Raw genomic sequence first — 57,671 nt, 5'->3', positions numbered from 1 at the left:
CACAGATGTGCACGCGGGCTCGACATCCCGATGCGCAACGGCTGGCCCTGCCGGGCCAGCATCGGCACACGTGGCGCCCGCGACGGCGGCACGTAGCGCAAGATGCGGCGATTGCGCGCCGCGCCGTGAACGAGGCGGACGGCTCTGGGCGATTACAGCGGGGTGATGTTCGATGCCTGCAGGCCTTTGGGGCCGCTCTTCGTTTCGTAGCTGACTTTCTGGCCCTCGGCGAGGGTCTTGAAGCCGTCGCCGCGAATCTCGGAAAAGTGCGCGAACAGATCGTCGCCGCCCTTGTCGGGCGTGATGAAGCCGAAGCCCTTGCCATCGTTGAACCACTTGACGGTACCGGTATCCATGTTAGATCTCCTGAAGATGAACGTGCGTAGCGCACCCTGACGGGTTCGGGAAAAGAATCAAGGAGGGGGAGGACAACGAATACCGCAGGCTACGGTCGATGATGAGCAGCAATCGCGCTTCTTGAATACTTCACCGACCGACAGTACGTGTCATCACAGAGTGTGTCAAGCGCTTTCGGCGGACGGGCGGAATGCGCCGCCGCCGTCCGGGCGTCACTGATCGACGCTTCGACGGGAGGCGCATTCGTCGACCACGGCCATCCCGGCGGCGACATCAGAGGGTGGCCAGCAAACCCAGTTGATGCTCTGTCTCGGTTCCATTGATCAGCGCAAAGAACCCGGTCTCACGACGCTCGGCCACCGAAAGGCCCTCGGCGGCGGAGAAGACGTTCCACGCGACGTCATCGACATGCGCGAACCCTCCGCGCGCGCGTGCGAACGCGCGCAACATCGGGCTCGCTTCGCGGCGGAGCACCAGGCGGTCCGCATTCAATACATAGGGGGGCCAGCCGGCGCGAAGGACGAGGTAGCAGGGAATGGAGCTGCGATCGATTTTCATGGGGGCGCCGTTTCGTCCGGATCCGGTTCGTGCAAGCCAGGGCACTGCCTGCTTCAAAGTCGACGCCACATCCACCATGCCGACCCGGGGCATCGATGCCCCCGCACGCCCCAACGCCCGGACGATGTCACGCCTGAATGCGAGGACTGTTCCAGGGAACCGGCGACAAGGCTAGCCCCACTATACGCGCTGCCGCCGTCGCGCACACCTTCGCGGCGACCCGGCAGGACGGAACCCGTGCGATTCAGCTTGTCATGGTTCCGATTCGATCCGGCCCCTCAAACGACTCGCGCGCGACAACCGGAAGCTACGGCGACGGCATGCCCTGCGGGGTTTCAACCGTGTCGCGGCTCACGGACGCGTAGAACACGCGGAACCACACCCAACAAGCCACAAAGGCACTGCCAAGAACAACGATCGCCATCATTCCGGACAACACGCCCGCCCCCAGCATGCCGCCAAGCAACTGCACCGCCAAATAGAACACCACCGACGTGGATGCCATCGCCGCGAGCGACGCGCCCAGCAGACGCCAGCCGTGCAGTCGCACGAGGTCGCGAGGCAGGCCGAGTCGCGTTCCCGCAAAGACCAATGCCGCGGGAACGGCAACCGCGCCAACGTAGCCGAACATCATGCGCGCGAGGTCGTCGTCAAAATAGTCGAGCAACATCGGCACGGTCGTCGTCATCAAGAGCAGACATACGCTGGCGAACAGCCACGCCGCGAGCCCGGCAATGGGCCGCGCCGCGCGACCTCGCGGCGCCTCGGGGAGCGCATCGTGGCGAAACATGCGCGTGACGAGCCGCCATGCGAACCAGGCTACGAGCGTATAAAGGGCAGCGCTCACCGGCGCGATGAGGTTCACGATGACCGTCAGATGGGTGCCATTTCTGGCCAGACTCAGCAGCAGCACCTGGATGATGAATATCTGTGCGATCTGCCAGACCAGCAGGCATAACGCATAGCTCGCGAGCAGCCTCGCGGGGCGACGGAACGCAAGCTGATCGCGATGCTCCCCGTGCCATCGGACAATCAGATAAACCAGGCCGGTTCGAAATACCAGGTTCTGGATGAAACTGGCCAATTGCAACGCCAGCATCTGCGTGTCCAACGAGAACCTCGTCAACTGCACGCAGAGGCCGGATAGAAACAGCAGCGTGATGATGAACGCTGCAACGAGTGCGGCGGCACCGGGTAACGAGACGGGCCGAGTGGGTGAATTCATGTGGACTCCGGGGTCGATGAAGTTGTCGGTTGTACGGCGCCGGACCTGCCGGCCTGTTCTCGAGAAACCGGCGCTGCGTATCGTCAGGGTGTCGCGCACTCGATGCCGGGTTGCGGTCAGGTCTGATCGATCTGCGCGACCGTATCCAACGTCAAACGGGATGCGACGTCTGCTGGTGGGTCAGTCTCATGAGGCCTTGTCCGCCGATCCCGAAAGCGGCAGCCCCGTCGCGAGATCGAGATGCCTGGCTTTCGCCATCTTGTTGATGAGTTCGTCCGAAGGCTTCAGCGGCGGTGTGGCCGCATGCTGATCCTTTTTCCATTGGAATGTGCCGTCCCATGGGGGAAGCTTTGCGGGTGGCAGTGGAACGATCCTGTCGATGTCGGGAACCAGCGGGTGACGGCGATCGTTCGCGTAACGAAACAAGCTGTCAGCTTGTGGATCGAGTGGCGGCAAGGTGTCCGCCTGATGCATGCAGGTGAACACCAGATTGGCGCGCACGGCACTCGTGTCGGGCAATGACGTCGCCAAGGGCTCCCGTTTCGTGCACGCACACGACAGAACAGCCAACACGACAACCCAGAGGTGTCGGTTCATGGCTCAATCGCGACCACCAGACAGTGCGCAACCATGGCGTCTCTCTCAGAATGATATTGTTCTTGATCGGCGATTCTACGAACGATGATTCCGTGGCGTCAATCGGGCGCCATTCAAATCATTGAACGCCTGGATTTGCCGCTCGTATTCGTGAATGCCGCCAGCGATCCCACTGCCGCACCACGACGTCCGGAGTGCTTTCGATGCCCACCGCCCTGCTGCTCCGCACAACCCATTCACACCTGTCCCCCGGCAGCATCGTCACGCTCGACCACGACGCGCCGCGCTCCGGGAAGCCGCACCCGGCCGTGGTCGAGTTCGCCGATGGATCAGGCGCGACCGCGACGCTCGTGCGCATCGATGGCGAAGCGCTCGAACTCGCCGTCGACGCATACGTGACGCAAAAACGGCACGCGGTAGCGGCGCGACGCTGGTTGCTCAAACCTTCCGGTACAGCGCGCACCGAATGGCGCGTCGCGCAACGGCTCGCCGTTGCCTGATTCCAAGCGGGACGGCGGGCACTCACCGAATGCACACCGGGGGCGAGCGAGACGCGCACAATGTCGTGCATGCCATTCCGGCAAGCCCCCCGCCCAAGCGCTAAAATCCGCCGCCTGGGCATCCACCACGAGCAAGCGTTTTGACGGCGTTCGAGCAGGGTTTCATCCTCACCCGCCACTGGCGGGACACCGCATCCGGCATCGAGATCGAGTTCTGGCTGGCAACCGAACACGGTCCGCGCCGCGTACGGTTGCGCCCGCAGGAAGCCGTCGCGTTCATTCCGGCCGAACAGCAGGCGCTCGCCGAACGCACGCTGGCCGGCGAGCGCGAGGCCGAGTTGCGCCCGCTCGCGCTGCGCGACTTCCGGCAGCGCCCGGTCGTCGGCCTCTATTGCAAGCGCTATCGCCATCTGTCCGGGCTGCAGAAGCGTCTCGCGGCAGCCGGCGTCGACGTCTACGAAGCCGACGTGCAGCCGCCCGACCGCTACGCGATGGAGCGCTTCATCACCGCGTGCGTGCAGTTTCGCGGGCAACCCGGCCCCGACGGCACGCTGGCCGGCGCCGAGCTGAAAACCACCGACGGCTATCGCCCGGCGCTGCGCTGCGTGTCGCTCGACATCGAAACCAGCGTGCACGGCGAGCTGTACTCGATCGCGCTCGAAGGCTGCGGGCAACGGCAGGTCTACATGCTCGGCCCGCCGAACGGAGGCGACAGCGACGCAGCAAACGCCGTCGACTTCAACCTCGACTATTGCGACAACCGACCCGCGATGCTCGCGCGGCTCAACGAATGGTTCGACGAACACGATCCCGATGCGGTGATCGGCTGGAATCTCGTGCAGTTCGACTTGCGCATCCTGCATGCCCATTCGGAGCAATACGGCATCCCGCTGAAGCTCGGGCGCGGCGGCAGCGTGCTCGACTGGCGCGCGCACGGCCAGCAACCCGACCACTTCTTCGCGGGTGCGGCCGGCCGGCTGATCCTCGACGGCATCGACATGCTGAAATCCGCGACGTGGACGTTCCCGTCGTTCAGCCTCGAATACGTGTCGCAGGCGCTGCTCGGCGAAGGCAAGTCGATCGACAACCCGTACCAGCGGATGGACGAAATCCAGCGCCGCTTCGATCACGACAAGCCGGCGCTCGCGCGCTACAACCTGAAGGACTGCGAACTCGTCACGCGCATCTTCGACAAGGCCGACCTGCTGTCCTTCGCGCTCGAACGCGCGAGCGTGACGGGCCTCGCGGCCGATCGCACCGGCGGGTCGGTGGCGGCCTTCACGCATCTGTACCTGCCGCGCATGCACCGGCTCGGCTATGTCGCGCCGAACCTCGGCGACGTGACGGGGCAGAACAGCCCCGGCGGCTTCGTGATGGATTCGCGCCCCGGGCTGTACGACTCGGTGCTCGTGTTCGACTACAAAAGCCTCTATCCGTCGATCATCCGCACGTTCCTGATCGATCCGGTCGGGCTGATCGAAGGGCTCGCGCATCCCGGCGACGACGCATCGGTGCCCGGCTTTCTCGGCGCACGTTTCTCGCGTACCGCGCACTGCCTGCCCGATATCGTGCGCCGAGTGTGGGAAGGCCGCGACGACGCGAAGCGGCAGCGCAACGCGCCGCTGTCGCAGGCGCTCAAGATCATCATGAATTCGTTCTACGGCGTGCTCGGCTCGACGGGCTGCCGCTTCTTCGACCCGCGCCTCGCGTCGTCGATCACGATGCGCGGCCACGAGATCATGCACCGCACGCGCGAGCTGATCGAAGCGCAGGGGTACGAAGTGATCTATGGAGACACCGATTCGACGTTCGTGTGGCTCGGCCGCGCGCACGACGACGACGAAGCCGGCACCAAGGGCCGTGCACTCGTCGAGCACGTGAACCGCTGGTGGCAAACGCACCTGCGCGAAACCTTCGGGCTCGAGAGCGCGCTGGAGCTGCAATACGAGCGGCACTACCGCCGCTTCCTGATGCCGACCGTGCGCGGCGCGGAGGAAGGCAGCAAGAAGCGCTACGCGGGGCTCGCGGCAGCGGCCGACGGCGGCGAGGACCTCGTCTTCAAGGGGCTCGAAACGGTGCGCACCGACTGGACGCCGCTCGCGCAGCAGTTCCAGCGCGAGTTGTACCGGCGCGTGTTCAGCCGCGAGCCGTACCAGGATTTCATCCGCGACACCGTGCGGCGCACGCTGGCCGGCGAATTCGACGACCAGCTCGTCTACCGCAAGCGCGTGCGCCGGCCGCTGCGCGAGTACGAGCGCAACGTGCCGCCGCACGTGCGCGCGGCGCGGATCGCCGACGCGTTCAACCAGGAACAGGGCCGGCCGCTGCAGTATCAGCGCGGCGGGTGGATCAGCTACGTGATGACGACGGCCGGCCCCGAGCCGCTCGAAACGATGCGTTCGCCGATCGACTATGCGTTCTACCTGAGCCGCCAGTTGCAGCCGGTGGCCGACGCGATCCTGCCGTTCCTGCGCGACGACTTCGAACGCGTGATCTCCGGGCAGGGGCAGTTGTTCCAGGAGTAGCCGCGCCACGTCGGGCAAGGGGGACACGTCGGGCCGGTTAAAATACCGCGCTGCTGCGCGTCCTGCCGCAGCCGAAGGAGATTCATCATGACCGCACGTCGCGGAACAGCGGTCGCCATCGCGCCCGGCCACGAGGCAGCCAGCCTGTCGAACGCCCAGAAAGCATTCAATACGCTCGTCCAGCAGATCGAGAAGCGGCGCGAGCGGCTCGGCGCGTGGGAAGCGGCGATGCCGGCCTTCCAGAAGAAATTCGTCGACGAGCTGTTGCCGCTCGAACAGACGTCCACCGCGCTGCGGATCCGGCTGCTCAATCAGCTCGACGATGCGTATCTGCAGAAAGGCTTGAGCAAGGCCGAGCAGCACACCCTGTCCGGGATGATCGCCAGCATGGCGCGCGACTTGCTCGACTTCAGCGACGACGCGCAGTTGAAGGCCATCCACGCCCGGCACGACGCCGCCGATCACGGCAGCAACGCAGCAGCCGAGCCGGAACCGGAGCCGAAGTCGGAACCGACGCCCGGCGTGACGAAGGAAGACGATCTCGACGCGCTCTCGCCCGAAGCACTCATGGCGCGCATGCAGGCCGAACTGGACGCGCAGTTCGAGCGGGACATGGCCCAGCACGCGGCACGCGAGGCGCAGCGCGCCAAGCGCAAGAAAGCGCCCCGCCAATCGGCCGCGCTGGCGAAGCGCGAAGCCGAGCAGGCCGAAGCGAGCCGGTCGATCCGCGAGGTCTACCGGAAGCTGGCGAGCGCGCTGCACCCCGATCGCGAAACCGATCCCCAGGAACAGGAACGCAAGACCGTGCTGATGCAGCGGGTCAACCACGCTTACGCGAACGGCAAGCTCCTGCAACTGCTGGAGCTGCAACTGGAGATCGAGCAGATCGACCGGCACGCGATCAACGGCCTCGGCGAAGACCGGCTCGCGCGCTACAACGGCATCCTGGAAGATCAGCTGCGCGAGCTGGACCAGGAGATCCAGGACGTCGAGACCGGATTCCGGCGGACCTACGGGATCGCGCCGTCGGTCAAGGTCGCGCCCGATACCATCATGCGCATGCTCGCGCGCGACATCGCCGGCACGCAGCGCAGCATCCACGACCTGAACCTGACGCTGCGCGAGTTCGACGATCCGGCGAACGTCAAGGAATGGCTGAAGGACATGAAGCGCCAGCGGGCATTCCCGCGTTTCGACGACTAGCATTGCCGGGCAGGCATGCGTCTGCCCACCGGGCATCGCGTGCGTAGCCGGTCTGACGGAACGGCGGCGTGCCCCGCATCGATCGGCATTCCACGCGAATCAACCCACCCAAAGCCGGGCACCAAGGACGCCGTATTTCCCCCAACTGTCACGGATTCAGGAACACTGTTGGACAGGAATCGGCATTTATCCGGCCGATCCGGGTTCCTAAACTTGTCTCGTCGGTTCAGCCAGCCGCCATCGCGCCGAACCGCAACGAAACCGTCTGAGGAAACCGTGAAATCCATCATCGTCACCATCGCCACCGTCGCCGCAACCGCCACCGCCCTCCTCGCCGCACCGGCCGTGTCGTACGCGCAGTCGTCGCATTCGACGCTCACGCGTGCGCAGGTGCGCCAGGAATTGTTCGACCTCGAATCGGTCGGCTACGAGCCGATCGCCGCTGATGGCGACAACTATCCGGGTGACATCGTCGCCGCGCAGGAACGCCTGGCCGCCAAGCGGCTGGCCGAGCGCAAGAGCGCCGAAGCGGCCTACGGGTCGAACGGTGCGCCCGGCACGGATTCGGGCGCGCCGGCGGTTGCGGTGGTGAAGCCGTAACGTAACGCCGCTCCGCACGGCCACGCATCGACGCAGGCGAGCGGCCACGACACCCGGCCGCCGCACTGCGCCGCGCTCGCCCGCTCGGGCGAACCGCCGCTTCACGTCACGCCCGGTGCCCCGAGATCGGCCCCGCTTCGCCGGTCAGGTTGAAGATGCTGTCGATCCACGCCAGAAACGTCGAGAACGTGAAATCCGACCCCTGCTGCGTGCGGAACGCCTTCATCACCGGCGTATCGGCCGGGTCCTGCTGGTTCAGCAAGTTGTCGACGAAGGTGCCGATATCCGCGTCGATGCCGTGCTCGTGGATCCCCGACCCGGTGAAGCTGACCGCCGTCACCTGGTGGTTGGCGATGAAGTCGTTGCGCGCCCACGGCATGAAGTAGCCGAAGTTCGGCAACGGGTTCAGCGTCTGCTTCAACCCGTCCAGCTCCTGGTCGAACAGCGCGAGCGACAGTGAATCCTTCGTCGCGTCGTCGGGCGCCGCGATCACGGCCGGCACGAACGCGCGATAGTGATACGCGGCGATGATCTTGTCGCGCTGGTAGCTCGAGAAGCCGAAGCGGTCGTGCGGGAATGTCGCCGACAGCGCCGCATACGCGCTCCCCATGTTGCCCGGATCGAAATGGCGGGTCAGCCGGCTGTTCACGGTGATCATCCCGTCGGGGCCCGTCATCCCCCACTCGGTGCGCACGCGGTCGTACAGGCCGACCGATGGATGCGTGGCCGCGTCCGCGTCGAACGGCGTGTTGAACACGGTACCGGCGTCGTCGAGCAGCGAACTATGTGCCTGCGGCTGCAGCGTGTTGCGCAGCGTCGCGTAGTTCGCGAGCGTGCCGTAGCCGCCCGCGCTCATTCCGTACACGAGCAGCCGGTTCGGCTTGCCGAAGCCGTGCGACGTCAGCCACTGCGCGACGGCCTGGATGTTCTTCAGCCCGCTGTAGTGCTGCAATCGCCAGTCGCCGCTCGGCGACGTGTAGTTGCGCACCGCGCTGCCCATGTGGATATCTCCGGTGCAATAGGGCACGAAAACCTGTGTCCACTGCTGCGTCTCGACCTTCGGTTCGCCGACGAGAATATGCGCGAGATCCATCCGCGTGAGCAGCGGCGACAGGAACGACGACAACAGGCTCTGGTTCGCGGTGCCGTTCATGTAGTTGTGCGGGATGCCGTCGGGGTTGAAGCCGCCGAGGCCGGCCTCGGCGCCGGTCGACGTCTGCGTGCAGGTGCCGTAGTCCCAGCACGCGCCGCCCGGCTCCATCATGTACAGCAGGTTGTCCGACTGCGCGCGATTGATGTAGAAGCGCATCGGCGTGCCGTTGCCGCACGATGCACCGGTGCTCTCCGGCAACGTCACTTCGTACCACGAATAATACGGAATCGACGGATCCGGCATCGTCGTATCGGCGGCGTGACCGTTCAGTGCCGCGCAACCGAGCAACATGGCAACGGCCGCGCGCAGCAGGCTTCGTGCTGTGGACATCTCCCCTCCTTGTCGATGGACATGACGCGGCCGCCGGGCTTCACCTCGGCGTCGCGGATTCGGCGCTCAGTGCACACCGGGCGGTGAAGCGCCGTCGAACAGCTGGACCCGCAACGCCTGCAGGCGCTGCGCGATTGCGGCTTGTTGCTGATCGGGATCGGGAATGCTCGCCTGAACCTGCCGGACGACGTCGCGGCTCTGCTGTTCGTACGAGCGATAGCGCGGATCCTGCACCGGCGACGGGCCGACCGTCTGCTGCGCATAGGTGTCCCATTGCGCACGCATCGACCGGATCGCCGCGCCGCGCGTCGCGGGATCGGCTTCGGTATCGGTCAGCAGCGCCGCGCTCAGCGCCTCGGCCTGCACCGGCACGATCTCGTTGCGCGCGACATGGTCGGGGAGTGCGTCGAGAATCCGGCGCGCGAGCGCGGCGCGCTCGGCTTGCGGCATGCTGTTGCGGCGATCCCCATACGCGGCAACCTCGTCGCGAAAACGCGCGAACGCGACGATGCGCTTCACTTCGGCATCCGCGTCGGGGCGCCCCGCGAGGCTGCGGCGCAACGCGTCGACATCGAGCCGCCGTTCCTCGGGGCCGGGCATCGCGGCGCCAGTGCCGGTGCCGAACGTATCGGCTGTGCCTGGCTGCGCGCTCGTCGTCGTGGCCGTTGCGCCGGACGACGCGGCTTGCGCCGGCGTCGCCATTTCATATCGCCAGACTGCAACGACGACCACGCCGATCGCCGCGATCGCGCCCGTGTGCCGCCAGCGTGCCCTGTTCTTCTTCACGTCGCCTCCTCGTCACGTCATGCCGTTCTTCGCCGGTGCATCCGCGAGTAGGTTCTAGGTCGAATCCGGCAGGCAGTCAAAAGCGGCACTAGAACGCAGGCACTAAACCTGCTCGCGGCGGCCACGTCCCGCCAGACGTTTGAAACGCATTTCCTGATCGCTCGGCCAGGCGCGCCATGTCGTGCGTCACGCCCGTCCGGCGGCGGTTCGGGCCGATACGTACCGTGTGCGCCGGGACACCAAGCAAGCGGCGATCCAGCCGCTCGCAGCACGCGGGCCATGCATCGGCCTGGCCGATACGGATGGCCGGATAAGACCCGTCGAACGACCCGCTGAGCGCTTGGTCGTCATTTTGGCCGGCCCTATGCTGGTTTCCGACACGCGCCGAACGGTCGGCGCGACGCCCACCCCACCCAGCCGAGCCCGTTCCATGAGCCGTGCAGACCTTCCGCATCGCGCACCCGCCGCCGTCCACGACTATCCGACCTATCGCGACGCGCTCGCGGGCCGCCGGCTACCTGCCGCCTTCGTCGACCTCGACTGCCTCGACGCGAACCTCGCCGACCTGAAGCGCCGCGCACGCGGCCTGCCAGTCCGGCTCGCGACGAAGTCGGTGCGCTCGCGCGAATTGATCGGTGCGGTGCTCGCCGCCGACCCGTTCATGCAGGGGCTGCTGTGCTACTCGGCCGCGGAGGCCGCGTGGCTCGCGGACGGCGGGTTCGACGACATCGTCGTCGCGTATCCGACCGTCGAGTCCGACGACCTGCGCGCGGTGGCCGCGCAGCTCAGGCGCGGCCGCTCGATCACGCTGATGATCGACGCCGCCGCACAGGTCGACGCGATCGACCGCGTCGCCCACGACGAACGCGTGACGTTCCCGCTCGCGATCGATCTCGACATGTCGTCCGCGTATCCGGGCCTGTACTTCGGCATGTACCGCTCGCCGGTGCGCGACGCGGCCGGCGCACTCGCGCTCGCGAACCGCATCGGCGAGCGACAGCACGTGCGGCTGGACGGGCTGATGGGTTACGAAGGACAGATCGCCGGCGTGGCCGACACGGAGCCGGGCAGCGGCGCACGCAACGTGCTGGTGCGGCACCTGAAGCGCCGCTCGGCGCGCGAGATCAACGCGCGCCGCCAGGCGGCCGTGCAGGCGCTCGCGGCGGCAGGCCACACGTTGCGCTTCGTGAACGGCGGCGGCACCGGCAGTATCGAGAGCACGCTCGGCGACGCGTCGGTCACCGAGCTGGCGGCCGGCTCCGGCCTCTACGCGCCGGCGCTGTTCGATCACTACGCAGCGTTTCATGCGCAGCCGGCCGCCGGCTTCGCGCTGCCGGTCGTGCGGATTCCGCGGCCGGGCATCGTGACCTGTTCGGGCGGCGGCTATGTCGCATCGGGGCCGGCCGGCAAGAGCCGCCTGCCGCGGCCGTGGCTGCCGGCCGGCTGCACGCTGATCGACAACGAAGGCGCGGGCGAGGTGCAGACGCCCGTGCGCGTGCCGCGCGGCGTCGCACCGGCGATCGGCGATCCGATCCTGTTCCGCCACGCGAAGGCCGGCGAACTGTGCGAGCGCTTCAACACGCTGCTGCTGATTCGCGGCGGCCGCGTGGTCGGCGAGGCGCCCACCTATCGCGGCGAAGGCAAGAGCTTTTTCTAGCGGGCCGCGCGGCCCGTCGTTCAAACCGCTCAAACCGCTCAAACCGGTCAACCCGTTCAATCCATTCAAACGACAACCACGGAGACAATGCCATGTGGCGCAACTGGTCGGGATATGTCTGCAGTCCTGATGCAACCGTGTCGACGCCTGCGTCGCTCGCCGGGCTCGCGGCCGTGCTGCGCGACGCGGCGGCCGCCGGCGCCACCGTGCGCGCGGCCGGCGCCGGTCACTCGTTCTCGCCGCTCGTGCAGACCGACGACGTGATCCTGTCGCTCGACGCGATGCAGGGCGTGATCGACGTCGACCTCGACCGGCGCGTCGCGCGCGTGCAGGCCGGCACGCGGCTGTGGGCACTGGGCCCGGCGCTCGCCGCGCACGGCCTCGCGATGGAGAACCTCGGCGACATCAACGTGCAGTCGATCGCCGGCGCGACCAGCACCGGCACGCACGGCACCGGCATCACGCTCGGCAACCTGGCGACGCAGATCGACAGCCTGACCTTCATGTGCGCGGACGGCAGCGAGATCCGCGCGAGCGCCGACACGCATCCCGACCTGTTCGCCGGCGGCCGGATCGGGCTCGGCGCGCTCGGCGTGCTGACGGAGATCGGCCTGCGCCTCGTGCCCGCGTTCAAGCTGCGCCTCGAGCGCGGCGGGATGAATCTCGACGACTGCCTCGCGCAAGCGGACGCGCTGATCGCAACGCATCGCTCGTTCGAGTTCTACTGGTTCCCGCATACGGACACCGTGCTGACCAAGGCATGGGACATGACCGACGAGCCGGCCGACGCGGTGCACTGGGCGAGCCGTGCATCCGAGTCGTTCCTCGAGAACACGGTGTTCGGCGCGCTGTGCGGGCTCGGCCGGCACGTGCCGTCGCTGTGCCCGGCGCTGAGCCGGCTGTGCGCATCGACGGTGTCGGCCGGCCGGCACGTGGATGCGAGCTACGCGATGCTGTCGACGGTGCGCCGCGTGCGCTTCAACGAAATGGAGTGGTCGGTGCCGGCCGAACGCGGCGCCGATGCGCTGCGCGAGATCCGCGCGTTCATCGCGCGCCGCAGCTTCCCGCTGATGTTCCCGCTCGAATACCGCTGGGTGCGCGGCGACGACATCTGGCTGAGCCCCGACTACGGCCGCGACAGCGTACGCATCTCGGTGCACCAGTATCGCGGGATGCCGTTCGACGCGTACTTCTCGGGCGTGCAGGCGATCTGCCGCAATCACGGCGGGCGGCCGCACTGGGGCAAGGTGCATGCGATGAAGGCCGCCGAGCTGGCGGCGTGCTATCCGCAATGGGACGATTTCCTCGCATTGCGCGAACGGATGGACCCGCACGGCCGCTTCCTGACGCCGTACCTGCGCACGCTGTTCGGCCTGCCGCAACGCGCAAGTGCAAGTACAAACGCAGCCTCAGCCGTCCGCGCCATGCCGGCCCGCCGAGGGACACACCCGATGCAAGAAACGGCCGGCATCGCACATGATCGGCCGCGATCCAACCAGGAGGCCTCGTGAGCACCGCCACCCTGCATGCCGCCGCACAGTCGCGCCCCGATCCGTCGACCGGCGCCGTCGTTCGTCTCGCGTTCGCGTTCGCCGCCGCCACCAACGGCCTGATCCTGTCGCCGTTCCTCGTCGCGGCCGTGATGACGCGCTTCCGGCTCGACGAAGGCACCGCGACCGCGCTCGTCAGCGCCGAGATCCTCGGCATCGCGATCAGCTGCGCGCTGCTGTCGCACCGGATCGCGCGCGCCGCGCGGCCGTTCACGCTGGCCGGCCTCATCGGCACGCTCGCCGGGCAGGCGCTCAGCGCGGTCGCGCCCGGGATCGTGTCCGCGGCGCTCGCGCGCGGGATGACAGGGCTGTTCGAAGGGATGCTGTTCGTCGTCGTCGCGTCCGGCGTGTCGCAGCGCGCGTCGACCGACCGCCTGTGGGGGCAGATCAACCTGCTCGCGGGCATCATCAACGGCGGCATCCTCGTGCTGATCTCCGCGTTGCCGGCCGGCTGGCTCGAGCGCGGGGTGTTCGCGCTGCTGGCGGCCGTCGTCGCCGTGCTGGCGCCTGCGATCCGCGGCATCGACGCATTCGCGAGCGCCCCCGCGCAGACCCACGCGCGCGCCGGCACGCTGCCGTGGCGGCCGGTGATCGCGATCTGGATCGTGACGGCGCTCGTCTATGGCGTGCAGGCATCGCAATGGGCGATCGCCGGCTTCGTCGGCGAGCGTGCCGGGCTGTCGCCGACGACGATCGGCGTGCTGCTGTCGGTGTCGTCGCTGCTCGGCTTCGTCGGCGCGGCGATTCCGTCGCATCCGGCCAGCCACAAGCACCGCCTCGCGCTGATCTGGGCCGCGCAGCTCGCGATGATCGCGTCGATCGAATGGTTCTTCCGCGCGCGCGGCGGCAGCGCGTACTTCCTGAGCCAGTTCGTGCTGAACAGCGCATTCTTCGTGATCGTGCCGTTCCTCACCGGGATGCTGTCCGACGTCGACCCGGACGGCTCGCTGGTCGCACGCACGCTCGTCGTCACGTTCTTCGCGGCCGGCATCGGCACCGCGCTGTCGGGCGCGCTGCTCGGCCGCTTCGGCGGCGCACGCGTCGCCCACGTGCTGTGCGTGGCGGTGCTGGCCGCTGCCCCATTCGTGCGGCTTGCGCTGCGCCGCGCGGCGCCCGGCACGGTGGCGCGCGCGTCGCCGTCGCCGTGACCGCAGTGCGTCATGCCGTGGCCGCGACGCACCACGAGAATGGCCACCGCGGCCTTGGTCCGCGCAAATTTGGCTTTCTACAGTCGTTTCCGGCGGTACGCGCCGCCACCCCCTGCTCGATGCGGAGTCCAGAACAATGAATCGTCACGATAACGTTCGCGCCGCGTGCTGCGCGATGATGGTCCTGGCCAGTACCGGTGCGCACGCGCAAAGCAACGTGACGCTGTACGGCGTGATCGATGCGGGCATCCGCTACGAAACCCACGGCGTGTCCTACGGCGCCGACGGCGCGCCGGTGTCGACGGGCCGCAAGATCTCGATGGCCGACGGCGGCGGCCTGACGGAGAGCTACTGGGGCCTCAAGGGGCAGGAGGATCTCGGCGGCGGGCTGTCCGCGCAGTTCAACGTGGAAAGCCACTTCGGCCCGAACAGCGGCGCGATCGTGCCGGCCGGCGCGCCGAACTTCTTCGAGGTCGCGTACGTGGGGCTGACGTCGACGTCACTCGGCCAGCTCGCGCTCGGCCGCCAGTACAACGTGCCGTTCGAGATGGTGTCGCTGACCTACGGCTCGAACCTGTGGGCCGGCCCGCAGGATCCGTACTTCAACCTGTTCAAGCCCGAGCAGACGATGCTCGCGGGCTCGCGCACCAGTAACATGATCCAGTACGGCGCGCAGCTCGGAAGCCTGTACCTGCTCGCGCAGTACGCGCCGGGCGGCCATGCGGGCGGCGGCGTGCTGGGCGGCCAGGCCGGTGCGGCGATCGCGTATGCGCCGGACAAGGGGCCGTTCACGGTCGGCGCGTCGTTCATGCGCAGCTGGGACGACGTCACGCACGCGAAATTCGACATCTACGGCGGTGGCGGCTCGGTGACGCTCGGCAACGCGACCGTCAACGCCGGCTATATCGAGAACGCGCGCGACAACGACTTCACGTCGTTCGGGAACGGCCCGTTCAGCCCGACCGATCTCGCCGCGCTCGGCATCATCTCGCCGGCGCAGGTGGTCGATCCGTCGACGCCCGGCGGGTTCCGGCGCCGCAAGATGGCGCTCGCGGGGCTGACCTACCGGTTCACGCCGGCGTTCACGGCCGCCGTCAACGCGTGGTGGACCACGCAGTCGGGCTACACGCCGGACTTCGACGGCCGCGCGCGCCAGTTCCAGGTGATCGCCGGCTACAGCCTCTCGAAGCGCAGCATGCTCTATGCGGAAGTCGACTACGCGATCTATCGCGGCGGCCTGGTCGGCGCGCAGCTGGTCGGCATCAATGGGCAGTCGCCGAGCACGAGCACCACGCAGCTCGGCGCGACGGTCGGCCTGCGCCACTACTTCTGACGCGGAGCCGCTCGGGATGTGGGCAATCGCGGCCGGGGCGGCACCGGGTTTCCGGCCGGGCGGGACGAGTACAATCCATGGAAAAAAATACGGAGCATCCATGGACGAACCCGACCGTTATACGACGGCGAATCTGCCGGTCCATCTGTTGCGGTGCCTCGCGGAGACAAGCAAGGAACTGGGCATCGACCCCACGCGGCTGTGCCTCGGGCTCGGCTTCGACGTCGCGGACCTGTCGAATCCGTCGTGCCGGATTTCCTTGCGCCAGGCGAGCACGATGATCCGCCGCGCGCTCGAGATGGCGCCGGGGCGGGCGCTCGGCCTCGAACTCGGCACGAGCGAGACGATCGCGTCGATCGGCCTGGTCGGCTATGCGATGCTGACGAGCCCGACGCTGAAGGACGCGATCACGGTCGGGATGGACCTGCAGCGCCACACGGGGCCGCTGTTGCGCTTCGACGTGACGTCGGATGCACGCACGCTGTCGATCCGCGCGACCAACGTCTTCCTCGAACCCGACATCGAGGCGTTCCTCGTCGAGGAAGCGTTCGGCAGCTTCATGAAGATCGGGCGCTCGCTCGTCGGCCCCGCGTTCCAGCCGAAGGGCGTCGATCTCAGCTACCCGCCGCCGGCCTATGCGGAACAATATGCGCGCGTGTTCCCGTGCCCGGTGCGGTTCGAACAGGAGCAGAACCTGTTCTCGTGCGACGCGGCGCTCGGCAACCGCCCGATCGCGACCCACGATCCGCTCGCGCATCGCCAGGCGCTCGAATTCCTGCAGGACGCGCTGCCGCCCGAACCCGAAGGCACCGAATTTCTCGAATCGATCGAACGGATCATGCGGCGCGACCTGCGGCACGCGCCGTCGCTCGCGGCGATCGCCGCGCAGCTGTGCATGAGCGAGCGCACACTCCGGCGGCGGCTCGCCGATCAGGGCGTGTCGTATCAGACGGTGATCGACACGATCCGCCGCAAGCGCGCATTCACGCTGCTGAGCAACCCGCGGCTGTCGATCGAGGACGTCGCGCACGAAGTCGGGTTCAGCGACGCGCACAACTTCCGGCGCGCGTTCAAGCGGTGGACGGGGCATGGGCCGAGAGAGGGCATCGGCCGTCACGCGGCCGGATCTTCGACATAGCCCTTGCGCAGCTTCTCCGCCACCAGCTTGTCCATCTCGCGTCGCGCCCGTTCGACAGTTGCGAATTGCTTCAGGTTGGCTTGCCCGTTCGTCCCGATACGGCCGTAGGTCACGTTCAGCTCGGTGCCTCGCACGCTGGCGCGCCAGAACTTGCTGGAGGTGCCTTGCTCGAACCGCAGCGATCGCACCCATTCCGTCGTCACGCCGGCCTCCGCCACGGTCGCCTGCTCCGCAGCCGTCGAGCCATGTGCCGACGTCTGAACGGATGACATCGGCAATTCGATTTCCTGGTCGAGCGCACGATCTTCGCCATCCGCGAGCATCGCCTCGATGCGTGCCAGCACCGCGGCCGAGTCATCCAGCCAGTCTTTCCCGGGGATGTCGAGCACGCGCCAGCCGAAGCCGCGCAGAATGCCGGGCCGGAATACGTAGCGTTCCGCCGTATCGGCCACGGCATTGGCCGGGTTGTCGAGCAGGATGGCCAGCGCATAGTCCTGCTTCGACGCACCGACGATCGCCAGGTCGCAGCGGAATTGCGAACGGCCGACATCGACGTCGACCCGATGGCCGCGCGCGCGCAACGCTTCGGCCAGTGCGTCACGAATGGCGTCGGACGACGTCCGTCGCGTGAAGGCATCGCGCGCACCTTGATTCAGCGCACCGAGCACGGCCTGCGCACGGTCGAACTGGCCTGTGGCGCTGGCCTGCGCAAATTGCAGAAACGCGCGCAGGGCGGCCGCGCCGTCGTTGTGCACGTTGGTAATCGCGTCGGCCTGGATGGTCGAGACGACGGCCATCCGGTGCCTTGCGCGGCTGAAGATGACGTTGAGCCGCTTCTCGCCGCCGCGCTGGTTGATCGGCCCGAAATTCATCAGCATCTTGCCGTCGGGACCCGGCGCGTAGCAGATACTGAGGATGATCACGTCGCGCTCGTCGCCCTGGACGTTTTCCAGGTTCTTGACGAACAGGCCGTTGAACTGGTCGTCGTCCTCGCGCACGTATTCGCGCTCCAGTCGCGCGGCGAAATCGGCGTCCTCGGCCGCCAGCGCCTCCAGCGCGGTTTCGATCGCGCGCTGCTGTGCCTCGGAAAACGCGACGATCCCGAGGCTCAGGCCCGTCTCCCGGCGCAGCATCTCCCGCACGACCGACGCAATGTAACGTGCTTCGGGTGCGTTGCTGCGCTCGACGTACACGCCGTCGTCGAGCCGGTGGAAACTGATCGGCCGCGCGAGCAGCGCATCGGTACCCGCCATGCCTGCGTCGTCCTGGCTCGATCGCACCGGCTTCACTTCGTCGTCGGCTCGCTCGAGCATTCGATCGGGGATCGTCACGAGACGACCGTCGTAGAACGCCGCATTGGAAAAACTGATCAACGCTTCGTGCCGGCTGCGGTAGTGCCACGCCAGAAGCGTCGCGGGCAGATTGCGCGCCGCCTGATTCAACAGGCTGTCGGAGTCGAGATTGATGGCGATGCGCTCGCCTTCCTCCTCGATCACGATCTCATCCTCGCCCCCCGTGCCCGCAGCCGTGAAAAAGCTCGTGGGCGGCAACTGCATCTCGTCGCCGACCACCACGACCTGCCGGGCACGGCTGAGCGCGGGCACGGATTCCTCGGTGGGAATCTGGCTGGCCTCGTCGAAGATCACCACGTCGAACAGATCGGGCGACAGCGGCAACGTATCCGATACGGATAGCGGACTCATCAGCCAGACCGGTTTCAGATCATTGACGACCATGCCCGTTTCGTCGTCGGCGAGATCGCGGATCGAGCGGTGTCGCATGCTCTTGCCGAATTCGTGTTCGAGCTCGCGCCGGCCGGTCGCGTAGCGCTTCTTGAAGGTCTTGCCGTCGGCATCGAGTTGCGTGGCCGACAGCGAAGACTGGCGCACGTGCTCGGCAAACTGCCGATGCAACGTCGCGCTCACCACCTGGGCGTTCACGGCCAGCAGTTCGTGCTGGATCCGGGCGGCAGCGCGCGCAGCCTGGGCCAGCGCCGCGCCGCCGAATCGCGCGAGCACCGGATTCTCGCGCTCCAGCCTGCGCAACGCCTCGTCGGCAATCAGTGCCTCCATCTCCCCGGGCGCGAGATCGATGGACTGAAGCGTCGCCGCATACGCGGGAGCGGCCGCATGCACGGCGCGCAGCAGCGGCAGCAAGTCAGGCAGGTCGTCCAGCCCCTCCCGAAGGTCGCGTAGCGCTTCGGCAATGTCGGCCAACGACACGTCGTCGTCCATGACCAGGTTTTCGCGGACGCGGCGCGCCAGCTTGTCGAGCGCCTCGCGTGCACCGGCATCGAGACGCGCCGCGGCAAGCGGATCGACGGCCTGACGCAGATGCGCGATCCGGTCGCGCAAATCGCCGTCCGAATCCAGGCGGGTTTCCAGTTCGGCCAGCGCGTGCAGGAACGCACCCATCTCGCTCACGCCGTAGCGCTTGCGGCATTCGACATCGGCTGCGTCGAGCGCGGCCGCCGCCGCCTGCTCGGCGGCAAGCTGCTCCAGTACCTTGATGTAACCGGGATGCACCGCATGCTGCCCGAAATCGTAGCGACGCCGGAGCTCGCCGCGCAACCGCCACCATGCCGGCTGCAGCCAACGCATCGCCGACGTCTCGAACCGGCGCGCGAGCGCCAGCGCGGACGCGGTATCGCCCGGCGACAGCTTGTCTCGCCAGTGCACGGTGGCGGCGCGCGCGGCAGTCAGCGCTGCCGCGTGCGCGGACAGCGCGTCGCGAACTTCCCGCAATGCCGCCTGCGCGGACGAGGCCGGCTCGAGCACGTCGAGATGCGCGGCGAGACCCGTATCGATCAGCCACTGGCTGTCGGCGGCGATCGCGCATGCACGCGGCAGTGCCGTGTCATGCCCGATCGACGCCACCGCGTGGTCGAGCACCGGATCGAGCAGGTCGAACAGCGCCTCGGCGTCCCGGCACAGCTGCTCGGCCCGTCCGAATGCGCGTTCGTCGGCCAGCAGCGCCGCCGACAGCCGCGCGAAGGGTTGCGAAGCCAGACTGTTGGCGCCGAACCGCTCGCGCATCGCACGATGTACACGCTGGGTCAGCTCTCCGTGCTGATCCCAGACCGCAAGCGCCGGCAGGCGCTCCCGCAACGCGAACCCCACGTCCGGCGCAACCGGCAGCGCAGCCAGCCGGCGCAGCAAGGTACGTACGCTGGCGCCCAACGCGTCGGGCGTCTCCGCCATCACGGCTTCAAACGCATCGATGCGTTGCTGCTGCACGTCGAGCGCATCGATCAGTGTCGCGCGCCGTGCGTGCAGCGCTTCGCTGTCGTGCGATTGGGCGATCCAGCGCTCGTAGCAGGTCTTCAGATCGGCGATGAACGCCTTCTTGTCGGTCTGCGAGTCATGGATCAGGCAACACAGCGCGTCCAGCCCGCTCTGCTTGAGCCGGTGGAACACCACGTCCAGCGCCGCGCGCTTTTCACATACGAACAGCACACGCTTGCCGCGCCCCGCGTAATCCGCGATGAGGTTGGTGATGGTCTGCGACTTGCCGGTGCCGGGCGGGCCTTGAATGATGAAGCTGCGCTGGCCGCGGGCCAGGCTCACCGACGCATTCTGGGTTGCATCGGACGCCACCACGTTCCACTGCTCGCCTGCCGGCAGCGGGGTGGCAGCGGACGTTTCCACCTCGCGCGGCTCGATCGAGAACACGCGGTCGAACGCCGGATTCGCGCTGGTCTCCTCGAGCAGTTGCGCGTAGTCGCGTACCAGCGACATCTTCCTGTAGTTGAAGTTGGCCAGCGTTACCTGCGTCAGGTCGAGATCCCACGCGTAGCGATGCCCCTCCGACTCCTGCAGCACGTAACCCTGCCGCTCGTCGACGGCCTCGCCCGCCGCGTCGGCCATCTGCGGTCGACGCAGGCTGGCGCCCGGCGCGGCGCCGGCCTCGAAACGCTGCGGCAGTTCGCTCGGCCGCACCCATTCCTCGAACAGCGCACGGCCGAGCGGGCGGTAGTCGTCCTGCGCGTAGCTGAACGACGGCAGCCGGCTGCTGCGCGCATCGCCGGCCCGCGCGGCGGGCTTGCGTCGCCGGTATTGCTGCATGCGCTGCAGCGCCTTCTGGCGCACCATGCGAATCGACGCCCTGTCGACGAGCCGAAGCTCGACCGACGGCTCGGAACGCCGGATCTGCGCCAGGATGTCCGCATGAATCTCGGCCAGCGTGATCTTGCCCAGATCGACCGTTTCGGGCAGCCGGATGTCGTAGAGCTGGCTCAGGTGGTGCCGCAACACCGGATTGAATTCGGCGTCACCGCCGGTGCACTGGATCACGTACTGATCGCGCACGCCCTTGCGCTTGACGAGTTCGACCGGCAACCAGAGCAGCGGCGACACGATGCGCTCGTCGGGAGTCTCCTTCAGGTTGTGCCAGCGCAGGAACGCGACCACGAGACGCAGGTTGCTGAAGCCGAACTCGGCACGTTCGCGGCGCGTATCGGCGATCAGCCGGTCGAGCGACGCCGGCAGGTAGGGCTGATCGTCGAACCGCAGCCATTGCTGCAACGGCACGGCCTTGCCGGCCACGAGGTCGGCCGCGAACGGCCCACCCCACGTGCAGATGTGCTCCGGACGCACGCTTTCGATCTGCAGCATCAGCGGCACGCTGGCAACGGTCAGGTTGACGGTCGCCGCGGTCGGACGGAAATGCAGCAGCCGGTTGCGACGCGACAGATCGAACAGCCGGTCACGCAGGTGCGTCAGCACGGCGCCACGGCGCGATGCCGCGCCCGTCGCCCCCGCCAGCGCACGCTCGACGTCCAGGCCGAGCGGCTGCTCGCGCCAGGTGCGCAGCCGCATCGCCAGGGCCGCCACGTCAGTCGCACGGTCATGGCGGTTCACCTCCGTCATCTCGACGATCACCGCCGCAACGATCGGATGCAGCCGCTCGTGCAGCACGAACAGATTGCGCCGATGCGCAACGAACGCTTGCAGGTCGCTCCCGGTTTCGAAGTTCAGCCCGCATGCGAGGCTTGCCAGTACCATCCCCAGCGCGAACACGTCGGTGATCTCGTCGTGATGACCGATCGATCGTTCCCAGCTCGCGTAGCCGGGCAAAAAGACCGGACGCTCGATCGGCGCCGCCGCATCGAGCTGCAGCGCGAGATCGGTCTGGCTGTGCTGGCCGTCGGGCGTGGAGTCCAGCCGCAGCGCGCCGACGATGTTCAGGCCCGATGCCGGATGCGGCTGCACGCGATGCACGGCGCCGACATCCATCTGCGGCATGTCGCCTTCGGGGCGTCGCAGCGCCAGCCGACCCGCTTCGTCGATCACGATGCTGTCGGCATCGAGCGCCGCCACCTTATCCCGCGCATGCAGTTCGGCAACCTGCCCGAACAGCGGCAGCACCAGGACCAGCACATCATCGGTCGGCAAGGCCGCGCCGGCCTGCGCGGCAATCAGCGTGCGCAGCGTGCGCGGCGCACCGTCGGCGATCCTGTCGGTCATGCGTCCTTCTCCTCGGCCAGTTGCCGCTTGTAGCGTTCGAGTTCGCGCTTGCCGAGGCCCGCGTCGCGCCGAAGGTTGAGTTGCAATGCATCCAGGCTGCCGAGCGCCCGGGCAACCTGCCCGGCACGCAGCAACGCAACGTCCCGCTGATCGGGGTCCGCCAGCGCAAGATCCATCATCAGCGCATTCAGGTAGCCGCGCACGCTGTCGTCGGCGCCCACCGCCTCGAACGCGTCCGGGCCGGCAACGAGTTCGTCGTCACGCCAATCCGGAAACAGCATGCGAACCTGGGCCAGCACGGCATCGCTCGCCAGCGACGCGCCGTCGAGATAGTGCGCAACGAACCCGCGCGTCAGTGCCTGCAGACGCGCCTGGCCTGGCAAATCGAGCCGCTCCAGCGAAAGCGGACCGTGCAGACGCGCGTCGATCCAGTCGTCGAGGCTGGCCTCGCCGTCCCACCACAAGGCAAGCGCACGTGCACGGATGAAGGTCTCGGGATGGCTCAACGCGGCACTGGCGCCGGATTCGTTCGATTCGACTTCGGCGGCCTGGCGCAAATATGCGGCGGCATCGACCGTACTGATGCCCGTCTGCACCTTCACGAGTGTCGAAACGGCCGGTGCGACCGCGCCGGCCGCCATTGCGCCCCCGCGATCGGCGAAGAGTTCGGTGTGCAACGCGTAACGCCGGAACGTCTCGCGGTGACTGTCGGCTCCGCCGGGTGCGGCCACCGCGTCGTTGAGGATCCGGTCTGCCGTCAGGAACCTCCCACCGTCGAGCGACCACAGCAGATAGTGCGCGAGCTCGTGCCCGAGGATCGCCAGCAGCTCGAGAGACGACAGGCGCTCGAGCACGGCCCCCTGCAACAGGATGTGAATCTCGCCCGGTACGAAAACGAGCGACGCATTCATCTGGGTACCCGGCGATTGGTAGAGCGTGGCCGGCACACCGACGATCCCCAGTCGCTCCATCGCCAGCGCCAGCGCGGCATGGACATCGCCGTGGGCGTCCGCATCGATCCGGTAGGTTTCACGCAGCAACGACGCTCGCAGCGATTCGAGCTGTTCTGCATGGGTCGTGCGCTCGCCGGTCCAGCGCCAGACGTCCGGCTCGTGCCGGTACAAATAGTCCGCCACGGCTTCGTGGTAGGCGAGAGGCGCCAGTGCGCCTCGATTCGGGGCGTGAGAGTCCATGCGAGGCACTCCGTTCGGGAAGTGCTGATTCTACCGATGGAATGCGTCGCCGCAACTGTCGATGACGAGCCGTCGCACCCGCACGCGCGAAACCGGACGCGCGTCGAATCGATTCGATGACGATCGCCACGCGCAATGCGAGGCTGAACGTGGCGAAGGTGTTGGCGCGGACACTCGGCGGTACGCCATCCCGGTAGCGGCACACGCACGCCTCGGCCGGCATACCTGCCGGATGCGGGGGCCACGTCCGATCGTTCTGCATCGGGGCAGCCCGCACCGATCACGGCATCTGCTCACCCAGGCGAAGCTGGTTCGTCACCTGCGTCACCCCGTCGACTTGCCGGGCCGCCTCCACGGCCATCGCGGCCTGCTGGCCGTCGCTCACGCCACCGCGCAGCGTCACGACGCCGCTCCGGACACGCACCACGATGCGCGTCGCATTCAGCCCGCGCGTGCGAGCGAGTGCGGCGCTGACACGACGCGCCAGGCGCCGGTCGCCGGCTCGGCTCGCCTTGTCCGCCGATACCCCGCTGGCAACGGTTGTCGATGCCGGATCCGATGCCGCTCGCGCGGCACCGGCGACGGCCACGATGCCGAGCGCCACGACGATCGCGCCCCATCCACGTTGCAATGCTTTCATTGAGTCTCCCTTCACATACGAAAAATGACGGCGACCGACGCTCAGAACTTCGTCATCAGGCCAATCGATGCCCCCGTCATCCCGCTGCCGCCCGACCGCAAGCCGATGGCCGCGATATTGGTCGGATCGGTGCGGTACGCACCGGAGAAGCCGTTTCGATCGAACTCCGCATAGATCTCGGTGCGCTTCGACAGGAAGTATTCGACGACCGCATACGTCGTAAGCTTGTGCCCGTCCGCATCGCGCCGATTGCCGAGATTGCTGCCGATGTCGTCGTACATGCCGGCCGTGAACTGCAGGAACGGCGTGGCCTGATAGACGACACCCAGCGCGGGAATCTTGTCGCGGCGATGCGGCCGGTTCGCGTTCGCGCTCGACACGTCGAGGGCCGAGTAGCTCGCATAGAGCCGGCCGGCACCGATCTGCCAGGTCCCGCCCGCCATCCAGGTCTGCGCGTACTGTGTCGCGTCGGCGCTGTACGTCTTCGCGTAGGACGCGCCGCCGAGCACCGTCTGGTATTGGTACATCGCCGCAGCGGAAAAATTGGTTCCCGCACGCGTATTGCCGGCGACGCCGCCGGGCGAATAGCTCGCCGCAACGCGCAGGCCGCCCAGTTCACCGATGTACTTGATCGTGTTGTTGAAGCGGGAATCGAGCGTGAACGGATTGCCGCTCCACAGCACGCCGGGCTCGATGGCAAGCGACTGGCCGCGCCCGCCCGCCGGATCCACGACGATCCCGAAGTCGGTCGCCGCGTTGAACTGGCGCCCGAACGTCAGGCGCCCGAAGCCGCCCGTCACGCCCACGTACGCCGCCTGCGAAAACAGCGTGCCGGACGTCTTCAGTGCGCCGGTGCCGCTGCTGAACGAGCCATCGAGCACGAACAGCGCCTTGAACCCGCCGCCCAGGTCCTCCCTTCCCCGGATGCCGAAATCGTTGCCCGCGATCAGGTTGTTGTTGTACCCCACGGCGCTCCCGCCTTGCATGCCGTTGGTCCATCGAATCCCGCCGCCGATCTGCCCGTAGAGGGTCACGCTCGACTGCGCCATGCCGATGCCCGGCAATGCGCCGAGCAATGCCACCCATGCGAATGTCCTCATCCGTCTCCTCCTGCCAGTGCCTGGCTTTATGCGTTCGTCACCGCTTCACTTCATCATTCGCATACCGAAATGATTCACCGACAGCCACCGCGGGTTGCTACCGGTTACTGCCGGGAACGGCGTTCCGCGCGTTCGCCGATCCCCGTCTTCCTGGATTACTCGGCGAGCTGCCCGACGTTCTGCACGAGCGAGCTGACGTATCCCGGCCCGCCCGTGCCGGCGTGCTCGACCTCGACATACCATGCGAGGTTGTAGTCCGCCCGCAGGTTCAGCGCGGCGTGCCACTCGCCGTCGCGCGCCGCCATCGGCGTCGATTGCCACGTGGCGCTGCGCCAGTCCTGCGACACCGGATGAAACGCGTGGAACAGCCTGACACCCGACACCTGCTCCGGCTCGACGCGCGCGGCCACGTCCAGCCTGTCACCGGCAATCTCATGCCGGATCACCGGCGTGCCGGGAACGCGACGGCCGGCGAAGGTGCGGGCGAGCCACATCCGCCACGCCGCCAGATGCTTCGTGGAGACCCACGAATGACGCGCGTTGTCGATGGCAAGATAGGCCTTGTCGCCCGCCATGTCGGTCATCATGCTGTTGGGCGCGCCGAGCGCGAAGAACTCGTCGTTCGTGCCGAGCGCGACGAGGTACGCAGCCTTGATCCGGTCACGCCACAGATACGGATCGAAATGCATCAGCATCTGAAAGCCGACCGGATTGTTGAGTGCACGCAGCATCGTCTCCGCCCCCTGGAAGCCAGGCCCGGCACGTGACTCCGACGGCCCGGCGACGTGCGGCCCGAACTCGGCGAACTTGGTCGCAAGGTGATACAGGTTGTTTCCGCCGTGGTAGCCGCACACCATCACGCCCGCCACCCGGTCCAGGTCCGCGCCCGACGCAATGGCCACGCCGACCCCGCGTTTCGAATGGCCGAGCAGGACGGCCCGCTTCGTCCCGATGCCCGCGAGCGAATGCAGCAGCGTGATGGCGCGCAGATACGCCTTGGCGATCGGGTAGTACCCGTTCCAGGTCAGGTCACCGGTCTCCAGCATCTTCTTCAGCGCATAGCCGGTGAAATCCGATTCATCGAGTCCGAACGGGCAATCGGCCGGGTTCGCGAAGATCATGACCGGCATCCCGAAGTCGAGCGCGGTGCCTTCCGCGTATTCGCCCTCGGTATCGAGCGTCGAGCCGGGAATGACGCGCCGCGCCCATTCCCCGGGCTCGAAGGCCTGGCGTTCCGTGCCGATGATGCCGGCCGCGCCGTCGCCGTCGTAACCGTCGGGCACGTAGATGCGGGCGGGATGCCGCCAGACGAGCCCATGCCATTGCTGGCTGGTGAAGGTCAGCTCGATGACGCGAACCCGGCGCCCGGCACGATGCCGGCTCTCGCGCACGTCATCCGAGGCGATCTCGGGCTGCAGCGTCGACTCGTCGAGCAATTCGGCTTGGTCGAAGAAGGGGGCCGGCCCCAGCACCGGCTTCGGGTCCGTGAAGGTCTGATTCATGAGCGTAGTTCCTGATTGATGAGTGCCGCTTCGACGGCCTTGGGACGGATGACGCAGGCGAACAGCAGCACCACGGCAACGAGCGCGAGCGCGACGAGATAGAGCGCCGGGTCGAGGCTGCCTGCCCGCACGCGAATCGCGCCGAACAACGCGGAACTCACGCCGGATGCCGCGCCCATGCTCGAGATCAGCGCGACGCCGGCGGCCGCGGCGTCGCGCGGCAACAGGCGCGTCGCGATCGCCCAGAGCACCGGGTAGGCGGACGCGATGCCGCAGGTCGCGACGATGGCGCCGGCCATGACGCCGGGCAGCGCACCGTGCGAGACGGCCATCGTGCACAGTCCGGCAATGCCCGCGCCGACCGCGACGATGAAATGCACGTGACGCTCGCGGCGCCGGTCCGAACGACGGCCGTACCAGACCATCGCGATCGTGCCGGTCAGGTTCGGGATCACGACAACCAGGCCGACGTGCTGCAGGTTCGTGACGCCGGTCGCCTCGATGATGGACGGCAGCCAGAAAATCAGCAGGTTGGTCGCGCACCCGAGCGAGAACGTCGTGAAGCCCAGCAGATAGACGCACGGCTCCCGCAGCGCGGCGCGCAACGGATGACGGGCGGCATGCCGGCCCTCGGGCGCGCCGAGCGCCTGCTGCACGATGCGGCGCTCGTCAGGCGACAGCCAGCGGGCCTGTTCGGGGCCTTCGGGCAACACCCGGTATGCGATCACGCCGAGCACGACGCTTGGCACGCCCTCCAGCAGCATCAGCCATTGCCAGCCGCCGAGGCCCGCCACGCCACCCATCGAGTTCAATACCCAGCCCGATACCGGCCCGGTCACGAGCCCGGCCGCGGCGGCGGCGGTCATGAACAGCGCAATGACCTTCGCGCGGCGCTCGGCTGGAAACCAGAACGTGAGATACACCACGACGCCGGGGAAGAATCCCGCCTCGAACGCGCCGAGCAGGAAGCGCAGCGTGTAGAACTGGGCAGGCGTCCTGACGAACATCGTCGCGACCGCGACCACGCCCCACAGCACCATGATCCGCAGCAGGGTGCGACGTACGCCGACCCGCCGCAGCATCAGGTTGCTCGGCAGCTCGAACATCAGGATGCCGACGAAGAACGCCGAAGCCGCGACGCCGTATACCGCGTCGGTGAATCCGAGCGCCCCCTGCATCTGCAGCTTCGCGAGGCCGATATTGTTGCGATTGACGAACGCGGCCAGGTAACACAGGAACAACAGCGGCACGAGACGCCTCGTGATGCGCGCGTACACCCGGTCCGCCTCACTGCGCGCGGCCATGCCGCCGCCGTCCGTCGAGCATTCCGTTCCGGTGCTCATGCCGATGCCCCTCCGTCAGGACGCGACGCGTGCACGCGGTAGCCCAGGCCCGGCGACAGCACGCTGCAGTCGCCGTCGGACAACATGACGGATTCGAGCGCGTCGTGGTTCATCGCGTCGTCGACGAACTCGACGATCGTGCGCACCTTCGCGCAGGCAACGCCGACGCCGGCGCACGCTTCCTCGAGATCGGCCGCGCGCCATTCCCGGATCGCGGTGGCCAGTGCGGTGCGCAACGCCGCCGGGTCGTTGGCGCGCAGGAACGCGGACGGCCCGCCGGCATCGAGCGGCGGATCGAAATAGCGGGGATCGCGTGCGATGTCGGCGCGCCCGAGTATGCCGAGCGCGGCAGCCAGTTGCCGGGGCGTGTTGGCGCCGAGCGCGACCCAGCCGTCCCGGGTGGCGAACAGATCCGCCGCCGGACTGCCCGAGTAGCCCTGGTTGCCGACCCGTGGCGGCGCCACGCGGCCCGTGAGCGCCTGGCAGGCGAACGGATACATCAACTGCAACGCGGCGCCGGTCATCGACACGTCGAGATAGCGCCCGAGACCGGTTGTATCCCGCTCGCGCAGTGCGGCCAGGATCGCCATCGCGGCAACGAGCCCCGTCCCGGCATCGACCACCGGAAAGCCCGTCTTGACCGGCGGCTCGCCTTCGCGGCCGGCCATCAGCGTCATGCCCGTCGCAGCCTGGACGACGTGGTCGTAGGCGGGCCGGTCCCGCCATGCGCCGGCGTTGCCCCAGCCGCTGATCGCGCAATACACGAGCCCGGGATTCAGCGCGCGCAGCGGGCCATCGCCCAGACCGAAGCGGTCGAGCACGCCCGGTCTCAGGCTGTCGACCAGCACGTCGGCTTCGCGTGCGAGTTCGAGCGCCTGGTCGCGGTCGCCTGCGTCGCTGAGGTCCAGTTCGATGGAGCGCTTGCCGGCGTTCAGCGCAACGAAGCCCATCCGGCCATTGCCGCGGCGCATCACGTCGCCGCCGTTGCGGTTCTCGACCTTGACGACCTCGGCGCCCAGTTGTGCCAGATGGAACGTCGCCAGCGGGCCCGCGATGACGTGCGTGAAATCCAGCACGCGAATCCCGGTGAGTGGTTTGAATGCCGTCATGTCCGCCCTCCCGTCGCCCCTTTCGCCCCTTTCGCTGCCGCCCGACGGCTCGGCGACCCGGCCGGCTGCCGTTGCCGGTCCCCTGCTTGCCCCAACCCCTTGCGCATGTCTCTCTCCATTAGGTCGAGTCGCTATTGTGGGCAGGTTGCGCTTTCATGAAAATTGAAGATTCATGAACCAGCCTTCCGAAAACATGAATCCCGACCTGATTTCCGGGCGACGCAATGCGGGCAATTTCCTGCGGCTGCGGCACTTGCGCATGCTTGAGCTGGTCGCGGACGGCGGCTCGCTCGCCGCGGCCGCCCGCACGCTGCACCTGTCCCAGCCGGCGATCACGAAAATGCTGCAGGAGATGGAAGCGGTGTTCGGCACGATGCTCGTGACGCGCGGCGCGCGCGGCGGACGGCTGACCGCCGACGGCGAAGCCGTCCTGCAGCGCCTGCGGATCGCACTCGCGCAATTCGACGTCGCGCTGGCCGGCGACGGCAACGACGAAGGCCGGCCGCTGCTGCGCATCGGCATGCTGCCCGTGGTCAGCGTCGCGCTGTTGCCGCAGATCATGCGGCACCTGACACGGGACGCTCCGGCGCCCCGGCTCACGGTCATGGAATCGAACGTCTCGGGGCTGCTGGACGCGCTGTCCGCCGGGCGGATCGACTGCATCATCAGTCGCCCCGACGCGGAAGCGTTATCGAAGCTCGACGGGCTCGATGTGACGATCCTGCCCGTGTACGAAGAACCGCTGGCGATCGCGTGCCCGCTCGCGCATCCGTTCGCCGATGCGCGACGCATCTCGACTGAGCAGTTGCAACGCGAAGCCTGGATCATCCCGCATGCCGGCACCGACACGCGCCGCGCCTTCGACGCGCTGTTCGTCGATCACGGCCTGATGCCCCCGCGCCCACTCGTCGAATCGATGTCGTTTCACACGAACCTGCAGATGGCCGACGCGCTCGGCGCATTGACCGTCGCGCCCCAGTCGGCCGTGCTGCACTACGCGCGCATGGGCGTGATCCGCAAGGTCGTCGGTTTTCCCGTCATGCCGGTGGGGGAGATCGCGCTGATCCATCTCGCGACGATGGCCGGCCTGCCCGCGCTGCAGCGATTTCGCGACGCGGTCGAAGCGGCCGCGCAAGCGCGTCGTTGATGCGCGGTTATCGCGGGGCGGCTTGCATCCGCGTCGTCGAGAAGGCCACTCGATGTGCAGTCGGCTCACGCCGAAGTTGCCAAGGGCTACCGCACACGCATCACTGCGCGTCGCCGATCCCGCCCATCAGCATCATCAGTTGCTCGCGCAGCCACCGGCTGCCCTGGTCCTGATCGGCGCTGCGATGCCAGTAGCAGAAGTATTCGAGGCCCGGCATCTCGAACGGCAGTTCGAGAATCCGCGCCGGATAGCGCTGCAGCAGGCGCAGCGGCGCCGTCAGCGCGAGATCCCCGCGCATCGCGATCAGCGGCGCGACCATGTAGTGCTGCACGCGCATCTGGATCGTGCGGCGCAGCCCGAGCCGCGTCAGCTCCGCGTCGACGTGCCCGCTGCCCTTGCGGCGGCTCGACACGTGGATGTGCCCCATCGCCAGGTAGTCGTCCATGGTGAGCGTGTCGCCCTTGAACGGGTGATCGTCGCGGATCATGCACGCATAGCGGTCGCGCACGAGCAGCGCCTGGTGCAGGTGCGGATCGCCGATCAGCGGCGCGTCGATCGCGAGGTCGACGGAGCCGTTCGCGAGCGCGGTCGCGACTTCGCGGCGGTCCATCGTGTAGCTGCGCACGTGCATGCCGGGCGCATGCGTCTGCAGCAGTTCGCCGAGCGCGGGCAGCAGCAGCGCCTCGGTCAGGTCGCTCATGCTCATCCGGAACACGCGCGTCGACGACGCCGGATCGAACACGTCGCCTTCGTGCGCGCTCGAATCGAGCAGCTGCATCGCCTCGCGCACGCGGCCGACGATGTTCTCGGCCAGCGGCGTGGGCATCATCCCGGCCGGCGTGCTGACGAACAGCGGATCGTTCAGGGTCTTGCGCAGCCGCGCCAGCGCGTTGCTGACGGCCGGCTGCGTGAGGTTCAGCACCTCGGCCGCGCGCGTCAGGTTGCGCTTGGTGTAGATCGCGTCGAATACGACGAACAGGTTCAGGTCAATCTTCGAAAGGCGCATCGCCGGATCTCCTTGCCGGCATCTTACGGCGTGCGCCTCTCGTTCGTCCACGGCCCTGCGCATCGTGGCGCGATGCTCAGCCGCGCAGCGGCGGCGTCAGGTACGCGGCCGTCGAACCCGGCTCGCCGTCCTTGATTTCCATCCGTGCGATCGCCTGCAGATGCACCTCGTCCGGGCCGTCGGCGAAGCGCAGCGCGCGGCCCCAGGTCCAGTGGTCGGCGAGCGGCGTATCGGGGCTCAACCCCGCCGCGCCGAACACCTGCATCGCGCGGTCGCACACGTCCGTATAGACGGTCGGCACCAGCGCCTTGATCATCGAGATTTCCTTGCGGGCAGCCTTCGCGCCGACCTTGTCGATCATCCACGCGGCCTTCAGCACGAGCAAACGCGCCTGCTCGATCTCGATGCGCGAGCGTGCGATCCATTCGCCGACCGTGCCGTGCTTGTTCAGCGGCTTGCCGAACGCGACGCGCGATTGCGCGCGGTCGACCATCAGCTCCAGCGCAAGCTCGGCCGCGCCGATCGAGCGCATGCAGTGGTGGATGCGGCCCGGCCCGAGGCGGGCCTGTGCGAGCGCGAAGCCGCTGCCTTCCTCGCCGAGCAGGTTGCGCGCCGGCACGCGCACGTTGTCGAACGTGATCTCGCAGTGCCCTTCCGGCGCGTAGTGATTGACCACCGTGATGTTGCGCACGATCGTCACGCCCGGCGTGTCGCGCGGCACGAGGATCATGCTCTGCTGCTGGTGCGACGCGGCCTCGGGATCGGTCTTGCCCATCACGATGAGGATCTTGCAGTTCGGATGCGCGGCGTTCGTGATGAACCACTTGCGGCCGTTGATCACGTACTCGTCGCCCACGCGCTCGATGCGCGTCGTGATGTTCGTCGCATCCGACGACGCCACGTCGGGCTCCGTCATCGCGAACGCCGAGCGGATCTCGCCGCGCAAGAGCGGCTTCAGCCACTGCTCGCGCTGCTCGGGCGTCGCGAACATGTGCAGCAGTTCCATGTTGCCGGTGTCCGGCGCGCTGCAGTTGAACACTTCCGACGCCCAGGCCACCCGCCCCATGATCTCGGCGAGCGGCGCGTATTCGAGGTTCGTCAGGCCCATGCCGGGCTCGTCGTCCTTCAGGTGCGGCAGGAACAGGTTCCACAGCCCTTCCGCCTTCGCGCGCGCCTTCAGTTCCTCCATGAACGACACGGGATACTTGCCCGCATGCACTTCCTCGTTCCACTGGCGAATGCGCGGCACGATGTGTACGTCCATGAACGCGCGCACGCGGCTGCGCAGTTCTTCCACTTTCGGGGTGTAGCCAAAATCCATGATCGACTCCTCGATTCCGTTCGTCCGGTTCGGTCAGAAGGCCGAGACACCGCCGTCGACGGCGACGGCCTGCCCGGTCAGATAAGTGTTTTCCTTCGCGCACAGCGTCAGCATCGTCGCGACGATTTCCTCGGGCCGGCCGAGCCGCTTCATCGGCGAGCCCTGCGCGAGAAAATCCTGGCGATCGCCGAGATCGCTGTCGGTGACCATCGGCGTCGTGCTGTAGAACGGGCATACCGCATTCACGCGGATGCCGTGGCGCGCGTATTCGATGGCCGCCGTCTTCGTGAGCCCGACCACCGCATGCTTGGACGCCGCGTAGGCCGCCAGCTTCGGCGCGCCGCCGAGCCCGGCCATCGACGCGACGTTCAGGATCACGCCGGCGCGCTGCGCGAGCATCTGGCGGATCTGGTGTTTCATCCCGAAGAACACGCCCTTCGCGTTCACCGCGAAGCTCAGGTCGAGATCGGCTTCGTCGGTGTCGATCAGCGCCTTCATCGGCGGTGCGATGCCCGCGTTGTTGATGCCGACGTCGAGCCGGCCGAAACGCTCGGCCGCCGCCTGCACCAACGATGCGACCTCCGCCTCGACGCGCACGTCGCAGCGTTGCGCGATCACGTCGGCGCCGGCCGCGCGCAGCGGCGCGGCCACGCGTTCGAGCGCGTCGGCGTTCAGGTCGCCGAGCGCGACGCGCGCGCCCATCGCGGCCAGTTCGCTCGCGAGCAACGCGCCGAAGCCGCTCGCGGCGCCGGTGATCATCACGGCTTGCCCGGCATAGCTGTCGATCTTCATCGCGCGCTCAGATCGTCAGGCCGCCGTCGACGACGATGCATTCGCCGTTCGTGTAGCTCGCCGCGTCCGACACGAGATACAGCACCGTGCCGGCCATTTCGCGCGGCTCCGCATGGCGGCGCAGCGGAATCTTGCCCATCCAGGTCTCGTAGATCTCCTTGTCGGCGAACAGCGCGCCCGCGAACTTCGTCTTCGTGAGACCCGGCAGCAACGCGTTCACGCGGATGCCGAGCGGCCCGCATTCCTTCGCGAACGCCTTCGTCATGTTGACGACCGCGGCCTTCGTGATCGAGTAGATGCCCTGCCGGTCGCCCGGCTGCAGCGCGTTCACCGACGCCGTGTTGACGATCGCGCCGCCGCCGTGCGTCTTCATCAGCTTGCCGGCCTCGACCGACATGAAGAAGTAGCCGCGGATGTTCACGTCGACCGTCTTCTCGTACGCGGCGAGGTCGGTATCGAGGATGTGCCCGAAATACGGGTTCGCGGCCGCGTTGTTCACGAGGATGTCGAGGCGGCCGTGCTTGCCGCGGATGTGCTCGAACGTCGCGGCGATATCTTCGAGCCGCCCGACGTGGCAGGCCAGCGCCTCGGCGCGGCCGCCTGCCGCGACGATCTCGTCGGCCACGGTCTGGCAGTCGGCGAGCTTGCGGCTCGACACGATCACGTGCGCGCCCTGCTCCGCGAGCAGTTTCGCGATTTCCTCGCCGATGCCGCGGCTCGCGCCCGTCACCAGGGCGATCTTGCCCGTCAGGTCGAATAGATTCGTTGCCATGTTGCTGTGCTCCTCCATTGATGTGGTGTCCTGCCGCTGCCCGGCGAAACCGGCCGCTTCAGCGATGCGCGTCGATCACGCCGACGGCCAGCTCGGCGAGCCGCCCGGTCATCGCGCCGACGCGCAGCGCCTGCTCGCTCGACGCATTGCCCTGCAGCGCGCGCGCCTTCACGCCCTGCGCGATCGACGCGAGCCTGAAGAAACTGAACGCGAGGTAGAAGTGCCAGTCGCGGATCGGCTCGATGCCGCGCAGTTCGCAATAGCGCGCGACGATCGCCACTTCGTCCGGCACGCCGAGTTCGGCGCGATCCTGGCCCGCGAGCCCGCGCACCTGCCCGCCGGACGGCAGCCGCAGGCACATGCAGAGATACGCAAGGTCGGCGAGCGGATTGCCGAGCGTCGACAGCTCCCAGTCGAGCACGGCCTGCACGCGATAGCTGTCGCGCGCGAACATCAGGTTGTCGATCCGGAAGTCGCCATGCACCAGCGTCGGCCGGCCCGTGTCCTCCGGGCACGCCTTCGGCAGCCAGTCGATCAGCGTTTCCATCGCGTCGAGGCGCTCGGTTTCCGCCGCGCGGTACTGCTTCGTCCACACGCCGATCTGGCGCTCGAAGTAATTGCCGGGGCGGCCGTAGTCGGCGAGGCCCACTGCCTCGACATCGACGTCGTGCAACGCGGCCATCGTCTGCAGCAACGCGTCGTAGCAGGCCGCGCGATCGGCCTTCGGCAGCTCCGGCAATGCGGGATCCCAGAAGATCCGGCCGTCCTCGTAGCTCATCACGTAGAACAGGCTGCCGATCACGTCGCGGTCTTCGCAGAGGTGAACCGGACGCGCGACCGGCACCGCGGTGCCCGACAGCGCGGTGAGCACGCGGAATTCGCGGTCGACCGCATGGGCGGACTTCAGCAGTTCGCCCGGCGGCTGGCGGCGCAGCACGTAGCGGCCGCTCTTCGCGTGCAGCAGGAAAGTCGGATTCGACTGGCCGCCGGCAAACTTCTCCGTGTCGACCGGGCCTTCGAAGCCCGGCACGTGCGCTTCCAGATAGCGCGTGAGGCGGGCTACGTCGAGTTGCTGGGTAGGGTTCGTCATCGTCGCGATCGTTCGTGGGTCAGCCGTAGGTTCGCAGCGCGTGTCGTTCGGGATCCTCCAGATGCGGGATGCCGTTGAACGACGCGAGGTGGAACGCATCGGCATTGAAGAAAAACTGCGAAAGACTGCTGTTGCGGATCTGCAGGTTCAGCGCGATCGCGCTCGACGGCGGCGCGGCCAGCACCTGCTGCACGGTGACCGCGATCGGGCCGCCGGAGCTCACCGCCAGCACGCGCTGGCCGCCGCCGTGGCGGATCGCCGCGCGGGCCTCGGCCACGCGCTGCTGGAAGTGCGCCCAGGTCTCGGGGGCCGACTCGCCGAGCTTGTCTTCCGACCAGAGCTGCAGCACCTGCCGGAGCGCGCGGAAATGCTCTTTCATCGAGCCGGCCGCGAGGCGGGCGATGTCGGGGTAGTCGTGCGCGGCGGCCGCGAACAGCCCGTGGAAGTCGTATTCGTTCAGGCCCGGGTGGCGGTCGACCGGCGCGCCTTCGCGGCCCATCCCGCGCAGGATCGCGTCGACCGTCTGCGCGTGGCGGTTCAGCGTGCCGCAGATCACGCGGTCGAATGTGAGCGCTTGCTGCGCGAAGTATTCGCCGAGCCAGACGCCCTGCTGCGCGCCCGACGCGGACAACCGGTCGTAGTCGTCCGTGCCGAAGGACGCCTGCCCGTGCCGTACCAGAAAAAGTTCAGCCATCGCATGCCCGCCAGATCAGAAGGATTCAGCATAGGGGGCGGGGACGCATTTTTAAACTTTATTTTCTGAATCCGGGGGTATTCATTTCGTGAATCCTCCCCACTGCGGGCCTTGCCGCTGCTCGGCACGGGCCGTCGCGGCACGCGCATTGCTCGCCTCGCACTCGGCGGGAGAACCGCAAAGTCCAATCCGTTCCAGGAGGAGTGCGATGCTCGGTACGATCCTTATCATCATTCTGATTCTCCTACTCATCGGTGCATTTCCTGCATGGCCCCACAGCCGAAGTTGGGGCTATTGGCCCTCGAGCACCGTCGGGCTGGTCGTCGTCATCGTCGTGATACTGGTGCTGATGGGCCAGATCTGACGCAGCGGCGCGCCAGCCGGGCGTGCAGAGGCCCGTTTGAAACAATCGCTGCCGGCCATCCCGGAACGTGCGCATCCACGCGCCGGGAGGGCCGGCAGTCGATTCACGGGCATGACGCGCACCGCATGCGATGCGTGTCAGCCCCGACGTCTGCCGGGCTGAAGCGCGGCCCGGTCATGCGGAATGCTTGCCGTCTGCGGCGAAAGCCGGCGTGCGCAGCACGATCTTGCCGATGTGGCGGCCGGAATCCATCAGCGCGTGCGCCGCGCTCGCGTCGCGCAGATCGAAGGTCTGGTAGACCTGCGGCTTCACCGTGCCCTGCCGGATCAGCGGCCACACGGCTTCCTCCAGCTCGCGGATGAGCTGCGCCTTCTCCGCATAGGTACGCGAGCGCAGCGTCGAGCCGATGTGCGTGAGACGCTTGGTGAGCATCGGGAACAGGTCGAGCTCCTTCGCGGGCCCATTGATCACGCCGATCTGGACGATGCGGCCGTTCATCGCGGCCGCCGCGAAATTGCGCGCGACGTAGTCGCCGGCGATGATGTCGACGATCACGTCGACGCCCTTGCCGTCGGTGAAGCGCTTGACCGCATCGACGAAATCCTCGTTGCGGTATTCGATCGCGAGATCCGCGCCGAGCCGCAGGCTCGCGTCACGCTGCGCGTCCGAGCCCACCGTGGTGATGAGGGTCGACGCGCCGAACGCCTTCGCCAGCATCGTCGCGGTCGTGCCGATGCCCGACGCGCCGCCGTGAATCAGCACGCTGTCGCCGGCCGCGAACCCGCCGCGCTGGAACAGGTTCAGCCAGACCGTCATGAAGGTTTCGGGCAGCGCCGCGGCTTCCGTCATGTCGAGGCCGTCGGGAATCGCGAGCGTATTGCTCTCGTTCGCCACCGCGTATTCCGCGTAGCCGCCGCCCGGAAGCAGCGCGCAGACTTCGTCGCCGATCGCGAAGCGCGTGACGTCGCGGCCCACCGCGACGACTTCGCCGGCCACCTCGAGACCGGGAATGTCGGACGCGCCGGGCGGCGGGTCGTACAGCCCCTTGCGCTGGAATACATCGGGGCCGTTCACGCCGGCCGCATGAATGCGGATCAGCACTTCGTCGTGGCCCGGCGACGGCACGGGACGCGTGGTCGGCACGAGCACGTCGGGGCCGCCGGGACGCACGATTTCGATCGCCGTCATGCGGGCGGGCAGGGTTTTCACGTCATCAGTCACGATATGATCCTCAGCGTTCGTCGATGCGCGGCCGATTCGCGGAACCTCCTCGAATCGCGGCATCGCAATGGGTGTGAAGACAGTCTAGGGACGGTGCCGCGCGCGGGCACGCAGTGAATTGCCGAACGAGGAATGCAAAAATGCATCAGTCAGCACCATCGATGAACTGGGACGACGCACGCGTGTTCCTCGCGATTCATCGCGAACGCACGTTGCGCCGCGCGGCGCAAACGCTCGGGGTCGACCAGGCGACGGTCGGGCGCCGGCTCGCGCAACTCGAGCACATGCTCGGCGCCACGCTGTTCCTGCGCTCGTCGAAGGGCTACCTGACCACACCGGTCGGCGCGCTGGCGCTACGCGCCGCCGAGGCGATGGAGCAGCATGCGCACGAGCTCGTCCGGCTGACGCAGGGCGTCGACCGGCGGCTCGCCGGCGAAGTGAAGATCACGACGACCGATGCGCTCGCGATCGAATTCGTGATGCCGTCGATCGCGCGGCTGCATGCGAAGCATCCCGACGTATGCGTGTCGCTGAACACGTCGACGCAAATCCTGAACCTGGCGAAACGGGAGGCCGACATCGCGGTGCGCACCGTGCGGCCCGACAACCCCGATCTCGTCGCGCGCCGCCTCGCCCGCTGGGACATGGGCCTGTTCGCTTCGCACGACTATCTGCACCGGCATGGCGAGCCCGTGCGCGGCAGTGCGTTCGCGGGGCACGACCTGGTCGTCTACCAGCCGTATGTCGACGCGAGCCGCAAGCCGGCGATCGCCGGCGAGCCGATCGACGCAGGCCGCATCGTCGGGCGGATGAATTCGAGCCTGATGATGCGTGCCGCGCTGCGCTCGGGCCTCGGCATCGGCGAAGTGCCGGTACACATGGGCGAACGCGACGGCCTCGCCCGCATCTGGCCCGCGCAGACGCGGGAAGCGCCTTACGAGGTCTGGCTCGTCACGCACCGCGACCTGCGCCACACCGCGCGCATCCGCGCGACGATCGACGAGATCGTGTCCGCGTTCGACGCGCATCGGTAAGCGCGCCGCCGCGCACCCCCGCCCCACCTCTGCTCGACGGCGTTTCCCATGCGGTAGTATGGCGACTCGATGGAAACCCCGATGGACTCACACGAATGGCCCTGCCTGATCTCCCGCCCCCTTCCAGCGCCGGCCAGGACGCCCAGGCGCTCGTCCTCATCGCCGAAGACGAACCCGAGATCGCCGAGATCCTGACCGCCTATCTCGCACGTGGCGGCCTGCGCACCGTGCACGCGGCCGACGGACGCCGCGCACTGGAACTGCACCTGCAGCTCAAGCCCGACCTCGTGCTGCTCGACGTGCAGATGCCGCACGTCGACGGCTGGAAGGTGCTCGCCGAAATCCGTCATCGCGGCGACACGCCCGTGATCATGCTGACCGCGCTCGACCAGGACATCGACAAGCTCACCGGCCTGCGCATCGGCGCCGACGACTACGTGGTGAAGCCGTTCAATCCCGCCGAAGTCGTCGCGCGTGCGCAGGCGGTGCTGCGCCGTTCGATGGCCGGCTCCCGCCAGGAAGAGCAGCGCGTGCTGCGGGTCGCGCCGTTCGAGATCGATCTCGAACGCCACGAAGCCACGCTCGAAGTGGGCAGCGAACGGCACACGCTCGTGCTGACGCTCACCGAGTTCAAGCTGCTCGCGCAGCTCGCGCGCGCGCCGCGGCGTGTGTTCAGCCGCGCCGAGCTGATGGCCACCTGCCTGCCGGAAGGCGACGCGCTGGAACGCACGGTGGACAGCCACGTCAGCAAGCTGCGCAAGAAGCTGGACGACCTCGGCGTGCAAGGCGTGCCGGTCAGCGTGCGCGGCGTCGGCTACAAGCTCTGGAGTTGACGTGAAACTCGACGGCCTGAGCCGGCAGATCGCGCTGACGATGGCCGGGATGGTGTTCGGCGTGACGCTGCTGATGGTGCTCACCGCCACCCTCTTCTACTACGTCGCGTTCAACTACTGGCCCGCGCATTTCAACACGAAGGACTGGCTGCCGACCGCGCCGGAATGGCTGTGGCTGATCGCGACCACGTCGGTCGGCCTCGCACTGTCGGTCGCGGTCGCCGTCAATCTCGCGCGCCGCATCCTCGTGCCGCTCAATTCGGTTACTGACAGTATCCGCCGCGTCGCGCGCGGCGATCTCGACGCGCGAGCGGTCGCAGGCGACCGCTCGCTGCACGAAGCCGCGCTGCTCGCCGACAACTTCAATGCGCTCGCCGACGAGCTGCAACGCGTGACCAACGAGCAGGCGATCTGGAACGCCGCGATCGCGCACGAGCTGCGCACGCCCGTCACGGTGCTGCGCGGGCGCCTGCAGGGGCTCGCCGAGGGCGTGTTCAAGCCCGACGAAGCGCAGTTCCGCAGCCTGCTCACGCAGGTCGAAGGGCTGACGCGGCTGATCGAGGATCTGCGCGTGGTCAGCCTCGCGGATGGAGGCCACTTGAGCATCGAGATCCGCGACGCCGACCTTGCCGCCGACGTGCGCGCCGTGGTCGACGTGTTCGCCCATGCGCTGCAGGCCGCCGGCCAGCATCCGGTGCTCGATCTCGACCCGCGGCGCATGCGCTGCGACCCGGTGCGGATTCGTCAGGCGCTGCTCGCGCTGCTGGAAAACGCGCGCCGCCACGCGGTGCCCGGCACGATCCGGATCCAGACGCGCATCGAGGCAGGGATGTGCCGGCTGCGCGTCGAGGACGACGGCCCCGGCATCCCGGCCGATTTCGCGCCGCACGTGTTCAAGGCGTTTCGGCGCGTCGACGAGTCGCAGCCCGGCGGCAGCGGCCTCGGGCTCGCCGTCGTCGCGGCGATCGCCCATGCGCATCACGGCGAAGCCGTCTGCGTGCCGACCGGCGCGGGCGGCACGCGGTTCGAAGTGCAGTGGCCCGACAACCTCGTGCCGGCGCCGGAAAACGCGCGCTTTCCGGCTTGAGACGCCGCCTTTACTGCACCTTTATGTCCGCTTCAACCGTCACGCGCCCGGTTCGCGCCCGACCTGTTCGAGTGGCGGGCTGAACCCGAGCACCGTGTACTCCCGCACGGACACGGTTCCGTTCCCCGCCGCGCCCTGCACGACGACCGCGCGCACCGCACCGGCCCGGTCGAATTTCAGGCGGGTGCCGAGGGTCGCGTTGCGCAGCGCCTCCAGTTCCTCGATCCGCGCGATCGCCAGCTTGCGCACCGCGCCGGACACGTACACCGGCAGGAACACCAGCGCGATGAAGATCGACACCGCGTCCTTCCAGGCGGTGTCCAGCACCGGCTGACCCGACAGCACGAGCGACAGCGAGGTCGCCGCGACGAAGATCGCGAGCACGGTCGCGCCCACGCCAAGCGACGAGAACCGTTCGGCCGCCTTCTTCATGCGCGCCTTCACGAGCGCGCGCGTGGTCGCGGCGGGCACCAGCCATTCGCGCCGCGCGCCGTGGTATCCGGCGAAGCCGAGGAACAGCGTCGCGACGGCGCTGATGCCGATGGCGGTGTACAGCGCGTCGAACAGCACGCAGACGAATTCGAGCACGAACACGATCACCGGCGGCCACAGCAGCAGACGGAACGAATAGCCGTCGCGGCCATGCCCGCGGATCCACCATTTCACCGGCGGCAAGTCCCAGAAGCGGCTCTCGCGGCGGAGTGAAAGTTCTTCGTCGTCGGTCAATTCTTCACCTGTGGTGCTCCGTTGCGTCGGGTACGGCTGCTGCGGATGATGCGGCTGATGCCGCTGAAACGGAAATGAATACCTGGGGTTATCGATTGATCCCAAAGATTCATTAGACAGTGTCTCCGCCGCCGCGCGATGCTGGCCCGACCAGTGAACGCGGCGTCATTGTCACGCCGCGCACGAGAATGGAGTGAGACACATGCCCAACGACCCCCGTCAACGGCGCCACACGCTGTGGCTGCTGTGCGCGCTTTCGTTCATCCTCTACGTCGACCGCGTCAATCTCGCGACCGCGGCCGGCGCGATCAAGGCCGAACTCGGCCTGTCGAATACCGAACTTGGCGTCGCATTCTCCGCGTTCGCGTATTCGTATGCAATCTGCCAGATCGGCGGCGGCTGGATCGCCGACCGGTTCGGCGCCCGCATCACGCTGATCGGCTGCGGGCTGATCTGGGTCGTCTCCACCTTCACCACCGGGCTCGTGCACAGCCTCGGGCTGCTGTTCGCCGCGCGGCTGCTGCTCGGCATCGGCGAAGGCGCGACGCTGCCTGCGCCGCGCCGCCAGCCGGCCCACCCCCCACCACCACATTTTGTGCATCGCACGACCAACCTTGAGCAAAAAGTATCGGTTGGCGTTTTCTTTTGATGTGGTGCCCGCATCGCCCCCGTCACACCATTGTTCCTGCCGTCATCGACGGCATTCGAACAAGCAGAATCAAGGAGACACGGGTGAACAAGATGCGAATCGTCGCAGCCGGCTTGCTGCTCGGCGCCTGTCTGCCGGGCGTCGCGGCCGCGCAGGTCTGCAAGGTGCCGACCCTTCGGGTGCTCGCGCAGAAGAGCCTCGGCCTGTCGGTGATGGAGAAATCGCTGGCCGACTACGAGAAGAAGAGCGGCACCAAGGTCGAGATCAGCTATTTCGGCGAAAACGACCGCCGCGCGAAATCGCGGCTCGACGCGTCGACCGGCGCGGGCTCGTATCAGATCTACTACGTCGACGAGGCGAACGTCGCCGAATTCGCATCGGCCAACTGGATCGTGCCGCTCCTCAAGTACTACCCGAAGGAATACGACTACGACGACTTCCTGCCCGGCCGCCGCGCGGTCGCGAGCTACAACGGCGTCGCGTACTTCGCGCCGCTGATCGGCGGCGGCGACTTCCTGTTCTACCGCCGCGACCTGCTCGACGCCGCACACATCCCGGTGCCGAAGACGCTCGACCAGCTCGTCGCCGCGATCAAGAAGCTCAACGCGCCGCCGAAGCTGTACGGCTGGGTCGCGCGCGGCCAGCGCGGCTCGGGGATGAACGTGTGGCGCTGGTCGCCGTTCATGCTCGGGATGGGCGGCGCCTGGACCGACAAGGGCGGCCAGCCCGCGTTCAATTCGCCGGCCGCCGTGAAGGCCACGCAGCTCTACGGCGACCTGTTCAAGTACGCGCCGCCGGGCGCGGCAACCTACGACTGGAGCAACGCGCTCGAAGCGTTCCGCTCGGGCAAGGTCGCGTTCATGATCGAATCGACGCCGTTCGCGGACTGGATGGAGGATGCGAGCAAGTCGAGCGTGGCCGGCAAGGTCGGCTACACGCGCCCGCCCGCCCCTCTGCCGTCGGCCGCCTACGGCCACGGCTTCGCGATCTCGGCGGTCGGCGCGAAGGACGACTGCACGCGGATGGCCGCCGGCCGCTTCATCGCGTGGGCGACCAGCAAGGACCAGGAGCAGGCGCGGCTGCGCAACGGCGTGTTCAGCGACTACAACCGGTCGAGCACGATCGCCAGCCCGTACTTCAAGCAACACGTCGCGCCGCAGATCCAGGCCGGGCTGAACGACACCAACCCGGTCACGCAGGTGACGATCTGGCGCACGCCGCAGTGGCCGGATATCGGCGACAACCTCGGCATCGCGCTCGAGCAGGTGTTCACCGGCACGCAGACGGACGTGCGCGGCACGCTCGACGACGCGGACCAGTACGCGAAGGACGCGCTCGAACATGGCGCTCGCAAATGACGGCGCCGACGGACGCGCGCTCGGCGTCCGTCCGGCCCCTGCCCCGCCTTCCGCACCGTCCGCCCGGCGCGGCCGCGCACGTCGCGACCGCACCAGCCTGCCGTGGGTGTTCCTCGCACCGACGCTCGCGCTGCTCGCCGTCCTGAGCCTCGTCCCGACCGTCGCCGCGATCAACCTCGCGCTGCGCAACCGCGTGCTGCGCTATCCGGACAGCGAATACGTCGGCCTGCGCAACTTCATCCGGCTCGCGTCCGACCGGCGCTTCCTGAACGCGATCGAGGTGTCGGTGCTGTGGGAAGTCGTCACGGTGGCCGGTGCGGTGCTGGTCGGGGTCGCGCTGGCCGTGTTCCTGTTCGAGCGCGTGCACGGCCGCTGGCGCCGCCTCGCGTCGCTGGTGCTGATCATGCCGGTGCTGCTGCCGCGCGTATCGGCCGCGTTCATCTGGAAGTTCATGTACGCGCCGCTCACCGGCATCCTGAGCTGGCTGCTCGGCATGCTCGGGATCGAGAACACCGCGTTCCTCGCCGATCCGCATCTCGCGCTGTACGCGGTCGCGCTGGTCGACGTGTGGCAATGGGGGCTGTTCTTCGCGGTCGTGATCCTGAAGCTGCTGGAGACGCTGCCGCCCGAGCCGCTCGAAGCCGCGCGGCTCGACTACGCGACGACGTGGCAGGTGCATGCGTACATCACGTTGCCGATGCTTAAGGCGCCGCTCGTGAGCCTCGTGTTCATCAAGATGGTCGAATCGCTGCGCTCGTTCGACCTGATCTACGTGATGACCAAGGGCGGCCCCGGCATCGCGACCGAAACGCTCGACCTGTACGCGTACCAGCAGGGCATCGGCCTCGCCGGCAAGGTGTCCTATGCGTCGGGCATGGCCGTGCTGATGATGGTCGCGACCACGCTCGTCTTCACGCTCATCTGGAAGAGGGTCAACAAATGGGACGACTGATGGCCCGCCGCGGCACCGCCTCGACCGTTTCGACCGCAACGACTGTCGCGATCGCCGGCGCGATCCTGCTCGTCGCCGCGTTCCCGCTGTTCTGGGCCGTGCTCAATTCGCTCAAGCACCTGCTCGACATCGTCACGCCCGTGCCGCGCTTCATCTTCACGCCGACGCTCGCGAACTACGAGCAGGTGCTGTCGAGCCCCGAGGTGCTGATCGGGCTCGGCAACAGCATCGCGATCGTCGGCGCGGCCGTGCTGATCGGCGCGGTGCTCGGCGTGCCGGCCGCGTATGCGATCGCGCGCTACCCGATACGCGGCAAGCGCGACATCCAGTTCTTCCTGCTGTCGCTGCGCTTCCTGCCGCCCGTCGCGGTCGCGTTGCCGCTGATCGCGATCTGGGTCGATCTCGGGCTGTACGACACGAAGCTGTCGATGATCGTCACGTACCTGCTCGTCACGCTGTCGACCATCACGTGGCTGTCGATCCCCGTGTTCCGCCGGCTGCCGCGCGAGATCGAGGAAGCCGCCGCGCTCGACGGCTACGGCCCGTACGCGGTGTTCTGGCATATCGCGCTGCCGGTATGTGCGAGCACGCTGCTCGGCGGCATCGTGTTCAGCTTCGTGCTGGTGTGGAACGAACTGATGATCGCGCTCGCGCTGACGTCGTCGCGCAGCGCGACGCTGCCGGTGGTCGCGTCCGCGTTCACGTCGCTCGGCCAGGAAGTGCCATGGGGCGTGATCAACGCGTCGACGGTGCTGCTCGCGCTGCCGCCGCTCGTGTTCGTCGGCATGCTGAGCCGCCTGCTCAATTCGATGGTCAAGGGAAAATAAGGAGGATGTGTTGAAAGCACTCGTACTCGAACGCACGCGCGAACTCGCGCTGCGCGACATCGACCTGCCGCAGGCGGTCGGCCCTGGCGACGTCCGGATCAAGGTGCATACGGTCGGCGTGTGCGGCAGCGACGTGCATTACTACGTGCACGGCGGGATCGGCCCGTTTCGCGTCGACGCGCCGATGGTGCTCGGCCACGAGGCGTCCGGCACCGTCGTCGAGACCGGCGCCGGCGTCACGCATCTGCGCGTCGGCGACCGCGTATGCATGGAGCCCGGCGTGCCGCGCCTCGATTCGCCCGCGACGCTGCGCGGGCTCTACAACCTCGATCCCGACGTGCGCTTCTGGGCGACGCCGCCCATCCACGGCTGCCTGACGCCGTACGTCGTGCATCCGGCCGCGTTCACGTACCGGCTGCCCGACACCGTGTCGTTCGCCGAAGGCGCGATCGTCGAGCCGCTGTCGATCGGCCTGCAGGCCGCGAAGAAGGCGGCGATGAAGCCGGGCGACCTCGCGGTCGTGATCGGCGCCGGCACGATCGGCGCGATGACGGCGCTCGCCGCGCTCGCCGGCGGCGCCGCGCGCGTGATCCTCGCCGACGTCGTGCCCGACAAGCTCGCGCTGTTCGCCGACAACCGTGCCGTCACGACCGTCGACGTGCGCACACAGTCGCTCGCCGACGTGGTGGCCCAGGCAACGGACGGCTGGGGCGCGGACGTCGTGTTCGAGGCCAGCGGCAGCGCGAACGCGTATGCGGGCCTCGTCGACCTGATGTGCCCGGGAGGCTGCGCGGTGCTGATCGGGATGCCGGTCGCCCCGGTGCCGCTCGACGTGGTCGCGCTGCAGGCGAAGGAAGGCCGCATCGAATCGGTGTTCCGCTACGCGAACATCTTTCCGCGCGCGCTCGCGCTGATCGCGTCCGGTGCGATCGACGTGAAGCCGTTCATCTCGCGCACGTTCCCGTTTTCCGAAGGCGTGCGCGCGTTCGAGGAAGCGGCGAGCGGCCACCCGCGCGACGTCAAGATTCAGATCGAAATGGATTAGGGCGTGTTCACGCTAATAACGGGCTTGCGAACGTGCCTTTCCGCCCGCAGTGCAAGGAGTAAGGAGCGCCGTTTGGCCGTGCCAAACAAGCGACGCACGACGCCGCAATGTGGGCGGAAAGGCACGTTCCCCTGTTTGAAAAATGCATTCGTGGGGCTGGCCACCAGAAGGGCCGAGCGCCGCGTCATGCTCCTCGCGAATACGTCGAGTATTCGCTTCGTCGCAATCCTCGCGCTCGGCCCTTCTGGTGGCCAGCGCAAGCCCGTTATTAGCGTGGACACGCCCTAAACCATGGCCCAGATCACCTGCAAAGGTTTGTCGAAGCACTACGACGGCGGCCCCGCCGTGCTGCACCCGCTCGACCTCGAGATCGCCGACGGCGAATTCATCGTGCTGCTCGGCCCGTCCGGCTGCGGCAAGTCGACGATGCTGCGGATGATCGCGGGCCTCGAGGCGATCACCGGCGGCGAGCTCGTGATCGGCGACGCGGTCGTCAACGACCTGCCGTCGCGCGAGCGCAATGTCGCGATGGTGTTCCAGAACTACGCGCTGTACCCGCACATGACGGTGTACGACAACATCGCGTTCGGCCTGCGGCGCCTGAAGGTGCCGGCCGACGAGATCGACCGCCGCGTGCGCGACGTCGCGCGCATCCTGAGCCTCGACGCGCTGCTCGACCGCCGCCCGCGTGCGATGTCGGGCGGCCAGCAGCAACGCGCGGCGATCGCGCGCGCGATGATCAAGACGCCCGCCGTGTTCCTGTTCGACGAGCCGTTGTCGAACCTCGACGCGAAGCTGCGCACGCAGTTGCGCGGCGACATCAAGCGGCTGCATCGTCGGCTGAAGACGACCACGCTGTACGTCACGCACGACCAACTGGAGGCGATGACGCTCGCCGATCGCGTCGTGCTGATGCGCGGCGGCCACATCGAGCAGATCGGCACGCCGGCCGAGCTGTACGGGCAGCCGCACACGGTGTTCGCCGCCGGCTTCGTCGGCACGCCGGCGATGAACTTCGCGGCGGGCACGATCGAGCGCCTCGGCGCGAACGTGCTGCTCGACTGCAACGGCGCGCGCTGGCCGCTCGCGTCGCCACGCTTCGCCCCGCTGCACGACGGCCAGCAGGTGAAGGCCGCGATCCGGCCGAACCACCTGCGGCTCGTCACCGAAGCGGATCCGACCCCGGGCACGCTCGCGCTGACCGGCACGGTCGAACTCGTCGAGCTGCTCGGCGCCGAGGCGCTCGTCACGCTGGACTGGCACGGCCAGCCGTGCGCGGCCCTCGTGCCGGCCCCGATGGCCCCGGCGCCGGGGGCCGTGGTAGCGTTCCGCTTCGACGAAGAAGCCCTGCATCTGTTCGACGCCGGCACCGAGCGCAACGTCACGCTGCCGGACGCGAACCCGACCGCGCACGCGGCGCCGCCGGCAGCCGCGACGCGCACCACGCCGCCCGCCGCGACGGGCTGGTCGATGTCCCGCTCGTAGCACGCCGGCACGCCCCCGACGGAGCACACGATGAACCCGGATCTCGAGATCGTTCCCACCCACCGCGACGAATCGTTCCGCGCGTGGGTCCACGACTATCCGCACTCGGTCGCGAAGTGGCACTTTCATCCCGAGTACGAGATTCATCTGATCCAGTCGTCGCACGGCAAGATGTTCGTCGGCGATCACATCGGCGATTTCGGCCCGGGCAACCTGATCGTCACCGGGCCGAACCTGCCGCACAACTGGGTCAGCGAACTCCCCGACGGCGAACGCGTGCCGTCGCGCGACGTCGTGCTGCAGTTCTCGCGCGATGCGATCGAGAAGATGGTCGGCGCGTTCAGCGAGCTGCAGCCGGTGATCGACCTGATCGACGATGCGGCGCGCGGCGTGCAGTTTCCCGACCGCGTCGGCCGCGACGTCGCGCCGCTGATGCTCGAACTCGCGAACGCGCACGGCTGCCGGCGCGTCGAGATCCTGATGTCGCTGTTCGACCGGCTGTCGTCGTGCCGCGAGCGGCGTGTGCTCGCCGGCCCCGGCTACCGCAGCGACGCGCAGCACTACATGTCGTCGACCATCAACCAGGTGCTGTCGTACCTGCAGCAGAACCTGCCCGGCATGCTGCGCGAGACCGACGTCGCCGCGTTCGCCGGGATGAGCGTCAGCACCTTCACGCGGTTTTTCCGCCGCCATACCGGCTCGTCGTTCGTGCGCTACCTGAACCGGCTGCGCATCAACGAGGCCTGCGAGCTGCTGATGTTTTCCGACCTGACGGTGACCGACATCTGCTACCGGGTTGGCTTCAACAACCTGTCGAATTTCAACCGCCAGTTTCTCGCGATGAAGCAGGTGCCGCCGTCGAGGTTCCGCGCGCTGCACCGGCTCAACGAACCGCACGGCCGCGACGACGCGCCGCCCCCGCGACGCACGCCGCCGCGCGCCCCAGACAGGATGCTTCACACGTGACATTTCTCGGCATCGATCTCGGCACGTCCGAGGTCAAGGTACTCCTCACCGATTCCCGTTCGGCCCCGCTCGCGACCGGCTCGGCCGCGCTGTCGATCAGCCGCCCGCATCCGCACTGGTCGGAACAGCGCCCGCAGGCGTGGTGGCACGCGATGCTCGACGCGATCGCGGCGGTACGCGCCGCACACCCGGCCGGCTTCGCCGCGCTGCGCGGCATCGCGCTCTCGGGGCAGATGCACGGCGCGACGCTGATCGATCGCGCGGACCAGGTGCTGCGCCCCGCGATCCTGTGGAACGACACGCGCGCCGGCACCGAGTGCGTCGAGCTCGAGGCGCTGGTGCCGGAATCGCGCGCGATCACCGGCAACATGGCGATGCCCGGCTTCACCGCGCCGAAGCTGCTGTGGCTCGCGAAATACGAGCCCGCCGTGTTCCGCGCGGTGCACAAGGTGCTGCTGCCGAAGGACTACCTGATCTGGCGCCTGTCCGGCGAATTCGTGTCCGAGATGTCCGACGCGTCGGGCACGCTGTGGCTCGACTGCGCGCGCCGCGACTGGTCCGACCGGATGCTCGCCGCGACCGAGCTGACGCGCGCGCAGATGCCGCGCCTCGTCGAGGGCAACGCACCGGCCGCACAGCTGCGCGACGCGCTTCGGCGCGAATGGGGCATCGCGGGGCCCGTGACGATCGCCGGCGGCGCCGGCGACAACGCGGCCTCCGCGATCGGCATGGGCGTCACGGGCGCCGGCAGCGGCTTCCTGTCGCTCGGCACGTCGGGCGTGCTATTCGCCGGTAATGACCGTTTCGCGCCGAACCCGGATGCGGCCGTGCACGCGTTCTGCCACTGCGTCGAAGGGCGCTGGCACCAGATGAGCGTGATCCTGTCGGCCGCCGCGAGCCTCGACTGGCTCGCGCGCGCGCACGGCACGACCGCCGGCGTGCTGGCCGCGCGCGCCGAACGCGCGGAGCCGGCCCGTGCGCCGCTGTTCCTGCCGTATCTCGGTGGCGAACGCACGCCGCACAACGACGCGCATGCGCGTGGCGTGTTCTTCGGGCTGTCCAACGAACACACCGCGGACGATCTCGCGTACGCGGTGATGGAAGGCGTCGCGTTCGCGATGGCCGACGGCTACGACGCGCTGCGTGCGGCCGGCACGACGCTCGACGCGGTGTCGTTCATCGGCGGCGGTTCGAAGAGCGCGTTCTGGGCGCGGCTGTGCGCGAATGCGACCGGGCTCGCGATGCAGCGCCATGCGGACGGCGCGGTCGGTGCGGCACTCGGCGCGGCGCGGCTGGCACGCCTGGCCGCGACGGACGACACGCTCGCGGAAGTCTGCGTCGCACCGCCCGTCTCGGAGACGGTCGCGCCCGATGCCGCCATGGTCGATCTGCTGGCGGGGCGGTTGGCGCGGTATCGGCGGCTGTATCACGCGCTGCGCGACGAATTCGCGGCGGCCGACTGACTGACGCGCGGCGCGGCCGGCGTCTTCGTCGATTCACGTCAACACGCGAACGCGCTTGACCCGGCCCTTGGGATCGCCTTTATGCTCGTCATCACGAATCGACGACCCGAAAGGTGACCCATGAGCGATGTCACGCGCGGCCTGAGCGCATCGGAAGCCGCGATGCGGCTTGGCGTATCGGCCAAGGCGCTGCGGCTGTACGAGCGGCAAGGACTGGTCACGCCCGGGCGAACGGTGGCCGGATACCGCGCCTACGGCCCGCACGATCTGGCGCGTGCGGCCGAAGTCGCGGCGCTTCGCGCGCTCGGCTTGAGCCTGGCCCAGGTCGCGAACGTGCTGGGCGGCGACGCCCGCAGCCTGAGCGACGCCCTGGCGACGCATGAGGCGGCGCTCGGGCGCGGCATTCAGGATCTGGTCGGCAAGGTCGACAAGGTTCGCGCGATCCGCGCCGATCTTGCCCGCGGCCGCATGCCCGACGACGGCGAACTGACGCGCCTGCTCGCGCCGGCCGCCGCGGGCGTTGCGTTCAACCTCCCTTGGCCGTGGGACGGCGAATGGTTCGAATTTCGCGATATCCGTCCGCTGAACTACATCATCGGTTCGCTGGGCAGCGGCAAGACCCGTCTCGCGCATCGGCTGGCCGACGCATTGCCCGGCGCCGCGTTCATCGGGCTGGACCGGCTGGAAGACGGCGGCGCGGCGGCGTTCGCCGCGTTGCGGGCCGATCCGGCGCTGAAGGCGCGGGTCGAACGCACGTCGGCACGGCTTGCGGACGAAGGCACCACTGCGTCTGCGGCGCTGACCGTGCTGCTCGCCGGCCTCGAGGCGGACGGCGTGGGTGCTTTGGTCGTGGACATGATCGAACAGGATCTCGACCAGCCGACGCAGGCGGCGCTGATTGCGTACCTTCGCCAGCGCGCCAGAGCCGACGGCATGCGCCCGCTGTTCATGCTGACCCGCTCGTCGGCGATCCTGGATCTGTCGGCCGTCGGCCCCGATGAAGCGATCATTCTGTGTCCCGCGAACCATAGCCCTCCGGCACGCGTCGCACCGTACCCCGGTGCGCCGGGCTACGAAGCGGTGGCTACGTGTCTTGCGTCGCCCGCCACCCGTGCGCGGATCGCACGGCGACCGGAGGCGGGGTAGCGGCATCGCAATTTCGCTACAAATAACTCGTCGTAAACGATGCGAAAACCGCCGAAACACCATCTTGAAAATCGCCGGGAGCTTTGGGCGAAAGAAGTACGGACACGTCGGTGCGCGAGAAAAGTAAGCTTGTACGGTACTGCTCTATCCGCGCAACAACATCATATCTATGCGGTAGATTCCCCGGCTGGTTTGGTCCCGGCCGTGCTCCGACTGCAAATCCGGCGGCGCGAAGAATAACTTCGGCGTCGTCAAATGAACTTCCGAGCGGAATGTAGCGCACTGCGAGCCAAGTAATGTCCCCGGCTTTATCTATCTCTTGGGTCGAGCCGCTTTTGGGGACCTTCTGGTACGCCTTGTCGATTTCAATGCGAAACCTCTTTCCCAGTACTTCGAGGTCTTGCCAAGGGGATGCGAGCGACGCCCAAGGTGCGAGCGCAAAATAAAGCGGCACCCATAATCCCGCGTGTATCGCAGTGCGTCGTTGGGAGACCCGCTTCCGACTTTTTGCCATTGCCACTCCCGATTCGCAGGATCAGTCGCATCGCAACGCGGATGGTTCTCACCGGAACATCGCGGGCGATTGCGTTGGAGCATGCGTCCGTGGAGCCCTGGTGTCAACGTTCTAGCCCCAACTGTTGGAAGACCGCTTGTGGCCGAGAGCCGCCGCCGATGATGCGAACCAGGCCAGTTAAGTCAGCTCGGTCGAAAGGCGGAAAGCATGGTGCCAGCCACCCATGAGGCACGAACTCGGACGACGACATCACGGGGTGTTATCGACCATGCGTAGAACAGTCGCGGTAACTCTGTCACACAATCGCAAAATCGTGGCGCCAGCCGCACGTACTCCGGCGCCCCGCGGGTTCGTCATCCACCACGCCCGGTTCACACACGAACGAGCCGATACAAGCGTCGAACCAACGTCAACGCCTGCTGCGCCGACGTCAGGTTCGTGAACCCGAGCAACATGCCGGGCGGCATCCGGCCGCCCGGGCTCCAGTTGTTCAGCGGCTGAACGGAAAAGCCCTGCAGGTCGGCCATGCGTGCGACGGCGCGATCGTCGACCGCCGTGCGCCAATAGGCCACCACGTGCAGGCCGCCCGCGCGGGGCGGAACGTGCAGCGCATCACCGAAGACCTTACCCAACGCATCGATCAGCCACGCGCGGCGGGTGGCATAAAGCGCCCGCATCTTCTTCAGATGACGCGCGAAATGCCCTTGCTCCATGAAATCAGCGACGACCGATTGCATCAGCATCTGGCCGCTACCGCCGAGCCAGCCGGCGGTGTCGCGAAAGGCCGCGACCTGCTCGTCGGGAACAACGAGATACCCCAGCCGCAAGCCCGGATACAGCACCTTGCTGAACGATCCTGTGTAAAGCACGCGCTGGTAGCGATCCAGGCTCTTGAGCGCGGGCAACGGGCGGCCGTGGTAACGGAACTCGCTGTCGTAATCGTCCTCGACGATCCAAGCCCGTTGCTGCCGGGCCCAGTCGAGCAAGGCAAGACGTCTCGGCAGCGACAGCGCGACACCGAGCGGGCTTTGATGGGTCGGCGTCACCACGGCAAAACGCGCATCGGCCGCCCGGCGCAGCCCCGCTTCCACGCGCAGGCCGTCGTCGTCGACCGGCACGGACACGAGCCGCATCCCCGCGTGCTCGAGCAGGCGGCGTGCGTGGATATACCCGGGATCCTCGAACCAGCCGGCGTCGCCGGGACGCAGCAAGGTCCGGCAGATCAGGTCCAGCGCGCCGCGATACCCCGCGGTGATGAAGATCTGCCCGGCCGAACAGTCGATGCCGCGCGACACGCCGAGGTACGCGGACAGCGCACGCCTGAGCCCGTCATGCCCTTGCGGCGGTGCATAGTCCAGCGACGGGGTCGCCATCGCCCGCACATGACGCCCGGTGAGCCGTATCCACGGCATGCGCGGAAACGCATCGAGCGCGGGAATGCCCATCTGGAACGGCTTCGGCCCGCGCGCCGCCGGATCGCCGCGCGGCGGTTCGTCCGGCCGGGGCGCCGCGGCGCGCGGCTGCCGCCCATCCGGCAACTGGGGCGACACGACGGTGCCGGCCGGCCCATGCGCGACCAGGTACCCTTCGCCGATGAGGATCTGATAAGCCGCTTCGACGGTGCCGCGTGCCAGATTGAGTTCGCTGGCCAGGCTCCGTACCGACGGCACGCGCTTGCCCGGCGCCAGCTTGCCCGTCTCGATCGCCTCGCGGAAGCGCCGGACCAGTTGCCGATAGACCGGCATGTCGAGATGACGGTCCGGCATCAGATCGTCGAATTTCATGTCCCAGTCAAATAGTCACTTTTTGGACCTTCAGGATACGCCATCCGATTCGTACAGTAGCGACGTTACCGTGGAGCAATCGTGATGCCAGAGATCCATTTGAAACGCGCCGTGACGGACGCGGATTACCGGTCGACGTTCGACGTGATGCGAGAACTACGCCCGCACCTGACCGATGTCGATGCGTTCGTGCGGCAGATGTGCCGCCAGGCCGAACAAGGCTATGTGCTGCTGACCGCACGGCACGGCAGCCCGGACGGCGCGGTCGTCGCGCTGGCGGGATACCGCCACCTCGAAAACACGCTGTACGGGCGTTTCGTCTACGTCGACGATCTGGTCGCGACCGAACACGCGCGCAGTCAACGGCTGGGCGAGCGGCTGCTCGATGCGGTACGCGACGACGCGCGGCAACACGGCTGCCGGCACCTGGTACTCGATACCGGGCTCTCCAACGCGCTCGCGCAGCGTTTCTATTTCCGCCAGGGGCTGCTGTCCCGCGGCGTGCATTTCAGTCAGTCACTACAGGCGCTCAGATGAACAACCTTCTTTTTGTCGATGCCAGTCCACATGGCAGTCATTCGCTGGGCGCACGCCTTGCGCACGAAGCCGTCGCGCAATGGCGGGCGGCCCGCCCCGATGCGCGGGTCGTGTCGCGCAGCCTCGGTCAACCCGGATTGCCTTCGCTATCGGCCGACTATGCGCATGCCGTGGTCGCGAGGCAGCCGGATGCCGATCCCGTGCTGGCGTACTCCGAACAACTGATCGCGGAAGTGGAACACAGCGACGGCGTGTTGATCAGCACACCGATGCACAACTTCACGGTACCTGCCGCGCTGAAGTTGTGGATCGATTTCGTGCTGCGTATCGGCCGCACGTTCACGGCCACGCCGGAAGGCAAGTTCGGCCTGCTCGCCGATCGACCCGTGCTCGTGCTGGTACGCTCGGGCGGCATCTGCACCGGCGCGGCGGCGCGGCAGCCCGATTTCCTGACCCCGTACCTGAAGCAGGTGCTGTCCGTCATCGGCCTGTCGACGGTCGATTTCATCTACCTCGAAGGCATTGCGCCGAGCGACGCAGCCATCGATGCGGTACGCGCCCAGTTGGCCGCATCGACTCTGCTGGCGCGACGCGCGACGGAAACGGAAACGGCATGAATTCGCCACGCCCCGGTACGCATGCAAGACCCGATGCGTACCGGGGGCAGCGGATCTCGCGCATCCCGGGCCGCGCACGTCACCGTCAGGATTCCAGCCGTCCCATCCGGCGCGCCATCGCCGGGCTCACCGCATGCACCGGATCGAACCCGAAGAAGTCGAGCACGTGGCGCGCGACGTCGTCGCGATCGTTGTCCGCGCAGATCATGTGATAGCTGTTCTCGAGCACGATCCCGCGCGCATCGGGCATCTTTTCCAGCAGGAAATCGGCCGAGCGCAGGCTCGTCAGTTCGTCCTCGCGCGCATGCAGCACGAGCGTCGGGCACGGCGTGCCGGCCGCGGCCTCGAGCGCCCAGTCGCGCATCCGGTCGACCTGCCGCACGCATGCGAGCGGCACCCATGCGTAGTGGAAACTGTCCTCGCGCTCGAACTTCTTCTTCACGATCGCGCGGATCGTCGCGTTCTTGATGCCGAACGGCTCGCCTTCCTCCACACGCATCCGCTCGGCCACACCCGGCACGCGGTACAGCACGTGCCGCAGCGCGCGGTACCACGGCGTCGACCATCCGTCGATGAACACCGGCGTGGCCAGCAACGCGAGCCGGCCGCGCGCATGCTGCACGCGGTGGCACAGCAGCAGCGCGACCAGCGCGCCCATGCACATGCCCGCGACATGCAGCGTGTCGTACTCGTTTTCCAGCGCGCGATACTGCTCGGTCACCGCATCGAGCCACACCTCCGCGCGCACGCCGACCAGATCCTCGGGGCGCGTGCCGTGCCCCGGCAGCGTGATCATGTGCGTGTCGGCGCCCGCGCGCCGCATCGCCTTGTGCAGCGAACCGAGATCGTATTGCGTGCCGCCGAGCCCGTGGATCAGCAGGACGCCCGTGCGGCCCGTCATGACGTGCGTCCGCTCATTCGTCCGCCGTCGGCCACACGCGTTCGAGTTGCCAGACACCCGCCACCACCGTCACGTCGACATTCGAATCGAGCAGCGGCGCACCATGATCGGTGATCGTCTGCGTGCCGCCGTCGCGCTGCACGATGCGCAGCGACAGCGACGCGCGGTCCTCGCCCGCGATCTCCGCATCCCAGTAGTCGCGCAGCGCATCGCGGTCGCCCGGCTGCACGCGTTCGAGCACGAGCGGCACGCTCGCGATCTGCGATGCATCCACGCCGACGCCGAACACGCGCTCGACGTCGCCGCTCCACTCGATCCGCCCCGATTCCGGGTCGAGCACGTACGCGATCTGGCCGGCGCTCGCGAGCGCGAGCTCCATGTTGTTCTGCAGGACGGCCGCATGCTCGTGCACGCGTTCGCGCGTCGTCTTCAGCGTGCTCGCCGTCAGCACCAGCAGCGACGCCACCGCCAGATAAAGCTGCGCCTCGAGCAGCGCACTACCGTAATGCTCGTGAAACGACGCGAACGGGCCGTCGCCCTGCGCGGTCTGCTCGATCACGATCAGCGCGAGCACCAGCACCGACGACGAGCCCGCCCGGCCGCCGAGCAGCAGCGTCACCGCGACGGTGAGGAACAACGGGATATACGTCAGCGCGAAGCCCGCGCCGGTGCCGAATTTCCGCGACGTGTCGCCGTCGAAGATCACGAGTGCGACGCCCACGACCAGCACGAACGAGACCATGCCGAGCACGAGGTCGAAGCGCTCGTGATCGCCCGAGCGATGCGCGCGAAAGCGCGACCATGACGCGAGCACCGGCGTGACCAGCAGCACGCCGACGAAATCGGACGCGGCCCACACCGACCACACGTCGAAGAACGGCGCGCCCTTGACCACCGTGTACCAGGCCGCGCCGCCGATCGCGCCGACCACGCCCGCGATCAGGCCGGCGAGGATCACCGAGCGCAGGAAATACAGCCCTTCGAGCGAGAAGCGCACGCGCTGGACGAGCCACACCGCGAGCGCGGCCGCACCGACCTCGTCGACCGTGAACAGCACCGCGTTGATCAGGCTAGCCTGTTCGATGGCGCTCAGCGCGAGCTGCCCGACCAGGAATGCGCCGGCCAGCGTCAGCCATTCGCGCATCGGCCGCAGCATGAACGCGCCGACCGTCACGCCGGCCGGCAGCCAGATGTAGCCCGTCAGCCGGACGGGGCCGTTGAACTGGTGCGAGATGTAGCCGGTCGCGAGATACAGCGCCGCCCAGAGCAGCGCGGCGACGAGGCCCCGCCGCGATCGTTTGGTGTCCATCGAGAATCCCTGTGTGCTGCGCCTGCGGTCGGCGGGCGCGCGATGTGCGAATGATATGCGGGCGGGGCGGGCCGGGGAATACCGGGGCCGGAACCACGTGCGGGGCGCCGGCGCGCCCGCGCGCTGGCGGTTGTGACCGGGCCAGGATCGGAAAAGTTCGGTGTGTGCCGGGTACGGCCGGGACACGTCAGAACGTCGTCTTGGCCGGACGGCCAAAATCGCCTGCGGTCGGTGGATCGCATCTAGCATGAAAGACATCCGAAAGCATCCGCTTCCGGTATCGTCCACGTCATCCGCCCACTTTCCGCATGACCCTACGCCATGAAAACCGTACCGGCCCGGCCGATCCCGGCCCCCTCTGCGCCATGAGCCGCTTTCGCGCCACCTACGACGGGCCCGCGCTCGAATCGTCGGAAAGGGACGTGCGCGAACTCGCGCCCGCGCTGCTTGCCATCGGGGATCTGCTCGACGCTTCGACCCGCGCGCTGTGCGGGGATCAGGTGCGGCCGCAGGTGAACGTGCGCGGCAGCTTCAAGACCGGCAGTTTCGGCATCGACTTCACGCTCGCGACGTCACTGCTCGGCCGCATGCGCGACCTGCTGAGCGGCAACGAAGGCACGGCGCTCGCCAATGCGGTCACGATCCTGACCGCGCTCGGCATCGCCGCACCGAAGGCGGGAAAAGGGCTCTTCGCCGTCCTCAAATGGCTGCGCGGGCGCGAGATCCTGCAGGTGCAGATGCAGGACCACACCGCCATCCTGCATGTCGAAGGCGACACCCTCGAAATCGACCTGCCCGTCCTCACGCTGCTGCGCGACGTCGGCGTTCGCCGCGCCACCGAGCACGTGCTTGCCCCGCTCGCGCGCGAAGGCATCGTGGTGTTTGCGGTCGGCACCGATACGGAAATCGTCGAAACGGTCGACCGGAGCGAGATCGCATGGTTTCACGCGCCCGAACCGGCCGACTCGCTCATCCTCGACGAGCATTGCAAGATGGCGTTCTCGATCGTGTCGCTCGCA

49 protein-coding genes and 2 pseudogenes (1 of these 51 cut by a window edge) are annotated in these 57,671 nt (G+C 67.8%); 26 read left to right on the top strand and 25 right to left on the bottom strand.

Annotated features, from left to right (window positions below; genetic code table 11):
• Positions 1-152 precede the first annotated feature (152 nt).
• From LGM56_RS29070 to LGM56_RS37050, 4 genes and pseudogenes are all read right to left on the bottom strand, one after another.
• On the bottom strand, positions 153-356 hold the full coding sequence (locus LGM56_RS29070; RefSeq protein WP_089428591.1) for a cold-shock protein: 204 nt from the start codon (positions 354-356) through the stop codon (positions 153-155).
• Positions 357-630: 274 nt separating this feature from the next.
• Positions 631-915 (bottom strand): hypothetical protein, encoded by a 285-nt coding sequence (locus LGM56_RS29065; RefSeq protein ID WP_226207460.1) that lies wholly within the window; start codon positions 913-915, stop codon positions 631-633.
• Positions 916-1,222: 307 nt separating this feature from the next.
• Positions 1,223-2,140, bottom strand: coding sequence for a hypothetical protein (locus tag LGM56_RS29060; RefSeq protein WP_226207459.1), 918 nt, complete (start codon positions 2,138-2,140; stop codon positions 1,223-1,225).
• A 192-nt stretch (positions 2,141-2,332) separates the two neighbouring features.
• A pseudogene (locus tag LGM56_RS37050) lies at positions 2,333-2,563 on the bottom strand (DUF6396 domain-containing protein); the annotation flags it as partial.
• Positions 2,564-2,940: 377 nt separating this feature from the next.
• Between LGM56_RS37050 and LGM56_RS29050 the strand changes: the two are divergent.
• From LGM56_RS29050 to LGM56_RS29035, 4 genes are all read left to right on the top strand, one after another.
• Complete coding sequence (locus LGM56_RS29050; protein WP_226207457.1) at positions 2,941-3,237, top strand: hypothetical protein; 297 nt, start codon at positions 2,941-2,943, stop codon at positions 3,235-3,237.
• A gap of 140 nt (positions 3,238-3,377) precedes the next feature.
• Entirely contained in the window at positions 3,378-5,762 is a 2,385-nt protein-coding gene (locus LGM56_RS29045) for a DNA polymerase II (protein ID WP_226207456.1), read from the top strand.
• A gap of 87 nt (positions 5,763-5,849) precedes the next feature.
• Complete coding sequence (locus LGM56_RS29040) at positions 5,850-6,965, top strand: J domain-containing protein (RefSeq protein WP_226207455.1); 1,116 nt, start codon at positions 5,850-5,852, stop codon at positions 6,963-6,965.
• A 276-nt stretch (positions 6,966-7,241) separates the two neighbouring features.
• Entirely contained in the window at positions 7,242-7,565 is a 324-nt protein-coding gene (locus tag LGM56_RS29035) for a DUF4148 domain-containing protein (RefSeq protein ID WP_226207454.1), read from the top strand.
• A 106-nt stretch (positions 7,566-7,671) separates the two neighbouring features.
• On the opposite strand, the gene LGM56_RS29030 is transcribed toward LGM56_RS29035, so the two are convergent.
• Both LGM56_RS29030 and plcR read right to left on the bottom strand, forming a co-directional pair.
• Positions 7,672-9,048: a pectinacetylesterase family protein gene (locus LGM56_RS29030; RefSeq protein WP_226207453.1), complete on the bottom strand. Its 1,377-nt coding sequence runs from the start codon at positions 9,046-9,048 to the stop codon at positions 7,672-7,674.
• Positions 9,049-9,114: 66 nt separating this feature from the next.
• Positions 9,115-9,834, bottom strand: coding sequence for a phospholipase C accessory protein PlcR (gene plcR, locus LGM56_RS29025; protein WP_226207452.1), 720 nt, complete (start codon positions 9,832-9,834; stop codon positions 9,115-9,117).
• A 430-nt stretch (positions 9,835-10,264) separates the two neighbouring features.
• Here plcR and LGM56_RS29020 point away from each other — a divergent pair, with 430 nt between their 5' ends.
• From LGM56_RS29020 to LGM56_RS29000, 5 genes are all read left to right on the top strand, one after another.
• Entirely contained in the window at positions 10,265-11,491 is a 1,227-nt protein-coding gene (locus LGM56_RS29020) for an amino acid deaminase/aldolase (protein ID WP_226207451.1), read from the top strand.
• 92 nt (positions 11,492-11,583) lie between these two features.
• Positions 11,584-13,002: a D-arabinono-1,4-lactone oxidase gene (locus LGM56_RS29015; protein ID WP_226207450.1), complete on the top strand. Its 1,419-nt coding sequence runs from the start codon at positions 11,584-11,586 to the stop codon at positions 13,000-13,002.
• Positions 12,999-14,189, top strand: a complete 1,191-nt coding sequence (locus LGM56_RS29010; RefSeq protein ID WP_226207449.1) for an MFS transporter — start codon at positions 12,999-13,001, stop codon at positions 14,187-14,189. The genes LGM56_RS29015 and LGM56_RS29010 overlap by 4 nt, the downstream gene beginning before the upstream one ends.
• Positions 14,190-14,325: 136 nt before the next feature.
• Complete coding sequence (locus LGM56_RS29005) at positions 14,326-15,522, top strand: porin (protein WP_226207448.1); 1,197 nt, start codon at positions 14,326-14,328, stop codon at positions 15,520-15,522.
• Between the two features lie 100 nt (positions 15,523-15,622).
• On the top strand, positions 15,623-16,660 hold the full coding sequence (locus tag LGM56_RS29000) for an AraC family transcriptional regulator (protein WP_226207447.1): 1,038 nt from the start codon (positions 15,623-15,625) through the stop codon (positions 16,658-16,660).
• Here LGM56_RS29000 and LGM56_RS28995 read toward each other — a convergent pair.
• The 7 genes from LGM56_RS28995 to LGM56_RS28965 all read right to left on the bottom strand — a co-directional run bounded on the left by LGM56_RS28995 (position 16,636) and on the right by LGM56_RS28965 (position 29,012).
• Entirely contained in the window at positions 16,636-22,125 is a 5,490-nt protein-coding gene (locus LGM56_RS28995) for an AAA domain-containing protein (protein ID WP_226207446.1), read from the bottom strand. The two genes, LGM56_RS29000 and LGM56_RS28995, sit on opposite strands and share 25 nt — an antisense overlap.
• On the bottom strand, positions 22,122-23,318 hold the full coding sequence (locus tag LGM56_RS28990; protein ID WP_226207445.1) for a hydrolase: 1,197 nt from the start codon (positions 23,316-23,318) through the stop codon (positions 22,122-22,124). The genes LGM56_RS28995 and LGM56_RS28990 overlap by 4 nt, the downstream gene beginning before the upstream one ends.
• Positions 23,319-23,598: 280 nt before the next feature.
• The gene (locus LGM56_RS28985) at positions 23,599-23,958 is read right to left on the bottom strand and encodes a BON domain-containing protein (protein ID WP_089497998.1); all 360 of its coding nucleotides are present in this window, start codon (positions 23,956-23,958) and stop codon (positions 23,599-23,601) included.
• A 41-nt stretch (positions 23,959-23,999) separates the two neighbouring features.
• Positions 24,000-25,058 carry a porin gene (locus LGM56_RS28980; RefSeq protein ID WP_226207444.1) on the bottom strand — a complete coding sequence of 353 codons (1,059 nt, stop codon included), beginning with the start codon at positions 25,056-25,058 and terminating at the stop codon, positions 24,000-24,002.
• Positions 25,059-25,213: 155 nt separating this feature from the next.
• The gene (locus LGM56_RS28975) at positions 25,214-26,560 is read right to left on the bottom strand and encodes a PhoPQ-activated protein PqaA family protein (RefSeq protein WP_226207443.1); all 1,347 of its coding nucleotides are present in this window, start codon (positions 26,558-26,560) and stop codon (positions 25,214-25,216) included.
• Positions 26,557-27,903: an MFS transporter gene (locus LGM56_RS28970; protein ID WP_226207442.1), complete on the bottom strand. Its 1,347-nt coding sequence runs from the start codon at positions 27,901-27,903 to the stop codon at positions 26,557-26,559. Before LGM56_RS28970 ends, LGM56_RS28975 begins: the two co-directional genes overlap by 4 nt.
• Positions 27,900-29,012, bottom strand: a complete 1,113-nt coding sequence (locus LGM56_RS28965) for a CaiB/BaiF CoA transferase family protein (RefSeq protein ID WP_226207441.1) — start codon at positions 29,010-29,012, stop codon at positions 27,900-27,902. Before LGM56_RS28965 ends, LGM56_RS28970 begins: the two co-directional genes overlap by 4 nt.
• 172 nt (positions 29,013-29,184) lie before the next feature.
• On the opposite strand from LGM56_RS28965, the gene LGM56_RS28960 reads away from it, so the two are divergent.
• Positions 29,185-30,159 (top strand): LysR substrate-binding domain-containing protein, encoded by a 975-nt coding sequence (locus LGM56_RS28960; RefSeq protein ID WP_089428609.1) that lies wholly within the window; start codon positions 29,185-29,187, stop codon positions 30,157-30,159.
• A 100-nt stretch (positions 30,160-30,259) separates the two neighbouring features.
• On the opposite strand, the gene LGM56_RS28955 is transcribed toward LGM56_RS28960, so the two are convergent.
• The 6 genes from LGM56_RS28955 to LGM56_RS28930 all read right to left on the bottom strand — a co-directional run bounded on the left by LGM56_RS28955 (position 30,260) and on the right by LGM56_RS28930 (position 35,834).
• On the bottom strand, positions 30,260-31,165 hold the full coding sequence (locus LGM56_RS28955) for a LysR family transcriptional regulator (protein WP_089431963.1): 906 nt from the start codon (positions 31,163-31,165) through the stop codon (positions 30,260-30,262).
• Between the two features lie 76 nt (positions 31,166-31,241).
• Positions 31,242-32,486 (bottom strand): acyl-CoA dehydrogenase family protein, encoded by a 1,245-nt coding sequence (locus tag LGM56_RS28950; protein WP_226207440.1) that lies wholly within the window; start codon positions 32,484-32,486, stop codon positions 31,242-31,244.
• A 33-nt stretch (positions 32,487-32,519) separates the two neighbouring features.
• Positions 32,520-33,278, bottom strand: a complete 759-nt coding sequence (locus LGM56_RS28945) for an SDR family NAD(P)-dependent oxidoreductase (protein ID WP_089443622.1) — start codon at positions 33,276-33,278, stop codon at positions 32,520-32,522.
• Positions 33,279-33,285: 7 nt separating this feature from the next.
• Positions 33,286-34,050, bottom strand: a complete 765-nt coding sequence (locus LGM56_RS28940; RefSeq protein WP_226207439.1) for an SDR family oxidoreductase — start codon at positions 34,048-34,050, stop codon at positions 33,286-33,288.
• Positions 34,051-34,108: 58 nt separating this feature from the next.
• On the bottom strand, positions 34,109-35,140 hold the full coding sequence (locus tag LGM56_RS28935) for a phosphotransferase (RefSeq protein WP_226207438.1): 1,032 nt from the start codon (positions 35,138-35,140) through the stop codon (positions 34,109-34,111).
• 19 nt (positions 35,141-35,159) lie between these two features.
• On the bottom strand, positions 35,160-35,834 hold the full coding sequence (locus tag LGM56_RS28930; RefSeq protein WP_226207437.1) for a histidine phosphatase family protein: 675 nt from the start codon (positions 35,832-35,834) through the stop codon (positions 35,160-35,162).
• Between the two features lie 208 nt (positions 35,835-36,042).
• Between LGM56_RS28930 and LGM56_RS28925 the strand changes: the two genes are divergently transcribed.
• Entirely contained in the window at positions 36,043-36,198 is a 156-nt protein-coding gene (locus LGM56_RS28925; RefSeq protein ID WP_089428615.1) for a DUF3309 family protein, read from the top strand.
• Positions 36,199-36,372: 174 nt separating this feature from the next.
• Here LGM56_RS28925 and LGM56_RS28920 read toward each other — a convergent pair whose 3' ends face one another.
• Positions 36,373-37,386 (bottom strand): NAD(P)H-quinone oxidoreductase, encoded by a 1,014-nt coding sequence (locus LGM56_RS28920; RefSeq protein ID WP_226207541.1) that lies wholly within the window; start codon positions 37,384-37,386, stop codon positions 36,373-36,375.
• Between the two features lie 173 nt (positions 37,387-37,559).
• Between LGM56_RS28920 and LGM56_RS28915 the strand changes: the two genes are divergently transcribed.
• From LGM56_RS28915 to LGM56_RS28905, 3 genes are all read left to right on the top strand, one after another.
• Positions 37,560-38,453: a LysR family transcriptional regulator gene (locus LGM56_RS28915; protein ID WP_226207436.1), complete on the top strand. Its 894-nt coding sequence runs from the start codon at positions 37,560-37,562 to the stop codon at positions 38,451-38,453.
• Positions 38,454-38,548: 95 nt separating this feature from the next.
• Complete coding sequence (locus LGM56_RS28910) at positions 38,549-39,286, top strand: response regulator (protein ID WP_089446841.1); 738 nt, start codon at positions 38,549-38,551, stop codon at positions 39,284-39,286.
• Between the two features lies 1 nt (position 39,287).
• Positions 39,288-40,373: an ATP-binding protein gene (locus LGM56_RS28905; protein WP_226207435.1), complete on the top strand. Its 1,086-nt coding sequence runs from the start codon at positions 39,288-39,290 to the stop codon at positions 40,371-40,373.
• A 39-nt stretch (positions 40,374-40,412) separates the two neighbouring features.
• Here the strand turns inward: LGM56_RS28905 and LGM56_RS28900 are convergent, their stop codons facing one another.
• Positions 40,413-41,099: a hypothetical protein gene (locus tag LGM56_RS28900; RefSeq protein ID WP_226207434.1), complete on the bottom strand. Its 687-nt coding sequence runs from the start codon at positions 41,097-41,099 to the stop codon at positions 40,413-40,415.
• Positions 41,100-41,301: 202 nt separating this feature from the next.
• Here LGM56_RS28900 and LGM56_RS28895 point away from each other — a divergent pair.
• The 9 genes and pseudogenes from LGM56_RS28895 to LGM56_RS28855 all read left to right on the top strand — a co-directional run.
• Positions 41,302-41,676 (top strand): annotated as a pseudogene (locus LGM56_RS28895) (MFS transporter); the annotation flags it as partial.
• A 164-nt stretch (positions 41,677-41,840) separates the two neighbouring features.
• Positions 41,841-43,106, top strand: coding sequence for an ABC transporter substrate-binding protein (locus LGM56_RS28890; RefSeq protein ID WP_264171021.1), 1,266 nt, complete (start codon positions 41,841-41,843; stop codon positions 43,104-43,106).
• On the top strand, positions 43,090-44,058 hold the full coding sequence (locus LGM56_RS28885) for a carbohydrate ABC transporter permease (protein WP_226207433.1): 969 nt from the start codon (positions 43,090-43,092) through the stop codon (positions 44,056-44,058). Before LGM56_RS28890 ends, LGM56_RS28885 begins: the two co-directional genes overlap by 17 nt.
• Positions 44,046-44,885, top strand: coding sequence for a carbohydrate ABC transporter permease (locus LGM56_RS28880; RefSeq protein ID WP_226207432.1), 840 nt, complete (start codon positions 44,046-44,048; stop codon positions 44,883-44,885). Before LGM56_RS28885 ends, LGM56_RS28880 begins: the two co-directional genes overlap by 13 nt.
• Positions 44,886-44,895: 10 nt before the next feature.
• Entirely contained in the window at positions 44,896-45,930 is a 1,035-nt protein-coding gene (locus tag LGM56_RS28875) for an NAD(P)-dependent alcohol dehydrogenase (RefSeq protein WP_226207431.1), read from the top strand.
• A gap of 291 nt (positions 45,931-46,221) precedes the next feature.
• A complete protein-coding gene (locus LGM56_RS28870) occupies positions 46,222-47,415 on the top strand; it encodes an ABC transporter ATP-binding protein (protein WP_226207430.1) in 1,194 nt (397 codons plus the stop codon).
• 30 nt (positions 47,416-47,445) lie between these two features.
• A complete protein-coding gene (locus LGM56_RS28865; RefSeq protein WP_206148114.1) occupies positions 47,446-48,381 on the top strand; it encodes an AraC family transcriptional regulator in 936 nt (311 codons plus the stop codon).
• Positions 48,378-49,844, top strand: coding sequence for a xylulokinase (gene xylB / locus LGM56_RS28860; RefSeq protein ID WP_226207429.1), 1,467 nt, complete (start codon positions 48,378-48,380; stop codon positions 49,842-49,844). The genes LGM56_RS28865 and xylB overlap by 4 nt, the downstream gene beginning before the upstream one ends.
• Positions 49,845-49,964: 120 nt before the next feature.
• Positions 49,965-50,990 carry a MerR family transcriptional regulator gene (locus LGM56_RS28855; protein WP_226207428.1) on the top strand — a complete coding sequence of 342 codons (1,026 nt, stop codon included), beginning with the start codon at positions 49,965-49,967 and terminating at the stop codon, positions 50,988-50,990.
• A gap of 16 nt (positions 50,991-51,006) precedes the next feature.
• Here LGM56_RS28855 and LGM56_RS28850 read toward each other — a convergent pair whose 3' ends face one another.
• Positions 51,007-51,444, bottom strand: a complete 438-nt coding sequence (locus tag LGM56_RS28850; RefSeq protein WP_143329857.1) for a hypothetical protein — start codon at positions 51,442-51,444, stop codon at positions 51,007-51,009.
• 431 nt (positions 51,445-51,875) lie between these two features.
• A complete protein-coding gene (locus tag LGM56_RS28845) occupies positions 51,876-53,288 on the bottom strand; it encodes a PLP-dependent aminotransferase family protein (protein WP_226207427.1) in 1,413 nt (470 codons plus the stop codon).
• 84 nt (positions 53,289-53,372) lie between these two features.
• Between LGM56_RS28845 and LGM56_RS28840 the strand changes: the two genes are divergently transcribed.
• Together LGM56_RS28840 and LGM56_RS28835 are read left to right on the top strand one after the other, a co-directional pair.
• Positions 53,373-53,825 carry a GNAT family N-acetyltransferase gene (locus LGM56_RS28840; protein WP_226207426.1) on the top strand — a complete coding sequence of 151 codons (453 nt, stop codon included), beginning with the start codon at positions 53,373-53,375 and terminating at the stop codon, positions 53,823-53,825.
• Positions 53,822-54,442: an FMN-dependent NADH-azoreductase gene (locus LGM56_RS28835; RefSeq protein ID WP_226207425.1), complete on the top strand. Its 621-nt coding sequence runs from the start codon at positions 53,822-53,824 to the stop codon at positions 54,440-54,442. Before LGM56_RS28840 ends, LGM56_RS28835 begins: the two co-directional genes overlap by 4 nt.
• A gap of 85 nt (positions 54,443-54,527) precedes the next feature.
• Here LGM56_RS28835 and LGM56_RS28830 read toward each other — a convergent pair whose 3' ends face one another.
• Entirely contained in the window at positions 54,528-55,343 is an 816-nt protein-coding gene (locus LGM56_RS28830; protein ID WP_089498028.1) for an alpha/beta hydrolase, read from the bottom strand.
• A gap of 13 nt (positions 55,344-55,356) precedes the next feature.
• Positions 55,357-56,652, bottom strand: a complete 1,296-nt coding sequence (locus tag LGM56_RS28825) for an MASE1 domain-containing protein (RefSeq protein ID WP_226207424.1) — start codon at positions 56,650-56,652, stop codon at positions 55,357-55,359.
• 308 nt (positions 56,653-56,960) lie between these two features.
• Here LGM56_RS28825 and LGM56_RS28820 point away from each other — a divergent pair, with 308 nt between their 5' ends.
• A protein-coding gene (locus tag LGM56_RS28820; protein ID WP_319000782.1) for a hypothetical protein crosses the window boundary here: on the top strand, positions 56,961-57,671 show its 5' portion. 246 nt of this gene lie beyond the right edge of the window; 711 of the gene's 957 nt are visible here — the first part of the coding sequence; the start codon lies at positions 56,961-56,963; its stop codon lies off the right edge, out of view.

This window comes from Burkholderia sp. AU38729 (genome assembly GCF_020419725.1).
Lineage (GTDB): Bacteria > Pseudomonadota > Gammaproteobacteria > Burkholderiales > Burkholderiaceae > Burkholderia.
This window is presented reverse-complemented; position numbering and strand designations above follow the sequence as displayed.

Coding starts and splice junctions, on each gene's coding strand:
- LGM56_RS29070 (WP_089428591.1), bottom strand. CDS start 356: ATGGATACCGGTACCGTCAAGTGGTTCAACGATGGCAAGGGCTTCGGC.
- LGM56_RS29065 (WP_226207460.1), bottom strand. CDS start 915: ATGAAAATCGATCGCAGCTCCATTCCCTGCTACCTCGTCCTTCGCGCC.
- LGM56_RS29060 (WP_226207459.1), bottom strand. CDS start 2,140: ATGAATTCACCCACTCGGCCCGTCTCGTTACCCGGTGCCGCCGCACTC.
- LGM56_RS29050 (WP_226207457.1), top strand. CDS start 2,941: ATGCCCACCGCCCTGCTGCTCCGCACAACCCATTCACACCTGTCCCCC.
- LGM56_RS29040 (WP_226207455.1), top strand. CDS start 5,850: ATGACCGCACGTCGCGGAACAGCGGTCGCCATCGCGCCCGGCCACGAG.
- LGM56_RS29030 (WP_226207453.1), bottom strand. CDS start 9,048: ATGTCCACAGCACGAAGCCTGCTGCGCGCGGCCGTTGCCATGTTGCTC.
- LGM56_RS29020 (WP_226207451.1), top strand. CDS start 10,265: ATGAGCCGTGCAGACCTTCCGCATCGCGCACCCGCCGCCGTCCACGAC.
- LGM56_RS29015 (WP_226207450.1), top strand. CDS start 11,584: ATGTGGCGCAACTGGTCGGGATATGTCTGCAGTCCTGATGCAACCGTG.
- LGM56_RS29005 (WP_226207448.1), top strand. CDS start 14,326: ATGAATCGTCACGATAACGTTCGCGCCGCGTGCTGCGCGATGATGGTC.
- LGM56_RS29000 (WP_226207447.1), top strand. CDS start 15,623: ATGGACGAACCCGACCGTTATACGACGGCGAATCTGCCGGTCCATCTG.
- LGM56_RS28995 (WP_226207446.1), bottom strand. CDS start 22,125: ATGACCGACAGGATCGCCGACGGTGCGCCGCGCACGCTGCGCACGCTG.
- LGM56_RS28990 (WP_226207445.1), bottom strand. CDS start 23,318: ATGGACTCTCACGCCCCGAATCGAGGCGCACTGGCGCCTCTCGCCTAC.
- LGM56_RS28985 (WP_089497998.1), bottom strand. CDS start 23,958: ATGAAAGCATTGCAACGTGGATGGGGCGCGATCGTCGTGGCGCTCGGC.
- LGM56_RS28980 (WP_226207444.1), bottom strand. CDS start 25,058: ATGAGGACATTCGCATGGGTGGCATTGCTCGGCGCATTGCCGGGCATC.
- LGM56_RS28975 (WP_226207443.1), bottom strand. CDS start 26,560: ATGAATCAGACCTTCACGGACCCGAAGCCGGTGCTGGGGCCGGCCCCC.
- LGM56_RS28970 (WP_226207442.1), bottom strand. CDS start 27,903: ATGAGCACCGGAACGGAATGCTCGACGGACGGCGGCGGCATGGCCGCG.
- LGM56_RS28965 (WP_226207441.1), bottom strand. CDS start 29,012: ATGACGGCATTCAAACCACTCACCGGGATTCGCGTGCTGGATTTCACG.
- LGM56_RS28960 (WP_089428609.1), top strand. CDS start 29,185: ATGAACCAGCCTTCCGAAAACATGAATCCCGACCTGATTTCCGGGCGA.
- LGM56_RS28955 (WP_089431963.1), bottom strand. CDS start 31,165: ATGCGCCTTTCGAAGATTGACCTGAACCTGTTCGTCGTATTCGACGCG.
- LGM56_RS28950 (WP_226207440.1), bottom strand. CDS start 32,486: ATGGATTTTGGCTACACCCCGAAAGTGGAAGAACTGCGCAGCCGCGTG.
- LGM56_RS28945 (WP_089443622.1), bottom strand. CDS start 33,278: ATGAAGATCGACAGCTATGCCGGGCAAGCCGTGATGATCACCGGCGCC.
- LGM56_RS28940 (WP_226207439.1), bottom strand. CDS start 34,050: ATGGCAACGAATCTATTCGACCTGACGGGCAAGATCGCCCTGGTGACG.
- LGM56_RS28935 (WP_226207438.1), bottom strand. CDS start 35,140: ATGACGAACCCTACCCAGCAACTCGACGTAGCCCGCCTCACGCGCTAT.
- LGM56_RS28930 (WP_226207437.1), bottom strand. CDS start 35,834: ATGGCTGAACTTTTTCTGGTACGGCACGGGCAGGCGTCCTTCGGCACG.
- LGM56_RS28925 (WP_089428615.1), top strand. CDS start 36,043: ATGCTCGGTACGATCCTTATCATCATTCTGATTCTCCTACTCATCGGT.
- LGM56_RS28920 (WP_226207541.1), bottom strand. CDS start 37,386: ATGACGGCGATCGAAATCGTGCGTCCCGGCGGCCCCGACGTGCTCGTG.
- LGM56_RS28915 (WP_226207436.1), top strand. CDS start 37,560: ATGCATCAGTCAGCACCATCGATGAACTGGGACGACGCACGCGTGTTC.
- LGM56_RS28910 (WP_089446841.1), top strand. CDS start 38,549: ATGGCCCTGCCTGATCTCCCGCCCCCTTCCAGCGCCGGCCAGGACGCC.
- LGM56_RS28890 (WP_264171021.1), top strand. CDS start 41,841: ATGCGAATCGTCGCAGCCGGCTTGCTGCTCGGCGCCTGTCTGCCGGGC.
- LGM56_RS28885 (WP_226207433.1), top strand. CDS start 43,090: ATGGCGCTCGCAAATGACGGCGCCGACGGACGCGCGCTCGGCGTCCGT.
- LGM56_RS28880 (WP_226207432.1), top strand. CDS start 44,046: ATGGGACGACTGATGGCCCGCCGCGGCACCGCCTCGACCGTTTCGACC.
- LGM56_RS28870 (WP_226207430.1), top strand. CDS start 46,222: ATGGCCCAGATCACCTGCAAAGGTTTGTCGAAGCACTACGACGGCGGC.
- LGM56_RS28865 (WP_206148114.1), top strand. CDS start 47,446: ATGAACCCGGATCTCGAGATCGTTCCCACCCACCGCGACGAATCGTTC.
- LGM56_RS28855 (WP_226207428.1), top strand. CDS start 49,965: ATGAGCGATGTCACGCGCGGCCTGAGCGCATCGGAAGCCGCGATGCGG.
- LGM56_RS28845 (WP_226207427.1), bottom strand. CDS start 53,288: ATGAAATTCGACGATCTGATGCCGGACCGTCATCTCGACATGCCGGTC.
- LGM56_RS28840 (WP_226207426.1), top strand. CDS start 53,373: ATGCCAGAGATCCATTTGAAACGCGCCGTGACGGACGCGGATTACCGG.
- LGM56_RS28835 (WP_226207425.1), top strand. CDS start 53,822: ATGAACAACCTTCTTTTTGTCGATGCCAGTCCACATGGCAGTCATTCG.
- LGM56_RS28830 (WP_089498028.1), bottom strand. CDS start 55,343: ATGACGGGCCGCACGGGCGTCCTGCTGATCCACGGGCTCGGCGGCACG.
- LGM56_RS28825 (WP_226207424.1), bottom strand. CDS start 56,652: ATGGACACCAAACGATCGCGGCGGGGCCTCGTCGCCGCGCTGCTCTGG.